Origin of the sequence: Demequina oxidasica, assembly GCF_000975115.1 — a bacterium.
GTDB lineage: Bacteria > Actinomycetota > Actinomycetes > Actinomycetales > Demequinaceae > Demequina > Demequina oxidasica.
The window spans coordinates 1,171,041-1,228,711 of sequence record NZ_BBRE01000001.1 but is presented as its reverse complement, the minus strand read 5'-3'; the positions used below and the strand labels follow the sequence as shown (position 1 = coordinate 1,228,711).

Sequence of the window (57,671 nt, the reverse complement as noted above, 5' to 3'; positions counted from 1 at the left end):
CACCGCAGGGCTAGCCGCCGGAGCGCCCGAGCCAAATACGCTCGTGGCGCCTGCCGGAGCCCCGCTGGGAGCCGGAGCGTCGATGAAAGCTCGCTGTGCGGCCGCAGCGGAAGCCGCCTTACCAATAGCATCGGATGGAATGGGCGTGCCAATCTTGGACCAGCCCACAATGGCGACCCAAAGGTTAGGGCTTAACGCCGCCAGAATTGTCCATCCACTCGCAATGTTGAGGCGCATTCCGATGGTGCCCGCCCCGATGATCCAGAAGATCCAGCCCACAAACGCGCCGAGGCCGAAGAGCGCGGCCCCTGCGAGTGTCAGCCAGGCCACGAAGTTCGTAATGTCGTCGCCTTGCATGCCGCGCATTGCGAGGGAACCCAGCAGAATCGCGACGCCCAGCGCGGAGATAGACCGCGCCACACCCACCACCACTCGTGAAACACGACCAGCCTCAGCGGCCGCGACCCAGCGCAACACCGGGATCCAAGCGCGGCCGGAGTCCATTCCAAGCTTGGACAGCACCGCACCTAGCGCGAGACCCATCCACACGATCGACACCACGGTGGCGACCAGGACGGAAAGGAATGGGATCCAACTCATGACTTCTTCTTTCGCTTGTGCGTGTGCCGCGACTGTGCAGAGGTGCGCCGGCGATGACTCGCCGTGACCAAACTATGCTCTGAACGCATCCCGGCGCCGGACTTCCACCGCTGCGGCGCCTTACTCTCCGCAGATTTGGCTTGCGTGGCACCGTTGCTGCGCACCTCGCTCCACATTGAACGCAGCGACAGACGCATCTTCACGCGGCCCCACCATGACTTACGCGCCAACAACTCTGACCTGTCGGCTGCGACCAGCGTCCAGTACTGGTCAGCCGTAGCATCGTCCACCGTCACGTTGCCAAACGTGACACGATCCGTCAACGTCGCGAGCGCCACCGCGTTTTGGGTGCCGTACTCACGAGCGACCTCGGTACGGGTGGCGCGTGGCAGCGGGGGCAGGCCCGAGTCCACCGCATCATCCAGGTACTCGTCCCAGCCCTGGTAGACCACGTCGCGAGCGTCGCCTCTGCGGCGCCGGTTGCGGCGCGCGAGCTTCCAAATGAGGATCGCTAGGAACGGCCCAAAGAGGATGAGCATCCCAAGCAGGCTGATTCCCGCGATGCGCAGCGCGGGTCCCACCCACTGCCAGCCGGTCGTAAGTTCCTGCGCGTCGGGTTTGTCGTCGTCGGACTGACCCCTCTGTGTCACCGGCGGCACGATGGGCTCGGCTCGCTGCGGATCGAGTGCCGAGGCGTACTGGGGGTCGCGCTGGTTCGCCACGTCTGGTGACACCGGGGTGGCGTGCTGTGGCGTAACGTCGATCGGCACCCACGCGCCCTTGTCCGACTGCACCTCCGTCCAGACGGTCATGTTCTCGCCGCGGCATACCCCCGCCTCGCACGGCGGCGCGGCAAAACCCTGCGCGTCTGTGTCGGTCAGGCGTGCGCCAATCACGACGCGCGAGGGGAAACCCATGTCCGAGGCGAGCATCGCGACTGCCGTCGCGAACTGCTCGTCGTCTCCTACACCTGACACCAACAGTTCCTCATCGGCGTTGCCCACCTCGCCCTCGCGCTCGTTGAGCTGCTGGAAGAGACGGTCGATACGGTCGAACGAGTGCCCCGAAGCGGACGATGCGAAGGAATACTCACCCAGCGCGCGTTGCCACGCGGGGGTCTCACCGTCGGTGGTCGACTCGATCGCGTGAGATAGATAGCCCCGCACCCGCAGCCGACGGACCAACTCGGCCAGGCCCGCGGCATCGGCCGTCGTGTCCTGGCGGGTGACCCACTCGTGCAGCGAGTCAGGGATTAACTCCGGACTGATGGTCGAGACCCCTGGGGGGTCACCGATCTCGGTCAGCGAGGGCATCTCCGCCGGGCGCTCACCATTGACCTTGTACGCGTCACCAGACAGCAGTCCGTCGTCCACGACCATGACGCCGGCATCGGCGTCGGCGAGGTAATAGAAACCGTCGACGAGCGTGGCCTTGCGCGCTCCCTGGAAATCCAGGGATCCGAGCTCGCCGACAATCGGCACCCAGATGCCCGACTGTGCGCCAATCGACACTGTGGCAGTGACCTCCTCGGTCTGGCCCTCGACCTCGACGTGGCTCGGAACCCGTTGGAACCGCGCGACCGCGCTGCCCTGTGGGTCTGCAGCGCTGAATTCCTCACCGTCGAAGTACGGCAGCGTCGCGAGACGTACTCGTTGGGGATCTCCGTCCTCCACGTTGACAGTAAACAGCGTCGCTGCGAACGCATCGTCGCCGAAGTACTCGCGGTACGAACTGAGGGGACTGACCTTGCTCTCCACGACCAGCCGCGGATCGAGCGTCGAACGCACGACCTCTCGCGGGGTGCTCTCCGCGATGGGCGCGGTGACCAGGACGGCGGCCACGACGCCTACCACCACCATCACTAGGGCGGCCGATGCTCCCGCTAGCCGGCTGGCATGCGACGAGGTGGCCAGTTGCACGCCGCCGGCCCCAAAAGCGGTGGCGATGGCCTGGCGGCGGGTGTACCAGGCACGCCAGCCGAACCACGAGAGTAGGACGGCGAATGCGGCAATTCCTACGAGGAATTCGCGGGAGGCGTACACGCCAAAGGGCGCCCAAGGCAGAGCATCGGCGCGAACGGCAGGGCCAATAGCGATGGCGATGATGACGAGTAGTGCAGCCGTCAGAGCGGCAATGGGCCACAGGCGTCGGGCTCGGATGGCGAGCCACGTAGAGGTTGCCGTTCCGGCGAGGAACAGCGCAAGCACCGGCACCAGCGTGGTGCCGTAGTCCCCCAGCGGCAAGGGCAGGGTGACGATGTCCTTCCACCCCGTCACCGGGCCGCGCACCAGATCGAGGGCCGCGTCGGCAATCTCGGACACGCTCGTCAGCGCTCCGGGCACCGCCAACGTGAGCCCCACCACGATGTACACGAGCGCGCTCAACAGCGCGACGCGCGAGGCGCCCCACCGCAATCGGTCGCAGAGAACGGCTACCCCTGCGCCGCCCAAGATGGCGACTGCGGCGACCAGCAGGTAGCGCGTCGAGTCGTACACCGGAAGCAAGGCCCAAGCGGCAACAGCGGACGCGGCCATCATGAAGAGCGCGTTCAACGCGACGAATGAGGTCGAGTGACGCACCTCGGTGCGGGCCATGCGCGGTCCGAGCGTGGTGGGTCCGGTCGCTCCCGGAAGCGGCTTCTTGGGGCTCATACCGCCGCCCCTTTGGCCAGCAATTGGCGTAGATCGTCGAGCACTCCCAGGCTCAGCAGACGCATGCGCCCCACTGCGTGGACGGACGGCTCGGATTCCGGGTCACACACGACCGCGGCGACAGCGACGTCACCCGGGAATGCGAGGGCGGCCGACTGCAGCTGGGCGAGCGTAGCGGTGGACCCGGTGACAAGGAAAGCGAGCGAGGTGTCCGACGTGGACTCCGCAAGCATGCGGGTCACGGACTGAACGCCGATGACAGAAGAGCTTGCCTCGACGCCAGAGAGGTCGTCGAGGAACGAGCGCGGGGTCGTCACGCGCAGGTGCTGCAGGGAGCGCACTGAGGCGCGTGCGAACTCGGGCACCTCGCCGCTGACAACGGCCTGTACGTCGCGGCCGTCACGTAGCGCGCGCACACCCAGCGAGCCGACGGCACTGACAGCCATCTCAAATTCGGTCTCGTTGGCGTAGGACTCGGCGTCGAGGTCCAAGACAATGGAGATAGTCGAGCGGCGCGTCTCCTCAAACTGGCGAACCATCAGCGTTCCGGTTTTGGCCGTGGACTTCCAGTGGATCTGGCGCTGCGCGTCACCGCGCGCGTACTCGCGCACCGCGTGGAAGGAGATGTCCTCATTGGTAATGGTCTTGGTGGCGCGGCCCTCGAGGTCGCGGACAAAGCCCATCGACGTGCTCGGGATCGCGATGGTGACGGGATGGATGAACAGCGTGCTGACGTCGGCCCAGTGAAACTCGCGCGTGAGCAGGCGCAGGGGGTCAGAGCGGGAGGTGGTGGCAGGACCCACGTCAATCACGCCACGTCGCGCGGCAGGAATCACGATCTTCTCGCGGTGCTCGTGGCCCTTGCGGAGCATTGGCACATGGAAGTCGATAAGTCCGGCGCCCACGGGGATGTCGATGCGCCCGGGCAGTGCGACGCGTGCCTGCTGGTTGCGCACCACGATCTCACCCTCGGCGGCCTGGCCGGCGACCACGGCATCGTGCCCCAGCCCGAAGTCGACGTCGTACGACTCCTTGCCGAGCAGGAACGGCACGGCGATGAGCAGCAGTACTACCGCGATGACGCCGCCGATCAGGAACTCAGACCAACCCCAGATCAAGCCGACGGCAATGCCGACGATCGCCCAGATGCCCGCGAGCCAGCCTGCGGGAGTGACGACTGCCTCCAGGACACCCCACAGGCGCCTCGCGACTGACTCGATGCGCCTACCCAGGCGCAGGGTCGCTAGGCCAAGCGCCACCCACCGGCCGCGCGATTCACCCGTGACCTGGGTGCGCGTCGTATTGCCCACACGGGTGTGTCCAGTGCGGGTGTAGGACGTGCGTGTCGCGCTCGTCCTAGAAGTCTTCGATGAAGGCTCGCGACTCAACCGAGATCCTTCTGTGTGGGCGGCGGGGTGTCGAGCAGAATCTGGCCGATGACCGCCGTGGCAGTCACGCCATCGAACTCGGCTTCGGGGTCCAGAATGAGTCGGTGGGCCAGAACCGAGTCCGCGAGCGTCTTGACGTCGTCGGGAGTCACATAGGTACGGCCGTGGGCCAGGGCCCACGTGCGCGACGCCTTCGCGAGCGCCATCGCGCCACGCATGCTGACACCCAGGCGCACCTGGGTGGCGTTGCGCGTCGCGTCCACGATGCGCGCAATGTAGTCCAGTACCAGGGGGTTTTGGTAGACGTCGCGGGCCAGGCCGGCCATCGCGACGATGGTCTGGAGCTCCACGAGCGCGGGCACTACTACCTGGGGGCTGCGCGTGGCCTCGAGGATCTTCAAAGTCGCGCCGTGGTCGGGGTAGCCCAGCGAAGTGCGCATCATGAAGCGGTCCAACTGGGCCTCAGGCAGCGAGTAAGTGCCAGCCTGCTCGACCGGGTTCTGGGTGGCGATCACCATGAACGGCGCACCCACCTTGCGGCTCACACCGTCCACCGTCACCTGACCCTCTTCCATCACCTCGAGCAGAGCGGACTGGGTCTTGGGGCTGGCGCGGTTGATCTCATCCGCTAGTACGACGTTGGCGAAGATGGGGCCCTGGTGAAACTCGAACGTGCCCTGCTTCTGGTCGAACACGGTGATACCCGTGACGTCCCCGGGCAGAAGGTCGGGAGTGAACTGGATACGGGTGCCGATGCCCTTGACGGTCTGCGCCATGGCCCGCGCGAGGGAGGTCTTACCCGTTCCGGGGACGTCCTCGAGCAGCAGGTGGCCCTCGGAGATCATCGCGGTAAAGGCGAGCTCAACTACCTGGCGCTTGCCCAGCACCGCGAGCTCGACATTCTCCGAGAGCGCGTTGAACGTGCTGGTAAACCAGGTGGCCTGTTCGTCGGTAACGGTCATTGCGTGAGTCCTCGGGGTTTCGTTGGTGTCGGTCTAGCGGTCAGTAAGTTCTCATGTGCATCGGCACGGTCGGGAGGCAAGGCCGGTTAAGGTGCCGCAGGATCGGCCGGAGGGTCAGGTGGCGGGTCAGGCGCCGTATAGGAACCAACCTCAATGACCACAGTCGAGTCTTTATCCACCTGCGCGCCGGGTGCCTTGTTCTGGCTGAGAACTAGGCCGTTCTCGCCCTCGACAGTCGTCACGATCTGCGTGACCGAGGGGTTCAGGCCGGCATCGCGCAGCGTCTGCTCGGCGGCTGCCTGTCCCATACCCACGACATTGGGCACCTCTACCTGCTCCGTTGCCGTATTTTCACACCCACGCCTGTCGGAGGTCCACGTGTTCATCCCCTGGAGATTGCCCTTGAACTCAACGGTGATCTGCGCGAAATTGAATGTCCATGGCATGCCATCGATCGACTTCTGGTTGCCATTCTTGCTGACATACCAGTCCTCGGTCACGGTGTAGTCGTTCGAGTTTGCATCGATCGTGTACTGAGCCTTGTGTCCATCGCGGTTCGCCCAACAACTGGTGAATTGGGCGCTCATCAGGTACTTAGTCGGAGAGTCCACAGTGACCTTCACGCCGTTGTCAGCACACTGCTGTTCCGCGCCCGCGAAAGAGATGCAGTTGTAGGCATTGATGTTCGGGATTTCCTTCAGCAAGGGCTTGGGAGCATCGCCCGCATTCTTGGGACCGGTTCCGTATCGCACCGTAAAGTTTCGCTCGGCGGGGTCGTACTTGGGATAGCGATCAAGGGTGTTCTCACAGGAATACCCGCCGCGCCCACAACTCGTCCCAAAGCTATAGCCGTTGCGGGGGGTGGGAGCGTTGGCGGGTGCCACGTAGGTGTACACGCCCTCCACGGACTCCGTGGCAGTGCCATAGGTGTCCGAGTTGTAGCGACTCTCAGCGCAAATCGTGTAGTTCTTGGGCTGCTCGTTGGGGGTGACATCGAGAGTCACCGCGCCCGCCCCGCCCTTGGACTGGACGGTGGGCTTACAGGCGCCAGCCGCTCCCGCACCCACCCAGGTCGTTGAGCCCGCACCGGCGGACCCGACCGCCACGGTGAAGGTGGCCTTGTTGCCGGCGTCGTTGGAGTCCCAGTCTGGGTTGGAGATCTTAGGTCCACCCACACCATTCGCCGTGACGCTAATCGAGGCGCCCTGCGCCTCTCCGCCCTTGACCGGCGGCAGGTCGAGCGCAGTCACAGGCACGATCGTCACCTGCTGGGCCTCGTTGCTACCGACGTTGATTTGAGGGATATTCACCTTGCCTACACCGTTGACGGGCACCACGCGGGTCTCTCCGTTGGGGCTGGATACCTTAAGTTCCTTGGTCGACGAGTCCTTGACACTTAGCGTGATGTCCACCTGCTTGCCCGCATTGTTGGGCGTGGCAACAGTAGGCACCCAACTCGCATTCGTGGGAGCGGCGGGAGGGGCGTAGGACCACGCCTGGGCGGTCACCGCGGCCTTGGATTCGCCCACTGAATTGACGGACTTGGCAGTGTAAGTCTGCTTGTCACCGTTCTTGAGGCCCGTGAGCTGCGGGCACGCACCCTTTGCGTCGCAGGTCGCGACCTTGGTGGTGCCGCGGTAGAGCGCAAAGCCGCTCACGCTCGGGTAGGAGGACCCGGATCCGTTCGGGCTGACGGCCAGCGTGGCGGTGCCGTCCCCGAAGGCCACCTGCTTAACCTCAACGGGCGCTACCGGGTAGCCGAGCAGGTCGATCGAGATGGTGCCCTGACGGTCAGGACCGCTCACACGACCCTGCGCGTCGCGCACCGAGAACACCGCGTTGCACACGGCGCCGGGGGTATCGGCCGTCCAGGTCGCCTTAACCGCAGTGGCGCTCGCCACCGTGAACGACACCGACGAGCACTCACTCGCACCATTCACATCGACGATTTGTAGCGGCGTTCCAGGCAGCGGGTTGACCTCACCCTTGGCGCCAATCACCGTGACGGTGCAGGAGGAGCCCTCGGACTGGGAGCACTGCTTGACTGCCGAGCCACCCTTGGGGAGTTCGGACGGCGCGGGACCCACCTTAAGCGCGAGGGACACTGCCGGGATATCTGGGTCGGTCGTCAGCGCTACGGTCACGGTCTCGCTCGCTCCAGGAACCGCCTTGTCATTCGCCACGACCGTGACGTCGTCACCCTTCGCGGTGAACTCGAACTGCTCGCCGTTGTAGCTAGTGGAGAACGTGACGGGGCGCGCGGTTGCGCCGGCGGGCCAGGTCACCATCTTGCCGAGGTCAAAGTTAGCGGTATCACCCGGGGACACCTCAAGCGCTGCACCGGTCAGCGTGGGCTGCGGCTCTTCCGCGACGATGGTGATCGTGACGGGAAGGACCGTCCAGTCTTCCTGGCCGGCAATCCTCAGCGACACCACGCACGTGTCGCTGTAAGGGGCACCCATGCCTGCTGAGTAACGCAGCGTGGTTCCTGACACCAACGAGCACGTGGCTTCGCCGCGCACACCGCTCGGGGCGATGGAGCTGGCGTCCACCTCAAGTGTTGAGTCCGGGGGAAGCACCACAAAGTTCGCGACGTCAAAGTCCACAGACTCATCCTCGTTGACCTCGGTCTCTGGTGGAACTTCCTTGAGAGACAGGCGAACCGCATCCGCAGCGGGAACCGTCAGAAAGCCGTAACTGGTCACTTCCTCTCCTGCAAAGTTCTGGCCATCGACCTGGAACGGGATCAGCCGTGACTGCTCGGGTAGCGGCCCCGAGATAGTAGTGCCGGAGACCACCAGATCCTCCGGGGCGCCCCACAGCGTCAGCACCAGGCCCGACGGGTCACCGCTTCCCCACGAAACCTTGTTGGTCAACACGTCGACACCCTCGGCGAAAGTCTCGCGGTTCTCCTGCGTCAGCACCGTGTCAGTGACGATGGGGACATCGGTAATGGGCTCGCGCACGGCCTTGAGGATGATGCGTCCGACCGCGGTGCTGCCACTGGTGTTGCGCACTGTGTAGAAGAACGAGAACGTTCCTGGGTCCTCGCCGACCTGGAGCGCGACATCGCCATCCTCGACACCCACGAGGTGGTCGGAGAGTTCCTTGTACTCCTCGGTTCCCAGGGTGGCGTCCGGCTTGACGTCAATCAGTTCGAGCTCTCCGCCGGCAAGGTCGACGTCATTCGCGGTAGGGGTGACCACTACACGGCGGTCCGACCCCACCTGGACTTGCACATAGTCGGTGTACGTCACGGGGCTAGGGTCGAGGTCGTCGGCCAGCACCCCAATGAGCGCCGTGGCGGAGGCGCTGAGGCCTCGCTGGTCCACCACGTTAAACGTGAATAGGTCCTGTCCGCTGTAGCCGCTCACGCTCGTGTAGATCAACGCAGTGCCGTCAGCTGACACGGTGGCGTTACCGTGCTCGGGCTGCGTCGCTATGCCGGACAGTGTCACCTTGTCGCCGTCAGGGTCGATGCCCGTCCCGTCGAATGGCAAGCGGACGCTCTCCCCAGAGGCGACGCGGCCGGTGACGCCGCGGGGCGTTGGCGGAGCGTTGGTGTCGTTGGCGAGCACCGTCACCACGACCGATGCCGTGTCTCGTTGCGCGGGGTAACCGAGGACATACGTGGAGTAGGAAATGACGTAGTTACCAGGTACGGAAGGTGCCAAGTATCGAATGCGAGGGCCGGCGGGAAAGGCAAGCCCAGCCCCGTCATCGGCGGTCACGGAACCCGGGTCGAGCGCAATGACGTTGCCGGCCGGCCCCACATCGTTCTTCAACACTGAGATGTCCGCTTGGGTGCCTACCCTGACGGTGATCGAGTCGTCCACCGCCAGCGGAGCCGAGGGTACGTCGGAGTCGAGCAGCACCACTGTGATCTCGCCGTGCACGGTTGCCTCGGGCCGGCCCGTGCCGTCAGAGGCCGTGTAGGACACCACTCCCAGCGCGCCCGGTTGGGCGTCAGATGTGGAGCCCGCGAGGCGCAACGCACTGTGGCCCACGACGTCCGCGGACAGCGTGGCGCCGAGCTCAGGTTCGGTGGTCACGTCGCTGAGGAGCAAGACGTGGCCGCCAGGGTTCGAGATCGCGGACAGTACGTCCACCGTCACGTCCTCCTTTGCGCGCACAAACGCAGTCAGTGGCACCGTGGTGAGCTGCTCGTCCTCCGGCGCAATGACCGTGATACGCGCCTTGCCACGGGCGTCCGACAATCCGTCGCTCACGACGTAGTCGACCACGTACGAGCCCGGCGTGTCAGAGTCAAAAGTGAAGCCGATGAGTCCCTGAGTCAGGGACACATTTGCTCGCGCATCGGGACCAAGGGAAGCCTCGTTTACCTGAAGCGGGCCTTGCGCACCGGTCACGTGATCGGAGACTTCGACGGTGGCGCGCACGCCCGCAGTGATGGTCGCGGCCACGTCCTTGGTCACCAGGGCGGGTTCACCCAGCACCGTGACGTTCATGGTCTTGGAGGCTGTCGCTCCCCTGCTGTCCGACACGACGATTTCGACCGGGATGGCGCCCGTTTCCGTGGAACTCGCGTTGCTGTGCTGGAAGACCACTCGGCCCTCGGGGGAAGCGGCGACCACACCGGTTGTTGACGCGGTCGTTGCCGACTCGATGTAAATAGGGTCGCCTTCGGGGTCAACCCAGCCGGCTAGGGCATCCGTGGAAACGGTGCCACCCGGGCTAACCTGGGGTGTCGGCCAGTCGGAGAGACAATCCTCTACTCCACACCAGACCGGGGGATTGTTCTCATCGAGGCCCTTGACTGACAGCGTCACGGTTGCGGGCTCGGAGCGCAGCCCGTCGGATGCGGTGCCGTCGGTGATCACGTAATTGAAGGTGGCAGAGCCCGTGGCATCTGGAGCCACGTTCACCACGAGCGACTGGTCGTCATCGGAGACGGTGACGGTGCCAAACGCAGAATCGAGCGGGGTCAAGTCTCCGGGCACCAACGTCAGGATGTCGTCATTGGCATCGTGATCGTTGAGCAGTGCGGGCACAATGACCTGTCGCCCGGCGCGCACGCCGATCGCGTCATCCTCGGCAACCGGCGCACGGGGCTCGCTGACCTGCTCCGCGGTCTCCTGGTCGTCGGCCTCCACAGTGGTCTTCTCGTCCGGCGCCCACTGCTGGGAGGACCTGACAAGCAGGCCGCTCGGCACGTCCCACACCCAGCCGGTACGAGTCTCGTTGACGATCAGTCGAGACCCATTGGAGCGCAGCACCAGCGAGCGGTTCTCGCCCAAGGCACCGCCGCCGTTGTCGGAGTCACCGTAGTCAAGGTCGGTGGCCTTGCCGTCGGAGTCCCACAGCCGTCCAGGGCCCGGTCCCGCAGGAAGCCAGGCACCCACCATGACGTCGTCGTTCTCCGTGGGAGCCGCGGGCTCGCCCAGTGCGAGGTCGGTGGAGCCGTAAACGCGCTCCGCGCCAGAGCCGTCGAGCGGCACGCTGACGATGCCGTACTCGTCCGCTATGTATACGGCATCCGCGGCTCCACTGGGGCGCTGAAGGATCGCCTCGGTCGCCACCTCCGTGATGATGGGCGCGTCGCCTCCACGTCGCCATAGTTGCCCGGTCGATGTGTCCAGGAGCACCCATTGGTCGCCGACCATCGTCATCTGCACCTGGTCGCCCGAAGGGGCACCTGGCACCGCGTCGAATCCGTCGTAAGTGGCACCGTCGACCTTGCCCCGCATCACGTTGCCGTCCTCAGCAGAAAACGCCGCGACGTCCCCATTCGCGCCCACGGTCATCGCGTCGGAACGGTATTGGCGGCGATCCTGCCCGTCCTCTACCTCGTCAGCCGCGTAGGGGTCCACCACCGAGGGGGCCAGTGCCGAGCCGTCGGACACGCGGCCCACCAGCACGCGGTAGTCGTCCGTCAGATAGCCCACGACGTCTCCCGCAAAGGTGACCGAGTCTGTCCCCGCAGGCGTAGCGACAGTCGAGTCGCTCGACGCCTCATCGATGTCAGCCGGCCGCGCGGTCTGGAGTTTGGTGACGGAGGATAGGTTGTGCGAGTAAACCAGAAGTGAGTCCTCGTACTGAGTGAGGTCACTGGGCTCGGACACGCTCTTGACGGTGTCCACCTCACGCAGTTGCGTATTGACCCGGCCAAACCGTTGTCCCGTCGAGCTCTGCAAAGCCCAAATCGAGGCATCGTCCGCGCGAACTTCCTGCTCGTCGACTCCAGGCGCCACCAAGATGCCGACGCCAATGGCGACGATCACAAAGGCGCCGACGACGCGGCGCACTGTACGCCAGCGCGCGGCGGTCACTCTTCCCACGTCCTCGTTTGCCATCGACTAACCCATCACCGACACGACGACGCCGGCAATTACTCCGAGCAGAACGACTCCGCCCACGATCGCGCCGATGATGACACCCTTGCCCACCCGGTTTGCCTGAGCGTTGCGCAGGGTGCCGGTCCCCGCGCGCGAGTTTGTGTCCGGGCCGCGACGTAAGCGTTGGGACTCGACGGGGACGGTGCTGCGAGCCGGGCCGCGCGGCGCATCGTCCGACGGAGCGAGGGTGGATGCCTGCGCCCACTCGTCCGTGGGGATCTCCATGGGCGTGACCGGCAGGCCCATGGACTGCTCCACCCACTGCAGCGCCTGGCCAAAGACTGCGGCGCTGGGGTAGCGGTCACCCGGGATCCGGCGCATGCCACCCTCAAGGACGCCCTCAAGTTCCCGGGGGACATCGTGACGACCCGTGGGCGTGTACTTGGCCTTGGCGATTCTATTCTTGAGTGCCTGTTCATCGGCGCGACCGGGGCCCGTGACGTCGAACGGGCTGCGCTGTGCGAGGAGCGTGTAGACCGTAGCCGCGAGCGCCCACACCTCCGTGGCGACGGTGCCGGTACTGCGGTGCTCCACCAACTCGGGAGCGCTCCACGGCGGCGACATGGCGATGGTGTCGGTGTCGCCGGCCGTCACGGCCGAGGCCACACCAAAGTCGGACAGCACGGGGTGGCCAAAGGAAGTCACCAGAATGTTCGACGGTTTGATGTCACGGTGGAGCAGGCCCGCGCGGTGGGCGGCCTCGACGGCGGATGACGTCTTGACGCCGATCGACAGCACCTCGGACACCGGAATCTTCTCATTGCGGTAACGGTTGGTCAGCGACGTGGGGCAGTACTCCATCACCATGTACGGGCGACCGTCGGAGGAGACGGACGCTTCGTAGACGGTCAAGATCGAGGGATGCGAACTGAGGGAGGCCATGATGTCGGCCTCGACCGCGAGCGCGCGCGCGGAAGCGTCGTCCTGGACCTTACTCAGTAGCACTTTCACAGCCACCAGCCGGCGCGGCATGTTCTGCTGGAACAAGAATACGTCGGCGAAGCCCCCGGAGCCCAGCGGGCGCACATATGTATACCCTGGTAACAGGGGTGGTGTGAGAGTCTGACGCCTAGCCATATAACCCCCCAAGGCTCGCTAGCGGAACAGTTCTAATTTTCGAGGAGCGGCTGTGCAGCCTCAACAAATCCAGCGTCAGACTAACCGACGCATGCGAGTGGACAAAATGTACAAAGCGCAGTGTGACAAGTTCGACGTGAAACGCAGTGAATTGTCCGCTGGGAGAGTGTTCTACGAATAGTCCTCGAGGGGCGGGCACGCGCACACCAGGTTGCGGTCGCCGTGAGCGTTGTCGATGCGGCGCACGGGCGACCAGTACTTGTCACGGCGGAGGCCATCGACGGGGAAGGCCGCCTGCTCACGCGAGTAGGCCTGACCCCACGAGTCGCTCACTACCATGTCCACGGTGTGGGGCGCGTGGCGCAGCGGGGAATCCTCGACGGCGATCTTGCTTGCCTCCACGTCTGCGATCTCGCCACGAATGGCGATCATCGCGTCGATGAAGCGATCGATCTCACCCTTGTCCTCAGACTCGGTGGGCTCCACCATCAAGGTTCCCGCCACCGGGAAAGACATCGTAGGCGCGTGGATGCCGAAGTCAATAAGTCGCTTGGCCACATCCTCCGCGGTCACTCCGGTGGCCTTGGTGAGCGGGCGCAGGTCAAGGATGCATTCGTGCGCGACCAGGCCGCCGGGGCCGCGGTAAAGCACCGGGAAGTGCTCGTCGAGGCGAGCGGCAACATAGTTAGCCGCGAGCACTGCGGTCTGCGTCGCGTAGGTCAGGCCGTCGTGGCCCATCATCGCGATGTACGCCCAAGATATTGGCAGGATTCCTGCGGAACCGTAGGGGGCTGCGGAGACCGCCGCGCCCACGCGCTCGAGCTCATCCGGCGTCTGAATGGACTGACGAACCTCAGGCAGGAACGGCACCAGGTGCTTGGCCACTGCTACGGGGCCCACTCCGGGACCGCCACCACCGTGTGGGATGCAGAACGTCTTGTGCAGGTTCAGGTGCGACACATCGCCACCAAAGTGCCCGGGCTTCGCGAGGCCCACCAGCGCGTTGAGGTTTGCGCCGTCGATGTAGACCTGGCCGCCGGCGTCGTGCACCGCGGCGCACACCTCGCCCACGTGCTCCTCGTACACACCGTGCGTCGAGGGGTAGGTCAGCATGATGGAACTGATGCGGCCTTCGTTCGCGGCCAGCTTCGCGTGGAGATCCTCGAGCGAGATTTCGCCATTCTCGGCGGTCGCGACGACCACTACGCGCAGCCCTGCCAGGACGGCCGATGCTGCGTTCGTACCGTGCGCCGATGCCGGGATTAGGCACACATCGCGCTCTGATTCGCCCAGGGAGGCGTGATACGCGTGGATGGCAAGCAGGCCGGCGTACTCGCCGCGCGAGCCCGCATTGGGCTGAACGGAGACCGCGGCGTAGCCGGTAATCTCCGCAAGCCACTGCTCGAGCTGCGCGATCATGTCGCGGTAGCCAGCGGTCTGCTCCGACGGCGCGAAGGGGTGGATGCTCGCGAAGCCCGGCCAACTAATGGGCGCCATCTCCACCGCTGAGTTGAGCTTCATGGTGCACGAGCCCAGCGGGATCATCGTGCGGTCCAGCGCGAGGTCACGGTCGGCCAGTTTGCGCATGTAGCGCATGAGCGACGTCTCGGAACGGTGCGCGTGGAAGATCGGGTGCTCGAGGTAGTCAGAGGTGCGGCGCATCTCGCGCGGGATCTTGACTGACGGCCCCGAGTAGACGGTGCGCTCGGGCTGGCGGTCCAAGACCGCGGCGACGATGTCCGTGAGGATGTCCACCGTGGTGAGTTCGTCGCACGCGATGGACACAGCATCGTCGTCGATCTTGTGGATGTTGATGCCACGGGCAGCGGAGCGCACAAGAATCGAGTCGGCTCCGCGAGGCACCTCGACCACGATGGTGTCGTAGAACTCCGCGTGGCGGATGGTGATTCCGCGGGCACTCAGCGCATCGGCAAGGGTCGCGGCCATGGTGTGGACGCGCAGCGCAATCTCGCGCAGACCCTCGGGACCGTGATAGACCGCGTACATCGACGCCGTGATGGCGAGAAGCGCCTGAGCGGTGCAGATGTTTGACGTGGCCTTGTCCCGACGAATGTGCTGCTCACGGGTCTGCAGTGCCAGGCGGTACGCGGTGTGGCCGTCGGCATCCACCGAGACGCCCACGAGGCGGCCGGGCAACTGGCGCTCGAGACCCTTCGTAACCGCCATGTACGCGGCGTGGGGGCCGCCAAAGAAGAGGGGGACGCCAAAGCGTTGCGTGGAGCCCACCGCGATGTCTGCACCCAGCTCGCCGGGCGATTTGATGACGCACAGCGACAGGATGTCCGCGGCGACGGTGACCAGGCCGCCGGCCTCATGCGCGGCCCCCACCAAGTGAGAAATGTCACGGACCCGGCCCGATGCTCCGGGTTGTTGGATGACCACACCCACCAGGTCATCGGGCGCAGTCCAATCGTCACCCAGTACTTCGACGCGCATTGGCAGCTTGATGGCGTCGGCCTGGGCCTTGACCACGGCGATGGTCTGAGGAAGGCACTCGGCGTCGAGGATGATCACGCCGCCGTCCTTGCCCTTGACGGCACGGCGCATGAGTAGCATCGCCTCGGAGACGGCGGTGGCCTCGTCGAGGAGAGAGGCGCCCGCGACCGGCAGGCCGGTGAGGTCGGAGACCATGGTCTGGTAGTTCAGCATGGCCTCGAGACGACCCTGCGAGATCTCTGCCTGGTAGGGCGTGTAGGCCGTGTACCAGGCTGGATTCTCGAGGATGTTTCGCTGAATGACCATGGGCGTAATGGTGTCCGAGTAGCCCTGGCCAATCATCTGGACCTGGACCTTATTGCGCTGCGCGAAACCCTGCAGAGCGCCCAGAGCCTCGCGCTCGGTGAGCGCCTCCGGCAGGACGAGCACGTCGTCGCCGCGGATCGACTCCGGGACGGCCGCATCAATGAGCGTGGCAAGGGACGAATGGCCGACCGTCTTAAGCATCTGTGCGATGGCATCAGAGTCGGGGCCTACATGGCGATCAGAGAACGAAGTCACCGACCTATTGTGTCGCATCCGCGGCACACGCGATAGACGGGGGTTCGGCATATGGGCGTTGAGATCGCCCCGCTGGCCAATCTCGCGATCTAGGCGGACCCTACCGACACCGGCTGCACACGGTCCAAGTCGACGTTCTGGCGAGCAACCCAGAGGTCGCGAGCATCCTGCAGCGCTAGCCAACTCTCGGCACTGCGGCCGAGCGCCTTGGACAGACGCAACGCCATCTCGGGGCTGATGCGATGAGAGCCTTTCAGCACCCGGCTAAGCGTGGAAGGTGATACATCAAGGCGAACAGCCAGCTCGCGACCGCTCATCGCAAGTGGCACGAGGTAGACCGCCGAGATGAACTCCCCGGGGTGCGGCGGATTGTGCATTTCCTGTAGTACATCCATCAGTGATAGTCCTCGTAGTTCAGGACGTAGGCGTTTCCATCACGAAACTCGAACGTCACCCTCCAGTTGCCGCTCACCGAGATCGACCAACGACCGGACATTCCACCCTTAAGTCCATGAAGTCTGAATCCTGGGACGTCCATATCATCGATCGAATGAGCGGTGTCAAGCGCCGCGAGTTGCATGCGCAGTCTCCTTCCATGCTGAGGCTGGACACCTGCGACGCTTCCCGTTTCGTAGAGCATGCGCAAGCCCTTATGGCGAAAGGACTTGATCACAGCACTAGTGTAGCGCGTTGCGCATCGCGCAACAGTCCGGGAGCATTGGGAGTCGGTGAGCTGGCAGCACGAGTGAATTTGGGCATCACCCCATCGTTGTGAACACCACTGACATCGACACCATCAATGCGCCTTGGAATACGCAAACGCCCGGCTTCCCCATGGGGAAGCCGGGCGTCGCGATTCGGCGAACTGCTCGCCGCGGTTGGTACTAGCTCACCGTGCACTGGTTCCCGTTGAGGGAGAAGGCAGTCGGATCAACCGGCCCACTTCCAGAGCCGACGAAGCCGAACGTCACCGAGTCACCAGCGCCGATGGTCGAGTTCCACGACAGGTTCTTGACGTGCACCGAGGATCCCGTCTGGCTGTCATCTCCGGACCACAGGTTGCGGATGCTCTCGCCAGCCGTGAAGTCCCACGCCAGGTCCCAGCCGTTGACTGCAGTCTCGGAGTCGTTGGTGACGGTCACCTGTGAGAGGAAACCATTGGGCCACGTGCCGTGGATCGTGTAGTCCACTGCGCACTGAGCAACCGTAGGAGCGGCGCCGATGGTCACGGGAATCCGCACCATCGTGCCGGTCTTGGTGCCCGTGACCTCGATCACCGTGTCGCCCTCAGGCAACTTGGGGACAGTGAACTCGACGTGAGCGGTGCCCTGCTCGTCATACGCGTCGGTCTGCTGCTCATTCGTGACAGCGAACTTGCCACGGTTCTTGCCGCCAATGGAGACCTTTACCTTCTTGTCCAGCGTGTCGCCGGGACCGGTCATCATGAGCGAACTGAGGTCAAATGAGACAGTGTCTCCCTTGACGACTGGCTCGTCGGTCATGCCGGTCACGCCCACTGCGTGCTGCGTGGGATCCACCTCGAGCGTGCCATTGTCGCCGAGGTAATCGACCATGGCCTGCAGGTCCACGCGTCCGGAGTCCGCGACGTTGGTTCCCTCGGCGAGGGTCGAGAAGTTGTCTCCCCCGGCCGCAAGGAATGAGTTCGCCGTCACCGTGTAGGTGTCGTCGGTCCCGATCAGCTCGCCATCCAGGTACATGTTCTCAATCCGTTCGCCAGCATCGGCGGTGGGGTCATATGAGTACGTGAACCCAGTTGAAGTGCCCAGTCGCAGGAAGGGACGAGAAGAACCTTCCGGCTGCCACTGCTCCTCCAACACGTCGGAGATCTGCTCTCCTGTGAGCGTCATCGTCACCAGCGTGTTGGCGAACGGCTGAACGTCGGCCGCCTGCTTGAAGGTGACGTCACTCGGGTACTTCTTGCGGTTGCCGTCGGCCTCGCCGAGCAGGTCTGCGCGAAGGCCGCCGGGATTCATGAAGGCAATTTGTGCACCCGACTCCTGGGTTGCCCACAGCTGGACATCGGCGACGCCGTTGCCGAGGGTCGACTCAGCGCCACGCGCCGAGCCTGGGTCGCCACCGGCGAGTGAGGCGCGGTAGAGCGGAGCATCGATCTGACCGATCACAGCCGCTCCCAGGGGCTCGGCACTGTCGACCGCGTCCTGAACGATCCCGGCCACGTCGGCATTTGGATCGTAGGCGTTGTAGAGCGGGATGATCGATGTCTCGAGTCCCACCACGTCGCCGTTCGCATCGAGCGTGAAGAGCAGTTGGTTGAGGTTGACGCCGTACTGACCGGCGGAGACCACGGGACGCTCGGTCACGGCGCGGCCCTCGTCCTGCCAGGCCTTGACCGGCACGCGATGGTCGTACGCCAGATGTGTGTGACCGGAGATAATCGCATCCACGTCTTCGCTAACGTTGGTCACGATCTCCCCGAAGTCGCTGTTGGGGTCCACAGCATCGGCGATGTCCGTGCTGGACGCCCCCTCGTGAACCAGCAGGACCACCAGGTCTGCACCGTCTGCCTTCAGCTGCTCGGCGGAGCGGTTGGCGGCGACGTAGGGCTCCTCGATGGTGAGGCCCTCGATTCCTGACGGGCTGACAAGCTCGTGAAGGTGGTCGGTAACAGCACCAACAAATCCGACCTTGACGTCGCCAAAGTCCTCAGTCCAGGTCTCCGGGAGGGCGGGGTCACCCGCTGCGTCGCGGACGTTCGCTCCCAGGTACTCCCACATAGCGCCGCCATAGGGGTTCGAGTCGGCATCGTAGGGTGCCATCACACGGTTCACCAGGTCGTCGTATCCCTGGTCGAACTCGTGGTTGCCCACTGCCGACACGTCGAGGCCCATCGCATTGAACGCGTCGATGGTGGGCTTGTCCTGCTGGACAAAACTCTCAAACGTCGAGGCACCGATGAGGTCGCCGGCTGCGGCGAACACTGAATCGGGGTAGTCGGCCTCGAGCGCATCAATGGCGCCTCCGAGTACGGCCGCGCCTGCGTCTCCCGAGAAGGAGTTGGGCAACAGCCGACCATGAAAGTCGTTGATGCCCAGAATCTGCACAGTTGTGTCGTCCTCAGCCGCCTGCGCCGGGGTGATGGCGAGGGTAGCGAGGCCGCCGATGGCCGCCGCGGTCGCGACAACTCTGGCGGACGTGCGTAGCGCTAATGTCATTGTTTGTCCCTTTCATATGGGTTTGGACCCTAGCGACGCTAACCTGGCTTCACGCTCGGCGCATCTTGAAACGCGCGCCGTAACCGCTTGGTCACCCAGATACGCTGGTGCCGTGAAGGTTGTCATCCAGGTCCCGTGCCTCAACGAGGAGTCCACGCTCGCGAGCGTGCTCGAAGGCCTACCCACGCACCTCGACGGCGTGGATGAAATTGAGATCGTGATCATCGACGACGGTTCTTCGGACCGCACTGTCGAGGTCGCCCGCGCGCACGGCGTCACCCACATCGTCCGCCACGCCCGCAACATGGGGCTAGCACGTTCTTTCCGCGATGGCGTCGAGTACGCCCTGAGCATCGGCGCCGACATCGTCGTCAACACCGACGGCGACAACCAATACCCCGGCGACCGCATCGGCGACCTGGTGGCCCCCATCATCGCCGGTGACGCGGACATCGTCATGGGCGACCGCCAGACACACACCATCGAACACTTCTCACCCTTCAAGAAGACGATGCAGCGGTTCGGTTCGTGGGTCGTCAACAAGGCGGCGGGTACCAAGTTGCCCGATGCCGCGTCCGGCTTTCGCGCCTACTCCCGGTATTCGCTGTACCGCCTGAACATCGTGACGCAGTTCAGCTACTGCATGGAGACCATCAATACAACGCAAATCAGACGCGCGGCCCAAAACTAAACCGGGGGGAAGTTCAGTCTGCTCCCCCGATCGTTCCGAAATCCCGGGCAACTTGCTGTGCCAACACATCACTGAAGCCCGCCGACCATGAACCCTCCGGGCAAAGTAAGAACCCATGGGTCAAGATCTGTGTCCGGGGTCACGACCAATGTCGATGTAGAAAATTTGAACCAGACCGACCTTCCCGACTGGATCACCTCGACCAAACTTTCGCCAACTAGCTCTCCAACGTAGTCCTGGATTTGCATGCGTCCCTCGATGTCGTCGTCGTCCCAAGACCGACTTCGACCACCTATAGTCCCCGTCCAGGGACACTTGATGCTCAAGCTCCATCGATCACCGAACAACGTGATTATCGGGCTCAGAACCTCCACTCCTCGCACGTGGGACTGCCCCGGGTTTCGTTGACCCGTTGACCTGCCCCATAGTTTGGTTACCAGTGGCAGAGTGTTGTTTTGGCTCGAGTACAAGGAGTCTGAACATGCCGAAGGCCTATCCTGCCCAGTTTCGTTACCGAGCGGTCGCGTTGGTGCGTGCCGGCAAACCCATCACCGCTGTTGCCCCTAGCCTGGGCGTTAGCGAGGGCTGCTTGCGTAATTGGGTGCGCCAAGACCGCGTCGACCATGGCGAGATCTCGGGCATCACCACCGGAGAAAACGCAGAACTTAAGGCAGCACGAAAACGGATTCGAGAGCTCGAGCGTGAGGTCGAGATTTTGCAGGTCGCGGCGAGTCTTGTTGGGGAGGACAAGCCCCACCCAAAAGGATTCACTTAGGGGACACGACGTCCTTGTCGCCGCCGGACATCCAGTCCTGACATGCTGTCGCATCCTGGGTGTGTCGAAGCCCGGTTACTACCGCTACCGCAATCGCTCAACCTCGCCCACTGCGATGCGGCGGGAGTGGTTGACCGGCCTCATCCGTGAGGTCCATCTGTCGTCCAAGGGGACTTACGGATACCGGCGGGTCCATGCCGAACTCACGCTTGGGATGGGCGTCAGCGTCAGCGACCACCTGGTGGGCACTCTGATGACCATTGAGGGGCTGCGTGGTCTGCCAGGACCCTCGCGGATCAAACGGTTGCGTGGCGTCGTCACCGCTGATGACCTCGTCAATCGAAAGTTCCACCGGTCACGGCCAAACGAGCTGTGGGTCACCGATATCACGCAACATCGCACTCGTGAAGGTTGGCTTTACTGTTGCTGCGTGCTCGATGCCTTCAGCCGCAAAATCGTCGGATGGTCCATCGACTCCAGCCAAGACACCCGGCTCGTTCTCAGCGCCTTGGACATGGCGATCAAGACCCGCAATCCCGCACCCGGCGGTATTGTTCACGCAGATCATGGAGCCCAATTCACTTCTTGGGCCTTCGGCAACCGAATCCGGAGTGCAGGTCTCATGCCTTCGTTCGGCACCGTGGGCGACGGACTCGACAATGCAATGATGGAATCGTTCTGGTCGTCAATGCAGATCGAGCTGCTGAACCGTCAACGGTGGAATACACGACTCGAGCTCTCCAACGCAATCTTCGAGTACATCGAGATCTGGCACAACCGAGCACGACGCCACTCCAGCATCAACTACCTCACCCCAGTCGACTTTGAAACACAGTCCGAAATGAACACCACCCACGCCAGAACGACACACCTCACGAGGTAACCAAACCTGGGGGCAGGTCAAACTGTCACCAAATCGTTCAGCAGTCCCGACCTCTGATACTCAACGCTGCGGACCGCCTCGACGAAATGAATTCTGACGGCCTACGAAACTGCTATTCACCAAAATAAACCGGTGTCGGCAACGTCAATGCCGACGACACCGTACGATGTGCTGCCAATCACCAGGGAGTGCCCCAACGCCCTGCCGTCCGATGCTGAGGCTGCTTCGCTCATGCGAACTGCGGCGCGCACAGGCTGCGTTGGGGTATGCATTGCCGGTCTTATAGGCATCAAAATCAATTAGTTACGTTCGTGTTCGCGCCAGTTGATCGTGTTGTCGCGCTCTAACAAGGCATAGATCTGGCTATCCGACTATCTCTACATGACGCTGTCCGGGTTATGCGCCCGACTTTGGAGCGTCAACATTCGCCGCACAGAATTTCCATCCGTCGCTACGAGGCTATGGCACCGCCGACTCTTTCCTCGCTCTTACGCCAGAAACTATAGAAACCGCTGCGCCCAACAATAAACTGCTTACAGAAGCCAAGTAAGCTATGCCCGCAGCGACGCTCGCCGAGTCCCCGTCCTCGAAAATCACCTCCGCAAACGATAACGAGGGAGAGAATTCGGATATATTAATCATAAATACTACCGCCGAGGAGGCGAGAACCGAAACGACTATTGCGGCACATATCTGCGCGAATAGAAATGCGCTGGGATGATTCTCTCGAACAGCAATCCCCATGTACACCATCATAAAGATCCAAATGGGTATCAAGATGAATCCCACAAAGTAAAAGGTGATGGTAAGCATGCTTACGAGCATGGCCCAGGATCCAAGTAGGTACAGAATGAAGGCGACAGGCAACCCGCGCTTTCGAATACTATAATTCATTTTAACCCGTGGTTCTTCCGCGCAATGCGCCCCCCGGCGCAAAGAGAACTAGTGAACCTTGCTCCGTCTTTTCAAATACAGCGTGCGATTGAATCAGTGTGTGAACCTTGCCCGATGAATCAACTCGATAAGCTTCAATTGATGGATAGGCGTCACCCATTACCGTGACTTGAACTCGGCCATCGGTAGTGGGGATGACACGGATCGTGAGATCTAACGGCGGAGAAAAGTCCACAGCTGGATTGGACTTCGAGAAGTCCACCTGGAAACCATATTGACCATCCAGCATAGGACCTGAGTTCCGTGCTTGTACTCTGTACAAGACGATTCCACCTTGAGTAGCATCCGAACAGTCCGTGTGATTTGCCAACTTGCAGGATTGCGACACCTTCAAAGCTACTTCTCCGCTATCAAAATTCGCTGAAACGCTAAACCTGGAATCCTCAACTGTTCTGGAGGAGTCAAAGCCGCGATTATCACCCGCTGATCTAATATTTCCTACCAATCCTGCCATCTCAGTGTCTATAAAGGCGCCCACTATTACAGTCCCCACGCCGGGCGCCTTTGGAATAGAGCCTACTTTTCGGACAGGTGTACCTGTGGTTGACGGCGCACTTGTTGTTTTGGGCTTTGGTTTTGTGTAACTACGCGCGGTCCTGCCGTTAGTGGTGTCGTAGGCAGGCGTCTTCTTGTAGGTGTTCGCTTTCTGGCCCGTTTTTGTCCAGTACGGCGCGGATGAGCCGCCGCCCCTACATTGACTCAACGAACTCCCTGACAGTCCCGAGCAATCGGGACGCAAACCCGACGGGTCGCTATAGGACACGGGGTTGTTATCCGCATACCGGTACGCGTCCAGGGTGCGTGGGTCGGTGAGGCTCATGAGGGGGTCAGGACTGAGGAACCGTCCGAGCTGGGGGTCATAGTAGCGGGCGTTCAAGTATGTGAGACCTGTGGAGCCGTCCTCAACCTGACCCAACCAACCGTGGTCGGTGGCGAGGTTGTCGTCGCCGCGCGCTTCCCCGTAAGGGGTGTAGGCGTTGCGGTTCAGCGTCGCGGTCGACGGGTCACCGTCAGCGATGCTGATGGTTGCTGAGCCTTGCACGTCACCCAACAGGTAAGTCAACCCTGATGCGTCCCGCATCGCGACCGTGACACCACCGTACGAGTAGAACCGTGTCGCCGTCACATCTCCAGTCACCGAAGCGCTGGTGTTCGGGTCGGTTATTTCCGTGTCTCCGAAGTAGGCGATCGCTGAGCTGTCTCGAATGGCGGCGACTCGTTGACCGGAAGCGTCGTACAGGTAGCTTTCGCTGACCCCACCTGTGGTTGTCTGTGTGAGGTTCGACAGCACATCCCACACGAGGTCCATGTCCACCCCGGCGATGTCCCGGTCCGTCATGCGCCCAGCCTCGTCATACGTGTAGCTCGCTGAGGTTTCCCCATCACTCACATCTGTCACTGCGTGCGCGTGATCGGAATCCCCAAAGGTGTAGTCACGAGTCGCAGCAGTGACAACGCCTTCCACAGCAGACCACAGCGTGTGATCGGCCACGGTTCCGGAAGGCGAATAGTTCCACGAAGCCGCATAGCCAGTGGAGTCAACCGCCCAATAATCCTCTGACGTGTCCGGCGCACCACTGGCACAAGGATCTGAAGACGGATCAACCGTCCACGCCGAACTCAACCGATCAAACCCGTCATACGTGAAGCACTGAGAAATCTCATGCTCCGCCGCCGTACCCGCATCTTTAGTGACCAGATCATCAATAGACGTCACCCTGCCGGCACCATCACGGCCATACACGTCGTACTGCACGTGGGTATCGACACCGGCATTGGTGTAGAACGCCTCGGCAGAGTCCAACGCCCCGTCGGAGCCGTTCCACGCCAACCGACGAGTCACCCCGTTGCCATAGTCACGGGTGAGCAAACGACCAACCCCCGACACCGTCATCCCCGTCACCAAAGACGTCGAGCCCGCTTCCAATGACACCGGGGCACCAAAAAGGTTGTAGCCCGTGCTCACCGTCTCCGCGCCAATCCCACCCGCGGCAGGCAAACTCACGTCATCCACCTGACCCACCGAGTCATACCCCACAGAGCGAGTATACGAATGTCCCGATAACTCACCCAAAGAAGCCGACGTCGGCAACGTCACCGTCGACGACTCCGAGCGATGCAACGCGTCATAGTCAAAGGACTTCGTCGTAACGAAGTTAGCGCCAGCCACAGACGTTGTCGACGTTTCCGTGGCAGTCTGACCAACATGGCCAGCCTGATCATATGTCCACTCTGCCGACGATGACGCGGTACCGGCGGGCGCCGCGGACGTGCGGGTCAGCATACGGCCCAGATCGTCATAAGTCATCGCTGTGGTGCCAGCCTCGGTGTTCACACCAAGCAACTGTCCCGCAACGTCATAGGTATAGGTGGAATCACCGGCATCTGGGTCCGACATCGCTGTGCGCCGGCCAAGCAGATCTGCATCGATCACGGTGTCGTGGGAGTCCGGGTCGGTCACGGCTACCGTTGAACCGTTCTCAACAGTGTCATACGTATAGTGCGTATGCAGCGCCTCTGTGCGGTCGTAACCACTGTCGGGGTGGACATATAGGTCAGTCATCCGCTCAAGCGCGTCGGTGGCGACTTCCGTGATCGCACCCGTAGGCGCCGTGGTCTGCGTCGTGTCACCCAGATACTGTGTCGAGGTCCCACGCACGGAGGTGCCCACACTCATGAGACTGGACTCGATCGTGCGTCCTGCCCAGTCGTACGTATTCTCCGTGTATGAATCGAGTGCCGTGAAGTCTGGGTTCACCAAGCCGGAGTCAAACTGCGCGGCAGCCGCGTTGAAGAACGGTGCACTTGTGCGTGCCACGAGACCTCGGTCGTCGTATTGAGTCGCTGTTACTGTGCGACCGCCTGAACCATCGGGGGCTACCGCTTGACTCTCGCGTTCGCGACCGAATCCGTCGAGGTAAGTGTAAGAACGTCGCACGAAGCAAGCCTCCGCGACGCACTGATGATCACCGTTGGCATCCTTGCCTGAGTATTGGGCAGTCATCACGGCGACGGGGGTGGTGCGGATGGCACCGCCTGGCGCGTAGATTTCGTACTCCGCAGATGTGGTGGGCACGATATCTGCTGTGGGGGCAGTGGCGTTGTTCCATTCGGCAGGAGCCCAGCTCGCGGTGAGCAAACCAAGTTGGTCGTATTTGTAGTGGGTGTAGTCCCCGTTGACCGATTCGGATTTGGTGACGTTGCCGTGTGACGGTTCGAGCCATGTATAAGAGACGTGACCCATGATGTCCGTGACGGAGGTTTTAACGATGCCGTTCGCCCCACGCGTGTAGGCCCAGGTCGTCTTCTTATTTGTTCCTACCTCGTTGGGCCCTTGCGCCGTCAGGACTCGTCCTCGAGAGTCATAAGTCGCCTTCGAGTCGACCATCGTGGATCCGTTTGCCCAGGATGACTCGGTAGTCGCCAAGGCGGCTGTCGGCCTGTTGGAGGACTGGTTCGTGGCACCGTCAAAGAGCGTTTCTGAGCGCCCAGTCAAAATCCCTGTCGTACAACTGCCCTCGTAGGAACGGCTCGCGGATGTTGCGACGATAAAGTACTTTCCATTCCATCCGGCTGTGGTGAAGTATCCCTTGGCCGCCCCGGTTGCATCGGACACGTTCCACACGTAGTCACTGTCGTCACATTGAGTGTGAACATCCCCTCCCACGCTGGTAACCATTGTCGTGCGATCTGGCAGGCCTTCTGGTGTATAGGTCGTCGCTGACGTAGTGGTCCGCAGCCAAGAAGTGTCCGGCTCACGCTCGGTCGTCTTCGACGATGTAGCCCGCACCTCCGTTGCACTACTGAGAACCTCCGGTGAAGTCACCCCGGCTGCAATTTGCGCGACTTGGTAATCCGTGTCTGTGGAACTTGGAGCAGGCCACTCCTGGCATGACCCCCGAGGCGCTCTCGACATCGACTCCAGCAAGGCAGCATTCGACCTGGCACTCGGCACTATCGAAGCCGACCAGTCCGCAGGTGCCCAGCAGTGGTCCGACGAATGGAACACTGGCATCGCTGACGGCACTTTCGCTGTGATGTTGTGCCCAATATGGATGCTTGATTACATCGAAGGTGTGTCTGCCGGAAGCGATGAAGAGGTGGTGTGGGACATCGCCGACCTACCCGGACCTGGCGGAAATGCAGGTGGATCATTCCTCGCTATCCCCGACCAGTTCGACGACGCAACTACGACGGCCGCTTACGACTTTGTTGAGTGGCTAATCCAGCCCGAACAGCAACTACGCGTCCTCCACGACACGGGCCAAATCCCCTCCCGGCCGGCCCTCTACGACGATGCCAACATCAAAGAGATGACTAACCCAGCATTCAGTGACGCTCCCACCGGCGAAATATTCTCTCAGGCCGTGACCGAAATGCCCGAAGTTCGCCCCGGAACACCCGAAGACGCCGAGATCACCGCGGCAGTGGTCTCAGTTCTCCGAGAGGTACAAGCTGGAAACATTGAAGTGTCCGATGCGTGGCAGAAGGCCAGCAACGCCGCCACCACTATCCAAGGCAGCGACTAACGGAGATCCGCGCAGTAGTGGATCGAACCACCTCCCCAGATACTCTTGACCCGTGAAGGTCGTCATCCAGGTCCCCTGCCTCAACGAGGAGTCCACGCTCGCGAGCGTGCTCGAGTCCCTGCCGACCCGCATTGACGGCGTGGACCAGATCGAGATTGTGATCATCGATGACGGCTCCACGGACCGCACCGTCGAGGTCGCCCGCGAGCACGGCGTCACCCACATCGTCCGCCACGCCCGCAACATGGGGCTAGCACGTTCTTTCCGCGATGGCGTCGAGTACGCCCTGAGCATCGGCGCCGACATCGTCGTCAACACCGACGGCGACAACCAGTACCCCGGCGACCGCATCGGCGACCTGGTCGCCCCCATCGTCACCGGTCAAGCCGACATCGTGATCGGCGACCGCCAAACGCACACCATCGAACACTTCTCACCCTTCAAGAAGACGATGCAGCGGTTCGGTTCGTGGGTCGTCAACAAGGCGGCGGGTACCAAGTTGCCCGATGCCGCGTCCGGCTTCCGCGCCTACTCTCGCTACTCGCTGTATCGCCTCAACATCGTGACGCAGTTCAGCTACTGCATGGAGACCATCATCCAGGCGGGCAACAAGCGCCTCGCGATCATCTCCGTGCCGATCGACACCAACGCCAAGACTCGCGAGTCCCGCCTGTTCTCCAACAACTTTGAGCACATGCTGAAGTCCGGCCAAGCGATCCTGCGCTCGTACACGATGTACCGCCCGTGGACGCTGTTCGCGACCATCGCGGCGGTCTTTGGGCTGATCGGCCTGTTCCCGTTCGTGCGCTTCCTGGTGCTGCGGATCGCAGGCAACGACGGCAACCACATTCAGTCGCTCATCTTTGGCTCCGCGATGATCGTGGTCGCTGTCCTCGCGTTAGCCCTCGGAGTGCTGTCGGACCTGATGCGCAACAACCGCATCCTGCACGAGGAGACACTCGAGAGGCTGCGTGAGCAGCAGTACGGGCCGTCGCGCATCGCCGAGCACACTTTGCCGGGATTCCGCGCCGCCAAGCCCTCTGTTCCTGCGAAGCCTGCCGAGGCATCGGCCGCCACGACCACCTCACCCGCCACGGAAGGCGACGCCTGATGCTCGGCAAGCTCAAGAAGGTCGCCAAGAACGCCCTCGCGGTGCCCGTCATCCGCAAGACCTACAACGGCGCCAACCGCGCGGTGCTGGAACTGGGCGGGTCCTCCCGCCTCGGCGCCACGATCTACTCCATCCCCGGCTTCTTCACGCAGAACCGCGAGCAGTGGGCCGTGCTGTCGGGACGCCGCGCCTATTACAAGAACCTCGGCAAGGACCGGTCCACTCACGTCGAGTTGCGCCGCAACGTGCACCGGCTGGAGAAGGGCATCCTGATGCAGCCGCGGCGCGACGTGTTCGCCCGTGACTACATCGAGGAGACCGTCGAGTTCTACGCGAAGGCGCTCAAGCGTCCCGCGTCCGTGTCCAACTTGGACGCCGGCGAGATGCAGTGGGCGCACGACGTTCTGGCCGAGTACTTCGAGATCGTGACGGGCGATGATGCCTCGGTTGCGCGATCCCGAGAAGTCTTCGAGTCGCTGCCGCGCTACGGCACCCCCGCCTCCGTCCACCCGTACCCGCAGGGCGACCTGCCCAAGACGGACATCACCTACGAGCAGATCCTGCAGCTCGCCGAGTCGCGCCGCTCCGTGCGCTGGTTCCAGGACCGCCCCGTGGAGCGCGAGCTGATCGACAAGGCGCTGCTGGTCGCTCGCCAATCGCCGTCCGCATGCAATCGCCTTCCATACGAGTACCTGGTGTTCGACGACCCCGAGACGGTCCAGCAGGTGGCCGGCATCCCGTTCGGCGCGACCGGCTACGCGCACCAGATTCCCACGGTCATTGTGATCAAGGGCGACCTGTCCAACTACTTCTCCCCACGCGACCGCCACGTGCCGTACATCGACGCGTCGCTCGCGACCATGGGCTTCATCTACGCGCTCGAGACTCTTGGGCTGAGCTCGTCGTGCATTAACTGGCCGGACTTCGAGCCGCTCGAGGGTCGCATGGCCAAGACACTGCGCCTCAAGCCGCATGAGCGCGTGATCATGCTGCTCGCTGTGGGCTACGCCCAGCCCGATGCCCTGGTCGCCTTCTCCAAGAAGAAGTCGCTGGACAACCTGCGGACCTTTGACCGGGACACGGTCGCTCGCACGCCAAAGTCGAGCAAGGACGGCAAGCCGGCCGCAGCCGGCGAAGGCAGCTTCGACTAGCCGATGGCAAACCGCAAGCGACTCCTGCGGACCGGCCTGGGCGTCCTCGTCATCGGCGTGGTCGCGTACTTCTTTGCCAAGGCGCTAGCCGACAACTGGGACGCTATTCAGGATGCCGACCTGTCGTGGGGCTGGTGGGCGCCTGCCGCGCTCGTCCTCTTCGTGGCTGCAGTTGCCATCTCCGGCTGGCTGTGGGGCCGCATCGTCGCCGTGCTGTCGGGCAAGCACCTGCCGGTCCGCGAGTCCATCCGAGTGCACTTCTCCTCGTGGCTGCTCAAGTACATCCCGGGCCAGGCCGGCTTCGTGGTCAACAAGGTGGCCTGGGGCAAGCGACGCGGGCTGTCGCGCCTGCTGGTGCTGATCTCGGTGGTCTACGAGAACGCATTCCTGCTGCTCGGCTCTACCGTTCCGATGCTCGCTATCCTGCTGGTGGCTCGCGCCGGCGACGGCGAGATTACCCACGCGGTGTGGTTCGCGGTCGCCGCCGTGGTGCCTCTCATCGTGCTGCTACACCCCGCGGTCTTCCACCGCATCGTCAACCTGCTTGCTAGGCGCACTCTCAAGCGCGAGGTGCCGCCCGAGTACTTCCTGCGCACCGGCTCGGTGTGGAAGTACCAGCTGGCCTTCCTGCTGCCCAGGGTCATCAACGGTATCGGCGTCGTGGCGATTGCCATCGCCGTGGCGGACGCGGCGCCCTCCTCGTGGCTACCGTTGGTCGCCGCCTACGCGCTGGCCGGGGCGGTGGGCATCCTCGCGGTGTTCGTTCCCAGCGGCCTGGGGGTGCGTGAGTCGGTATTCGTGCTGTTCGCCACTCCTTACCTGGGACTAGAGCAGGCCATCATCGTGTCCCTCGCGGCGCGCGTGCTCGCTACCGTCGCGGACTTGCTGATCGCTGGGGCCTACGGGCTGTTGACCGCGAGCGCCAAGCGGCGCGGAGAGCTGCCCGCAGCATCGGCCGCTGGGGCGGACGCTGTGCCGGACAATGGAAGCGAACTTACCGAAGACGAAAAGGACGTGCGGGACGCATGAAGGTAGCAATCATCGGCTCGGCGCTGTCGGGCAACAAGGGCGCGGCGGCAATGCTGGAGAGCGCCGTGCACCACCTGAGCGCGCGCCACCCCGACGTCAAGATCTCGCACCTCAGCATGTACCCGCGCTCGGACGCGGAACTGAACACTCACCCGAACGTGACCGTTTTGGACGCCTCCCCGCTGCGCCTGGGCGTGCTCATCAATGGTGGCGCGCTGGCGTGGCGAGTGCTGCCGTTTGCGCGCGAGTCCATCGCGTCCGGCGTGCCCGAGGTTGGTGCCATCGCCGACGCCGACGTCCTGCTCGACCAGGGCGGCATCACGTTCGTGGACGGCCGCACCAAGTTTCTGATCTACAACGTCGCCTCGGTGCTTCCGGCGCTGTTTGTCGGCACGCCCGTCGTGAAGTGCGCGCAGGCGCTCGGTCCGTTCAAGTCGTTCGCCAACCGTGCTCTTGCGAAGCAGATCCTGCCACGTATGGCCGCGATCGTGTCTCGCGGTGCCGTCACGCAGGAACACCTTGATGGGCTCGGTCTCCCCAACACCACGCCCGGCGCGGACCTCGCGTTCACTCTTGACGTCACCGATGCCGATATTGCGGCAGCAGACGCCAAGGTCGAGGCCAGTTTTTTCAAGAACCAGGACGTGGTGGGCATCTCCCCCTCGCAGGTGCTGCGCGCCGCCGCCGAGGGTCGCGGCGAGGACTATGTGCAGCAGATTGTCGACCAGATCGACCACATCACGGAGGAGTTGGGCCGGCCCGTCTACCTGGTGGCTCACTCCACGCGACCAAACGAGAAGACTCACAACAACGACCTGCCCGTGTGCCGCCTGATTCACAAGCGGGTGGCGTCGCCGGACCGGGTGCTGTTCCCCGACGGCGAGCTGTCCTCGCAGGAGCTTCGCTCACTCATTGGCCGCTGTGACGTATTTGTCGCATCGCGCTTTCACGCGATGGTGAGCACACTGGCGACCGGCGTTCCGACGCTGGTGCTGGGCTGGTCGCACAAGTACCGCGAGGTACTGGACATGTTCGACCTCGCAGAGTGGGCGCTGCCCGCGGACGACGTGGACCTGGCGACCTTTGTGCTTCGCTTCGCGGAGCTGGATGCTCAGAAGGATGCGGTGCGCGCGCAACTGGCCGAGCACTTCCCCGCAGTGCGCGCCAAGGCCATGGAGCAGCTCGACGTGATTGATGCCGTAGCCGGCCAGAAGCCAATCAGCACATCCTCCTCCACGGCCTCCTAACCACTCTCCGAGTACCAGATCTCCACCCGGTCTGTATTGGTCCGATTTCGCACGTTCTGGAGCGGCTCGGCATCCTGTTGGTTGTTTTTGTCACGCCTGGGGCTTCGCCCAATGTGCTGAGGGCTTCGACAGGTCGCGAGTCAAAGCGTCCGCCTCGCCAGCCGACTGGTCACTATCGGACCAATAGGAGTCTGAGAGCGCCCAAGGCGTGCGAATTCGGACCAATAGGGGCGGAGGGCAATCGGCAGAGCGAGCGGCGACTAGGAGCGACCCCTGAGCTTGTCGATCTGCCGGCGCTCACGTTTGGTAGGCCGGCCAGCCCCGCGATCTCGCTTGCCCGCGAGCGCCACATGCTCGCGCGGAGGGGGCTTGGGGCTGTGATCGATGTAGGCCGTGGCCGCAACAGGCGCGCCCACACGTTTGGCCAGCAACCTCGTTACCTCGACAACGCGAGGCCACTCGCCACCGCGCACCTCGATGCGGTCGCCGGGCACCACGGTCGCCGAGGCCTTGGCGCGCTCACCGTTGAGGCGGATGTGACCCGCGCGGCAAGCCGTAGTCGCCTGTGATCGGGTCTTGGCCAATCGCACCGCCCACACCCACGCGTCGATGCGCACGCTCGTCCGTTCCATCCCCCGAGCCTACGGCGCGCACCGTAGGGTGATCAGCATGGACGTACTTCTCGAAGCAATCGGCTGGATCGGATCAATTCTGATCGTGTGGTCGCTCATGCAGGCACGCGTGTTGCGCTTTCGGTGGATGAACTTCACCGGCGCATTCGTCGCCACCATCTACAACGGAGTGATCGGCATCTGGCCCTTCGCGTTCATGAATGCCGCGATCACCATCATCGACGCGTACTGGCTGGTACGCCTGTACCGCGAACGTGACGACGCCGAGGTCTACGAGGTCCTCTCCGTCGAGCCTGAAGACGCATTCCTCCAGCACGTGCTCGCTGTCCACGGCGACGATATCGCGAAGCACCAGCCGGCCTTCTCCGCGCACGCCCCCGTTGGCGCCGCCAAGCGCTCCACGTTCCTCGTGACGCGCGGTGACGAGGCCGTGGGAGTTGTTGTCGTGGCGGATCAGGGCGCCGGCGTGGGATTGGTCGAACTGGACTGGGTCAAGGAGCGCTTCCGCGACTTCGCGCCCGGCGAGTTTGTCTATCGCTCCTCCAGCGCACTAAGCGATGCCGGATTCACCAGGCTCGAGATCGAGAGCCATCCCGCCCTTGACGAGGCATACGTGACGAAGGTGGGTTTCCGCGAGGAGGGCTCTCGCTGGGTGCGGGACGAGGCGGCGCAGCCGCCAGCCCCCTCAACCCCGTCGGCGGAGTGACTGACTGCTCATGGCGCAATGTCCGTGTGGTTCCGGCACGCCGTTCCCAGAGTGCTGCCGCCCGTTTCTGACAGGCAAGGCACATGCCCCGACCGCCGAGGCGCTCATGCGCTCGCGCTACACGGCCTACGTGCGCCGCGACGAGTCCTATCTATTGCGCACGTGGCACCCTGCCACCCGCCCCGCCACCCTCGACGTCGACGGCGGCACTTGGCAGGGGCTGGAGATTGTGGCCACGACCAAAGGCCAGGCGGCCGATGCCTCGGGCACCGTGACGTTTGCCGCCCACTTTGTGGGCGACGCCGGGGACCACGGGACGATGCGTGAGCACAGTCGCTTTGAGAAGCTTGGAGACGAGTGGCTCTACGTTGACGGCGACTTGGATGGGTACCGTTCTGACTGAGCGCTCGCCTCGCGCGGGTTCCACGGTGGCGGTAGCCTGCACAATACCCACGAATTGCCTGAGAAATCGCACATACCCGTGCGTGGCTGTCCGAGCTTGTCAAAAAGAACGCGTCAGAGGGACAAAATCGCTCCGATGATGCCCCTACGATTAAGGCACGATGGACTACGCGAACGTATCGATTCTCCTCGTGCTCGTCGTCGCGACTGCGCTCGCCTTCGACTTCACTAATGGGTTTCATGACACCGGCAACGCCATGGCTACTTCTATTGCCACGCGCGCGCTCAAGCCTAAGACGGCAGTGGGGCTTTCTGCTTCCCTGAACCTTGTCGGCGCCTTCCTCTCCCTCTCCGTCGCTGCGACGATCGCCACCGGCATCGTCGACTCGGGGGTGGTCACACTAGAAGTGGTGCTGGCGGGACTCGTCGGCGGAATCCTGTGGAACCTGATTACCTGGTTCTTCGGAATTCCCTCCTCCTCCTCGCACGCCCTTGTGGGTGGAATCGTCGGAGCGGTGATCGCGGCCGTTGGCACCTCAGGCGTGCAGTGGACGGGCCTGGTCGGCAAGGTCCTCATCCCCGCCCTCATTGCCCCCATCGTGGCCATCGCAGTGGCGTCTATCGGAACGTGGCTCGTGGTGCGCATCACCCGCGACGTCAAGGACAAGACCAACGACCGGATGTTCCGCTGGGGTCAGATTGGCTCCGCCTCCTTGGTGTCCCTCGCGCACGGAACCAACGACGCGCAAAAGTCCATGGGAATCATCCTGCTGGCCCTCATCGCCTCGGGTGTTGCCCCGAGCGACTCTGGCGTGCCTTTCTGGGTGGTCCTCAGCTGTGCCCTCGCCATGGCGCTCGGAACGTACATCGGTGGCTGGCGCGTCATCCGCACACTCGGCAAGGGCCTCGTGGAGCTCTCCTCGCGCCAGGGAATGGCCGCGGAGACGTCGTCCGCCGCAATCATCCTGGTCTCCAGCCACTTCGGCTACTCGCTGTCTACCACTCACGTAGCGACCGGGTCGATTATGGGATCTGGCGTGGGCATGAAGGGCGCGAAGGTCCGCTGGTCCGTCGCCGGCCGCATGTTCGGCGCCTGGGTCATCACCGTCCCCTGCGCCGCCGCTGTCGGCGCGTTCGCCGTCCTCATCGAGCAGGGAATCGGCGGCACCGCCGGCGCCTACGTCATCTTCGGCCTCCTGGTCCTCGCCTCGGCGTTCATCTACCTCCGGTCACGCCGGACCAAGGTGGACTCCAAAAACGTCAACGACGAGTGGGAGTCTGAGGCCGACAATGAGTCGGTTGTTGCTCAGTCCGTCGCCTCACACAACCCCCAACTAATGCGCATCAAGAGCAAGCCGCGTAGGAAAAAGGGCAAGAAAAAGGGCAGAGAGAACCACAAGAAAAAGAAACACAGGAAGCACAAGAAGAGCGAGAAGGGCTAGGGCGGGCCATGTCGGAGTACATCGAGTGGGGCGCAATCGCCAACATCATCGTGGTCGGCTTGTTGTTTGGCGCGGGCGTGCCTGCGCTCTTCGCGCTTGGCGTCCGCACCATCGCCAGCCCGGCCGCATTTCGCGAGGACGGCACCGTGTCCTTGACCCGCCGCATCGCGGCCTACGCATGCTTCTCAGTCATCGTGTTGGCCATTGTGGGGGCGATCATCTATATCGCCGCGGGCGGCCACTAGCACCGGAATACGTCGCGCCGCGCTCCCGTTGACGTTCAGGTACGCACCTGAACCAACGACGGGAGCACAATATGTCAGCGCTCATTATTTCCACCAACTACGGCGTCGAGCAGGACGAACTCACCCAGCCGCTTGAGGCACTCAAGAACGCGGGCGTGGTGGTCACCATCGCTGCCCCCATCCTTGACCCCATCGAGACACTGGTCGGCGACAAGGATCCTGGCAAATCAATCGAGCCGAATACGACTCTTGAGGGAGTCGATCCCGCAGAATTCGACGTGCTGGTGATTCCCGGGGGAACCATCAACGCGGACACCCTCCGTACGGAGAAGGCCGCCGTCGCGTTGGTCAAGGCGTTCGCCGATGCCGGCAAGACCATTGCGGCGATCTGCCACGCTCCTTGGGTTTTGGCGGAGGCGGGAATCATTGATGGCAAAACCTTAACCTCGTATCCCTCCTTGTCCACCGACCTCAAGAACGCGGGTGCCCACTGGGCGGACGTAGAACTTCAGGAGTGCGGCGCCGAGGGATGGACGTTGTTGACCTCACGCTCTCCCAAGGATCTCGACGCGTTCAGTAGCGCCGTCGTCATGGCCGCACGGTAGCGCTTCGCGAGGGGGAGGCCGCAGTGGCATCTGACACTTCAGGGTGAGCTGGAACCGGCGCCAAATGCTCAGGCGTCCAGAAGCCCCTTGCGAACAGCGCTCGCCAACGTAGGCGCTAGTGGGAGCCTCGGGATGAGAGCGGCTTGGTACGCGTGATAGATGTCTGACTTGCCATCCCACACTGTGCTCGAAGGCAAGTTATCTGGACCCAATTCGTGGATCCACGATCCCGAGCCGTCGAGGAAGTAAGTCTCTGCGTGGTCCCACCACTGCGCGTAGACGTGGGCGTAGCGAACCTCACCCGTCGCCAGCCACAACGCCGCAGCCGCGCCAAGGGCCTCGGTGACCACCCAGTGCATGCGTTCGCGAACCACTGGCACTCCGTCGAAGTCCACGGTGTAGACGAAGCCTTCGGCGCCGTCCACTGACCAACTGTCGGCGACAGCAGTATCAAACAGTTCTCGGGCCCCATCGAGCAACCAGGCGACGCCATCCTCGTCCGCCCCTGTGGCGAGCTCGGCGGCGCGAGCATGCAACGCCAACCGCGCCCACTCGAACGCATGTCCACCCGTCGCCCCGAACGGGCGGAAGGGGTGGGACTTGTGGTCCTCGTTGTACTGCGGCAACACGTCCCATGTGGCGGTGAAATGCTCCGGAATGCGCCAGTGCTGGTCGGCCGCGTACCCAAACACGCGCTGGAGGATCGTCAGCGCGCGCGAACGCCACGCGGGGTCATCAACAGCGTCCGCGACCGCGAGGTACGCCTCCACGGTATGCATGTTGGCGTTGACTCCTCGGTAATCCTCCGACTGAGTCCAGGCTTCATCCCAGCCCTCTAGTGCCATGCCCTCGTCCTCACGCCAGAATCGTTCCAGGTGCACACTCATGGCCTCGCGCATCAACTCTGCCGCACCTGGGCGGCCGGAAACGAACGCCGACGACGTTGCCAGTAGGACGAATGCGTGGCTATAGGCCTGTTTGGAGCGGTCCACCGGTCCTTGAGCGTCGATGCTTGAGAACCAGCCGCCGTTGATCGGGTCCGCGAAGCCGTGACGCAGGGCCATCAGCCCGTGGTCGACCAGCGTCGCGCAACCTGGCCTTCCCTGGAGTGCACCAAGGCTGAACGAGTGAATCATGCGGCACGTCACATAGAGATCCGAGTAACCGAGCGTCTGGGTATCTGACACGCGACCGTCAGCGTTCAGGTTTCCGAATCCGACGTCGATTGCGCTGGCGGACCCGAACCGCAGTAGCCCATCTGCGTGACCCTCGAGCCAGCGAGCGTGCGCCTTATCGCCAATCCAGACGGGCGGTTCGTTGTCGGGCATTGTCGACTCCTTGATTTGTGTCTCTGATTCAGAAAGTTTCTTTGCTTGCTGTGCCATCAGCTGACCGCCAGCAGGGCGGCCAACGCCGGACGCACGCCCTGCTCACGGATCGCCGTGCGGTACTGCCAGTACTCCTCGCGCACCTCAGGCACCCGTCCTAGCTGACCAAAGATCGCCTCGATGTCCAACATGGCGGATTCGGCGCCAGCCTCCTCGCGTCTTGCTGCCGCGAGCAGTTCGGGCAACCGTGCGTCGGTGACGTACGCGCCTTCGGTGACCAGCGCATCGGCAATCCAAACGCCCCACGAGGCCAGGGCGAACAGTCCATACCGGTTCGGGGGTCGATCAATGCCGTCTATGAGCACTGGCACGATGAACTTGGGAATCCGATCCGACGAGCTCACCACTTGTCGCGCGAGCGTGTCGCGCACGGCGGCGGACCCAAAGCGGGCGATCAGGTCCGTGCAGTACTCATCAAGATCCACACCCGGCACGGGCTCAAGGGTGTTCCGCGCCTCTCGCATCCACCCCTCCACCAGCGCCACGATCTGCTCGTCGTGACACGCGTCGTCGACCCACGTCAGTCCCGCGAGCAGCGCCGGATAACTCATCACCTGGTGGGAGGCGTTAAGCAGACGGAGCTTCATCAACTCGTAGGGCTGGACATCCTTGACCAGTTGCGCACCTGCCGACTCCCACTCCGGCCGCCCTGCGGGGAAGTCGTCCTCAAGCACCCACTGCAGGAATGACTCCGCGCGCACCGGCCAGCGATCCTCGACGCCGGTGTCTAGGGCAACTGCCCGCCGCACGTCATCTGTGGTGCCCGGCGTGATCCGGTCCACCATGGAGCTGGGGAACGCCACGTTCTCTGCGATCCACATGGCAAGTTCGGGGTCCATCGCCTCTGCCACCGCCAGCAATGCCGTCCGCGCCACGCGTCCGTTGTGCTGCACGTTGTCACAGGACAACACTGTGAATGGGGCGTGACCGCTACGCCGACGCCTCCGCAGCGCCTCAGCGATGAGACCAAACGCGCTCGTAGGCACCTCCGCACCGGCCATGTCGGCACGCGTGGCGTCGTCGACGGGGGTGAACTCGCCTGTGGCGTCGTCAATCCCGTACCCACCTTCGGTGATGGTGAGCGACACAATGCGAACAGCCGGATCCGACATCTGTTTCAACACGGCCTCGGTGTCATCCGGCGCATGCAGGTAGCGGACGATGCTCCCCACCGCCCTCACCTCCTCGCCGCCCTGCGGGTCCACGGTAGTCAACGTGTAGAGCCCTCCCTGAGGCACGAGCGCGTCGCGAGTTGGCGCGTCGGCGCCACGGACGCCCACACCGCAGATGCCCCACTGAGGATCGTCCGCCAGCAGCATGTCAACATAGAGTGCCTCGTGCGAACGATGAAACGCCCCGACGCCGATGTGTACGATTCCGACGCGAACGTCAGCGCGGTTGTAATCCGGCACCTTGACGTGTGGCGCGAGCCTAGAGAGAGTGCTTTCGCTAAGCATCGTCATGAGTCCAGGTCCTCGGGTTGGGGCAATGACCTTTGGGTGGCAGTGGGTGGCGCGCCTGTGACGCGGATGATCAAGTCGGCACCGTCTCGTGTGGCGATCACCGTCTGCGCATTGGGCACATCCACAGTCGCCACCCAGTTCCGGGCCGCCTCGCGCTCATGGCCATGCCCCACACGGCGCCCCTCGAGTCGGCGGCGGACTTCGTCAAGTTCCACATCGATGTACCAAACCTCGTCGAGAAGCTCACGCACCGCGGGCCAGCCGTCCGTGTCGGACAGGAGGTAATTTCCCTCAGTGACGACAAGCGGAGTCGCGGCGACCACGGCTTGCGCACTGCCAATAGACTGCTCGATCTCGCGGTCGAATCGGGGGGCGTACACCAATTCTTCGCGGTCCCTAATACGGCGGAGCAAGGCGACGTAGCCGGCCACGTCAAAGGTGTCGGGGGCGCCCTTGCGGTCTCGGCGTCCCAGTTCTACGAGGCGCTCGTTCGCGAGGTGGAATCCGTCCATAGGAACGACGACCACTTGGTCTCCTAGTGCGGAACCGAGCGCCGTCGTCAACGTCGACTTTCCGGACCCCGGCGGTCCCACCACACCAAGCATCGTGCGTCCAGGATTCTCGAGAAGCGTCCGAGCGCGCTCCACGAACTCGTCGCACGTCAGAGTAACAACGTTGTCGTCGTTGAAACTTGGCATCTTTGCCTCCTCGAATACGCCCATTATCTGGTGTCACTGATTGCAAGGTTACGCTGTGATGACATCGGTGTCACCCACCATATGACACCGATGTCATAATTGGCTAATCTACTGATTGAGACAGCGCTGTCCAGCGATTCGGTTGGCCAGTCCGCCATCCTTGAGAACGGGAATCACCATGACTGATTTTGAACAGCGCCCCATCCTGGTCACCGGAGCCACGGGGGGCATCGGGGGCGCAATCGTGCGCCACCTCGTCGCGGCGAATGCGGACGTGATTGCCACCGGCCGCACCTCCGCGAGTCTCGAGCCCATCGCCTCAAGCACAGGTTGCCGCACGTTGGCGTTCGACCTCACGTCAGAGGAGGAGATTGCCGACGCGCTCGGCGACCTGGACGTGTGGGGCGTGGTGAACTGTGGCGGTTTTGGCGGCGAGATCGCCACCCCAATGGAGACTGACATCGATATATTCGACAAGGTGATGTCCGTCAACGCGCGCGGCACACTCCTCGTCACCAAGTACACATCGCGTTCCATGATCCGATTGGGCCGCGGTGGAGCGATCGTCAACATCTCGAGCCAAGCGTCACTGGTCGCCCTGGCGAACCACATCTCGTACGGATCCTCCAAGGCCGCGGTCGACAACATCACGCGCGTCAGCGCACTCGAGCTCGGCAAGTACGCCATCCGCGTCAACAGTGTCCACCCCACCGTGGTGATGACCGAGATGTCGGAGTTCTACTGGGGACGTCCCGAAATCGGCGAGCCGTTCCTCGCCCAAATGCCGCTAGGCCGCTGGGCGACGCAGGATGAGATCGCCGCACCGGTAGTGTTTCTCCTGAGCGACGGAGCATCAATGATTTCCGGGGCGCACCTGCCGATCGATGGCGGCTTCACTGCCGTCTAGGAGAAGATCAGCAGTGGCACTGGGAGCGACCGGCGCGAATGTTCAATTGCCGAGCGATCCGAGGAGGCGGCACCCGATGGTGAGCATGCGCGACGTTGCCCGCGAGGCGGGCGTGTCTATTAAGACAGTGTCGCGCGTCCATACAGGAGACCCCCAGGTAGCTCCCGAGACCCGAGAACGAGTCGAACGCGCCATCGCAGACCTTGGCTACGTCGCCAACGGATTGGCCTCCACGTTCCGCCAGGGCCGCTCACCCGTCATCGGAATCGCCGTGCCGGACATCAGCGATCCGTTCTTCGCGGCTCTGGTCCAGGGCATTGACGCGGTCGCCGCCAACAATCACTTGATTACGGTGGTCGCGTCCATTGCAGACCAGGAACTCGAGCAGGAACGCGTCGAGGCGCTCCTGAGCAGGCGCCTTCAGGGCTTTGTGCTTGCTCCTAGTAGCGATGACCAGGCGTACTTGGCCCCGTGGACAGCGCAATTGCCCATAGTTTTTGTAGATCGACAGCCAGTGCACTTGAGCGTCGACTGGATCGAGTCCGATGACGAGCGTGGCGCGCACCGGGCCGTGAGTCACCTGATTGGGCTCGGGCATCGGCGCGTGGCGTTCTTAGGTGACACCACCATCGTCTCCACCACGCGCGCCCGTCAAGCGGGCTACCGGGGGGCGATACAGGACGCGGGCTTGGAGTACGACCCCGCGCTTGAAGTTGTCGCCGCATCAAATCCAGCGGCGACGAGCGAGGCGCTGGCAGCGCTGCTGTCGAGGCCAGAGCCTCCGACGGCCATCTTCTCCTCCAACCCCCGCACCACCATGGCCCTGGCTCCCGCTCTCCGTGACCTGCCGTTGGCGATCGTGTCGTTCGGCGACTTCCCCCTTGCCGATGCCCTGCACCCGGCAATTTCTGCCATGGCGCAGAACCCACGCCGGATTGGCGAGCTGGCCGCACAACGTTTGCTAGACCGCATCGACAACCCCGACGGCGAGTACCCGCGCCGGGTTGAAGTCGCCACTGAGTTGATCATCCGCGAGTCGAGTAGCGCTCCAGCAACGAAGTAGTCCGCTGCCGCCAAGTAGGGGGAAACTCGACGACAGCGGACGGTCTATCTCCGGCGCGCTAGGCGCGGTCTACCGCAGCCTGCAATTCCCGCAGACGCGGGACGGCGCGAGACGTCAGCAGCTCCGCACGGACGTCGTGGCTCACGGACAGGCTGTCCTTCCACAACGAACGGCCGGCCATGGCTCCGCTGGCGCCATTCGCCACCGCGGTACGCACCTGCCCGATGAACGTGGTGTGGTCAACGCCGGCCGACAGCACGGCCCACGGCACTCCGTCGGCTGCTTCGTTGACCGCGATGCAGGCCTCGGCAGATCCGGGGTACTGAAGCTTCAGTACCTTGGCGCCGCACTCGACTGAGACGCGCGTCGCGTCGGCAATCAGGCCCGGCAGCTTGGCGGCGTACTCTTCTTCACTCTCGTCCTCAAGCCGATACGTCAGGATCTCAACGATCAGCAGCAGGCCGGCCGCCTCGCACGCGGAAACGAGATCTTTAATCTCCTGACCCACGCGCGAACTCGCGTCCTGGCGGTCTGGACGCATGTACCAGAGCATCTTCGCGACGTCGCCGCCGAGGTCCAGCACCGTCTGCGGAGTGACCCCGTCAACAAAACGAGTGAAGCGAAGACCATCGATCTCCTCGAAGCCAGACGCGTCCATGCCGACCACTAACGCAGTGTCGCGCGTCAGCACGCCGTTGTCGGGGATGGCGGGCAACGCGACCTCGGGGTCGAGCAGGATCGCCGATGCTTCGTTGCCGAGGTAGCGGACCAAGTCGGCCTTGGCGTCAGCGAGTTCCTCTTGCGTGACTGCGCCGTTGGGGCCATCCGTCATGACAGCCTTCATTCCGTTGCGCTGGTCCGCCGCGACGATGAGCATGTTGCCGGATGCCGTCGAGATGGCGGCCATTGCGCGCTTCTCCCGAGTGTTTAGTTCATTCCTAGCCATGGTTATCTCCATTTAGTAGTGGGGTCAGGTCTTGGTGTCATGCCAACTGCACTCAGTGCGAGTTGGCCGCGGCGGTCTCCAATAGGGCACTCGCCGCCATCGCTGCGCCAAAGGCGGTGTCCTGCGAACGCGCGGAAACCCGCAGGTTGGGCAGGACCTGGGTACGGGCCTTGCGGACGCTTTCCATCGCGCCCCAGCCGCCCGAAAGCAAGGTGGACGTTGCGGGGGGAACCTCGCGGTTCATCGCCTCCAGCAAGACTTCGATCTCGTCGTTGCCGTGCAGGAGCACTGCCCGGAACACCTCGGGCGGAGTCACCCCGTCCGCGGGAATCGTGAGCGACAGCACGCCGTCGTCATTGCGAGCCCCCTTCACCACGATGGAACCTGCCGGCAGGTAGCCTCCGGGGGGCAAAGCGCAGACCTGGCGGTCAAGCTCTTCCCTACCCTGCGAGTCGCTGATGCCAAAGAGGTGGAGGCTGCGTCGCATCAGTAGACCGGTCTTGACCCCGGCCACGAGCACGAACTGGCCGTCTACGACGTGCCGGACACAGTTGATGAGGTACTCCGCCAGACGTTCGCGCGCTGCACGCGACGGCGGCTCGTCCAGCACCCGCAGAATCACCTCGGCCGTTCCCATCGACACCTGGTACTGAGACCCGGGGATGGTTCCGCCAGACACCGCGGCCACCAAGTGATCGTGGCCTGCGACGGTCACGGCCGCGCCACGAATGACGGCGGGAATCCAGTCCCGTTCCGCGAAGCCGAGACTCGCCCCTGCCGGCACCAAAGGCGGCACGAACGACTCGGCGACCCCCAGGTAGGCGAGCATCTCCGGCCATGCGCGGCCAGTGTCCTGGTCGAGCAGCCCCGTACGGGACGCGAGGGACATTTCCGATGCTGGCTGGGCACCAAGTTCGGAAGCGACGAATTCGGGGAGATTGAGCCAGCGCAAGTTGGCAAGGTCGAGTCCACGGTCGCGCAAGAAGAGTATTTTCGCCACGGATACCTGGGCGCCAAGCGGCAGGCCCGTCCGGCCAGCAAAGTCCGCTCGCAAGTCCCGCGGCATTGCGGCGACTTGCTCGGTGCCGCGAGGGTCAAACCAGGCGAAGGCCGGAGCTACCGCCTTGGCATTACCGTCGACCAGGTACCCCGTCTCACCCATGCCCGAGACCGCAATGGAGGAGATACGAGCCCCCGCGTCTCCTGCGTGCCGAGCCACAGCATCGGCCGCCGTCTCGAGGAGTGAACTCACAGCAGCCATTAGTGCTGCCGATTCGAGCTCAGTGGTGCCACCCGGGCCGGTGACCCAAGGCGTGGGCCGCTGCTCCACGAGCACCTCTGCGCCCGCGTGATCAAGGACCAAAATCTTGACGCCGGTACTACCCAAATCGAGGCCGGCTACGAAGTGTGCGGGCATGGCGATCCCTTCTCAGGTGTGGTGGGGGTCTTACTGGGCGCGCGCTCTTGTCGTCGCCGCCCGGGGGGGGTGGTCCTCCCGGGCGTGTTGCCGGGAGGACCACCGTGGTGCGTGGTTGAACTAGCAGGTGGACGCGTAGAGCGCCGCCTGGCCTTCTTCCGTTCCAAGGGTTTCCTTGGTGATGATCGAGAATCCGGTCTGGATCTTCGCCTCGGTAGGCTCGCCCTTAAGGGCCGCGACTGCCTGCTCGACGCCCTGGTAACCGATCTGGTAGGGCTGCTGAGCGATCAGAGCCTGGACGGTGCCGTCCTCGAGTGCCTCAACCTGTGCGGGGCCGGCGTCAAAGCCGACAACCTGCACTTCACCGGCAACGCCAGCCTGCTCGATGCCGGTAGCGGCACCTTCAGCGCTGAAGATGTTGGTGGCGAAGATGGCCTTGAGGTCGGGGTAACGCTGGAGCGTCGAGGTGACGATCTCAGCAGCCTTTGCCGGCTCGTTCTTGGCGTACTGCACGCCCACGTACTCGAATGAGTCGTCAGCGTTGACCGCTTCCTCGAAGCCCTGGACGCGAGCGTCCGAGGTCGAGATTCCGGGCTGATTGTCGATGACGAGCACCTGACCGCCGTCGGGCACCATCTCCTTGATGGCTGCGAACGCTGCCGCGCCGCCGCCCACGTTGTCCGAGGCAATCTCGGAGACCGCGAAGGAGGGGTCCTCGACTGTGGTGTCGACGAGGACGATCTCGCTGCCCTCAGCGGCCTCTTCAAGCGGGCGCTGCAGTGCCGAGATGTCGTTCGGCGCGATCAGGATTGCGTCAGGGCTGGTTGCCATGACGGAGGCGACGATGGGCTGCTGAAGCGCGGGGTCCCACTTCTGGCCACCCTGGACACTGACATCGATGCCGCCAAGGTCCTCAGCTGCAGCGCGCACGCCACATTCCATCGAGATGTAGAAGTTGTCGCCAATGACGCCCTGGATAAAGGCGACACTGAGCTCATCGGTTGACGAACCAGCCTCAGCGCTGGAGCTACTTGCGGCGGAGTCGGTGGACTCCGATTCAGTCTCGCTCGACGTTGAGCAAGCAGCTAGTGTGAACGCCATTGCGGCAGCCACGGAAGCTACCTTGATGGTGGTGTTGTGACGCATTTCTAACTTTCCCTTCGGTTGGTGTTGCGATTGCGGTGAGAAATTCTTGAATACAGAGATGTTCGAGTGGTGCCCCGGGAACTCGCGGCTCTTCGTGTCTGGTCGACGTAGACGGCGCCAACGAGGAAGGCCCCCACGACTACCTGCTGCCAGTAGGGCTCGACGCCTAGAATCACGAAGCCGTTGCGCAGCGTGGCGGGGATAAAGAGTCCGACCAGCGTTCCGAATACGGTGCCGATGCCGCCAAAGAGGCTCGTTCCACCGATGACGACACCCGCGATGACATCCAGGTTGGTGAGGCTGTGGCCGGCGATCGTGGTGGAGCGGAAGAACGACAGGTTCAGCACCCCGGCAAGACCCGCAAGGAGTCCCGCGAAGGCATAGACCTTGATGAGCTGTCGGTCAACGTTGATGCCTACGCGTCGGCAAGCCTCGGCGTTGGAGCCAACGGCGGACGTACGCAGACCAAAGCGCGTGTGGTTCAGCAAGATGATGCCGATGATCACCACGGTGGTGGCGATGATGACGAGGCTGGGGACCCCAAACAGGCTTCCAAAGCCGACCGTGTCGACCAGGACATCTGGCGACGCCCTCAGGTCGATGCCGCCGGTGAGGACCTGGGACAGGCCCAATGCCGCGCCGAAGGTACCAAGTGTCACGATCATCGGAGGCACCTTGGCCTTGGCGACAAGGAACCCGTTCAGTAGCCCCCAAGCGAGACCAGACGCGAGGGCCGCGATGATGCCCAGGAGGGCGACGCCCCACCCTTGTCCCGTCCCCACGTTCTCCATCACCATGGACGCGACCACGCCGCTGAAGACGAGTACTGAGCCCATGGAGAGGTCGATGCCGCCGGTGACGATGATGAATGTGGTGCCCACACCCAGAATCGCGAGGATCGAAACGCTGATCGCGATGTTGCGGAAGTTGGAAACAGACAGGAAGGCGTCGGGGCTCAGCACCGAGAAGATCACCACGATCGCCAACCAGACCAACACAATCTGCATTGCCTGCGACTTGATCGCGTCGCCAAGGCGGGACGTGAACGGCTGTCGGATCACGCTGTCTTCGGTCTCGCGGAGCTTGACCGTGTCTTCGGTTTCGAGGCTCATGCTGCTTCCTTTCCATCGAGGGCGCCGGTCATGGCTCCCACGAGCTCCTCGACGTTCGTGCTCTTTGCGTCCATGACGGCCACTCGCTTGCCATGACGCAAGACGTGCACGCGATCCGCGACGTCGAGTACGTGCGGCATGGAGTGGCTGATGAGCACGACGGCGATTCCCTTGTCACGGATGCGGCGGATGAGGTCCATGACGCCTTTGGTCTGAACCACACCTAGTGCGGCCGTGGGCTCGTCGAGGAAGATCACTTCGCTGGCCCACGCTGCGGCACGCGCCACGGCGATGGCCTGACGCTGTCCACCGGACATTCCGCCGACTGGCCCGGAGAAGTTACGCACCGTAGCGCCCAGTTCGGAGAACGCGCGCTTGCCCTCGTTCTTCATGGCGGAGCGCTGCATGAATCCGAGCGCACCCATGACGCCCGGCTTCATGAGCTCGCGTCCCAGATACATGTTCTGAATGGGGTCAAGGTGGTTTGCCAGAGCGAGGTCCTGGAACACCGTCTCAATGCCACGGCTTCGAGCATCAGTCGGAGTCTCGAGTTGAATGGGCTCGCCGTTGAACAGAATCTGACCACCGTTTGGCTGCTCGGCCCCGGACAGGATGCGGACGAGCGTAGATTTACCCGCACCGTTGTCACCGATGAGTGCCGAGATCTCGCCCGGATACACATCGAAGTTGGCGCCCTCTAGCGCACGTACCGATCCGTATGAGCGTGAAATGTCTCGCGCTTCGTAGATTGGTGTTGTCATCGTTGACCCCTTCCTGAGGTTCTTGCCGCACTGGTCATGTCCACTCCTTTGTCGATTCGCCAGATGTTCTAGGTAGCGCGCGCGGGTATCGCGGCGCTTGAGTTCTGAGTTGTGGGGCGCGGCGGCAATTCGCCGGAACCGCGCACAATCAAGCCCGCCGGAACCACGATCGGCTCCGTGGAGACGTCGAGTGCTCCCGGCTTGAGCCGGGCCAACAGCGTTTCCGCCGCAATCTGACCCAGCCGGTGGGGCGAGTGGTCGATTGCCGTAATGGCAGGCGTGAGACTCTCCGCCATGGGGAAGTCTCCGAATGCGAGGAATGCCGTGTCCGTACGTCCCACTAAGTGCAGGGCGGGTACTACACCGATGGACAGACGGGTGTTGGTCGCAATCAGGGCTGTAGGGGGTTGGTCAAGCGCAAACAGTTGGTTGATGGCGTCGCGTACGTAGCTCTCATCCAGGCAGTCATCACGCACCAAGTCGGGATCAAAAGTGATCCCGCCGTCCTCCATGGCCTGCCGGAAGCCTGCGTGACGGTCTCGGGTGGTTGGCACGGACTGCGAGTCACTCACGATTGCGATGCGGCGATGCCCGTGGCTCGTGAGGTGCTTCCCGGCAATACGGGCAAGGCCAAAGTCATCCGAGACCACGGACTGCGAGCCAGGAAACTCGCCGACTCTGTCGACGAACACCACGGGCAGGTCTCCCAGGCGCAGGCCCACGAGGCTGTCTTCGGTGCACGGCATCACAATGACCCCAGCGCAACGACGCTGCTGGAAGTCCTGGACGATGGCTCGCTCGCGGCTCACGTCGCGGTGACTGGAGGTGATGAGCACTTGATATCCCGCGTCCGACAAGCGGGATTCGATGCTGGCGACCAACGAGGCCACGAACACATCGCCGATTCCCTCGACGACTACCCCCACACTGCGATCGCGGCCGGCGCGAAGCGAGCGGGCTGCCGGGTCTGGACGGTAGTCGAGCTCCCGCATGGCCTCAAGCACCTTGGCGCGAGTAAGCGGGGCGACGCTCGGGTCGTTGTTAAGCACCCGTGAGGCGGTCTTGATGGAGACCTCGGCCATCATGGCGACGTCTCGCAAGATGGGTTCCTTGTGGCTCTTCACGATGCCGCCCCCGGGTTCGCATCCGCAGCGAGGATGACGGTTGCACATGCCGACTGTGAGCCAGTTGCGAGCATCTTCATCACCCTCCTCATCGAGGCATGTCATCGTTGTCATTGGAACAGCGATTCCCATCATGGGGCGCTATGACACCGATGTCAAGCGGTATTTGACATCGGTGTCATCTTTGTTGCAAAGACGTGACATTTGGGGGCAATCGGACAGCCGCGTTCACACGTGCGCCATCGCGACAGCACGCCGTCAGCGCAATCCGCGCTGCGCGGAGAGTGACCTACCTGGTAGGTAGGGGAAGTGCCGCGGCGATGCGGGTCACCTGGTCCTGCGGATCATCGGCGCCGTCGATCTCAATGTGTCCCACGCTAGGTGGCCCGAGATTCACGGACGTCAGGTAGCGGTCAGGATTGGCGACCTTCTCCGCGTCGCGTGCCGCACCGCGCGCAATCAATCGTTCGATGAGCAGCTCGGGCTCGAGGCGAATCCACACCAAGTGGACCTGCCCACCCGCGTCACTGAGCCGTGATTCCAACCGCTTCCAAGCCGCGGCATCGGCGCGCTCCGCCGTAAAGGGCGCAATCAGGATGACCGAAGCTCCCCCGCGGAGGCAGTCCGAGGCGACCTGCAGCAAGCATTCGTAGCGTGCGTCTCTCGTGAGGGCGGCGACGCGCGGATCAGAGTAATCCGACGTCCCGATCGACTTCATGATCACGTCGACCAGCGGGTTCGTCATCGAGTCTTGGTCCAGGACCGCGGCACCGATCTCGCGTCCGAGCGCCATCGCAGTTGTCGACTTTCCCGACGCAGGGGCACCAGTCATCACTATTGCCAGGGGGTAGTCGCTCACCCTCGTACCTTAACCTCACGGCGATCCAACCCCAGTCCGATGACTGACAGTTTGCCGCGGCCGGGCCGGCCACGCTCGACTGGCTACATGCGTGCGCTCACGCACGGACCAGCCTCGAAACGCAAGAAAGCCCCAGTCCGAAGACTGGGGCTTTCTTATTGTGCGCGAGGGGGGACTTGAACCCCCACGTCCTTTCGAACACACGGACCTGAACCGTGCGCGTCTGCCAATTCCGCCACTCGCGCTGGCCGAGAAACTCTAACACGAATTGTTGCGCATATACGATGTGACCATGGGAGTACTAGACCGGTTCGAGAAGGGCGTCGAGAACGCCGTTCAAACGGCGTTTGCGAAATCGTTCAAGTCCGGTGTCAAGCCGGTTGAACTCGCCGCCGCGCTCAAGCGGGAGGCCGATGCCCGCGCGGCTGTAGTCGACCGTAGCCGGACGGTAACGCCCAACGAATACTCGATCTCACTGTCGGCCACGGACTACGAGACCGTGACCGGCTGGGGCGAGGACGCCATGCAGCACGAGCTCGAGGAGGCGCTGCAGGTCCACGCGGAGCGCCAGCGCTACAGCTTTGTGGGATCGGTAGGCGTCGAGTTCACCAAGGACGACTCCCTCGCAACCGGCCGCTACGCGGTGGTTTCCCGCACCACTCGCGGCCCGGTGGCCCCGGCGACGAGCCGCGATTCGCAGTCACGCTTCCCGCTGCTCGACGTGGATGGCATGCGCTACAACCTCACCGGCGACAACACCACGGTGGGCCGCGGCTCCGAGTCGGACATCGTCGTGGACGATTCTGGGGTCTCCAGGCAGCACATTCGGTTCGAAGTGACGCCCCATGGCACCATCCTCACGGATCTGGGCTCAACAAACGGTACCTTCGTGGAAGACCAACGAATCAACGAAGTGACGCTGCTAGACGGCAACGCCATCACTATTGGACGAACCACCATCATGTACTGGGATGGGATTGCCGCGGACGGAGAAGACTAGGCGATGAGCCAAATCTCGATCACGCTCCTGCGACTGGGGTTTCTGATCCTTCTTTGGGCTTTGGTTTTGTCCGCAATTGGCGTTCTCCGCGCGGACCTCTACGGCACGCGTGTTACCTCGCGCGGTAAGGGCATGAACCGCCGCAAGACCGATGGCCGTGCGGACAAGATGGCCACGCCATCCCGCGCGTCAACCGGTATTCGCACCGGCGGCATGTCTCCTCGGGAGTCCACCGCCGCTCACCTCGCCGTGACGGCCGGCCCGCTCAAGGGCACCACGATTCCGCTCGGTAGCGCTCCCGTCATGATCGGCCGTGCCGCCACGTGCACCGTAGTGATCGAGGACGACTACTGCTCCTCGCGTCACTGCCGCGTCTACCCCGACGGTGGTCAGTGGATGGTCGAGGACCTCGGTTCCACCAACGGCACGTTCCTGTCCAACCAGCGCGTAGACGACCCGGTGCCGTTCCACCTGGGCGACAAGCTCTCGCTCGGTGCCACCACGATCGAACTGAGGTCGTGACGTGTTTCTAGGAATCAACTTTGCCGCGCGCTCCGACGTGGGACTGGTGCGCGCCAACAACCAGGACTCCGGATTCGCCGGTGCTCACTTGCTGTTGGTTGCCGACGGCATGGGTGGCGCGGCCGGCGGAGACATCGCATCGTCCATCGTAATTGGCCGGCTCGCGGAGCTCGATGGGGAGTCCTTGGGCCCGGATGAGGCGCTCGACGAGCTCAAGGAGGCCATCGCCGACGCACACGCGGAGATCGTGCAGCGCGCAAAGAATGACCCCGAGCTCTCCGGCCTCGGCACCACCGTCACCGCGCTCCTTCGCGCGGGATCTTCGCTGGCGATGGCTCACATCGGCGACTCCCGTGCGTATCTGCTGCGCGACGGCGAGTTCGACCAGGTCACCACTGACCACAGCTTTGTTCAGCACCTCGTAGACACCGGTCGCCTCTCCGTGGCCGATGCCGAGAACCACCCCAAGCGATCGATGCTGCTGCGAGTCCTCGGCGACATCGACGCCGACGTGCCCGTCGACATCTCAGTGCGCGAGACGCGTCCCGGCGACCGCTGGATGCTGTGCTCCGACGGGCTGTCCGGCGTCGTCAGCCGCGACACGATCCACCGCACGATGCTCGAGGTCGAGCACCCCGCCGACTGCGCCGATGCACTGGTTTCGCTCGCAATTGCCGCGGGGGCACCGGACAACGTCACCTGCATCATCGGCGACATCGTGGATATCGATGCGTCACCCGACGGCGTGGGTCCTGCCACTGCGTCGCAGATTGTTGGCTCCGCCGCAAGGGATCGTCACCGCCCCTCGCAGGGTGGGCACGGCGCGGCGGGTAAGGCCGCCAAGCTCTCCGCTCACGCGGATCCCGACGACGACGAGGAGCCGTCTTGGTGGGCCTCCACATGGCCAAAGATTCGCCCCTGGTTGTTGCCTGTCATCGCTCTGCTCGCCGTGATTGCCGCCGCGTGGGGCGGCTACGCGTGGACGCAGACGCAGTACTACATAGGCGATCACAACGGTCAGGTGTCCATCTACCGGGGCATCCCTGGCGAGATCGGGCCAATGAACCTGCACAACCTGGTGACCGAGACCACCGTCTCGCTCGATAGCCTGGCCCCGTTCGAGCGCGACCGCATCATCGAGACCATCCGCGTTGACTCTGTCTCGGACGCCTACGAGGTCGTCGGCACGCTCGAGGAAACCAACTAGTGGCTACTGTCGCTGAGATCCGCGTCCACCAAGGACGTAGGTCAGAGGTTGCCCTGCTCGCCATCGCGGTGATGATCGCCGTGTTGGCGCGAGGCCTCGTCGACTATCACGCCGACGTGCTCGAGCTAAGGGATTTAGGGCTCTACGCGCTCACCGCCGTCGCGCTTGCCACCACCGCCCACCTGGTCCTGCGCCGCTACGCGCCGTCCGCGGATACCGTGCTCCTGCCCGCAGTGTTCGCCTTGAACGGCATCGGCATCGCCATGATCCGACGCATCGACTTCGCGTACGCCGAGCGTGGGCGTGACACCACGTTTGGCAACGTACAGATCGGCTGGGCGATCCTTGGGATCGCGCTCATGATCGGCGTGATCCTGCTGGTCCGCGACCACCGTGTCTTGCGCCGCTACACCTACACCGCGGGCTTGGTCGGCCTCATCGGGCTGCTGCTTCCGCTCTTCCCGGTGATCGGCACGGAGATCAACGGCGCCCGCATCTGGATCCACCTGTTTGGGCGTTCGCTCCAGCCCGCCGAGTTCGCCAAGATTGCGCTGGTGATCTTCTTCGCGGGGTACCTGGTCACCAACCGCGACACGCTCGCGCTCGCCGGTCCCAAGATTCTAGGGATCCGCTTCCCCCGTCCGCGGGACATGGGACCACTGGTCCTGGTGTGGCTCGCGTCGATGCTCGTGCAGATCTACGAGCGGGACCTGGGCACCTCGCTACTGTTCTTTGGAATCTTCCTGTCCATGCTTTACGTCGCTACCGAGCGTTTGAGTTGGGTCATCGTGGGGCTCGGAATGTTCGTCGCGGGTGCCGCCTTTGCTGGCACGGTGTTCGCGCACGTCCACTCGCGGTACGAGGCATGGCTGCACGCGCTTGACCCGGCCGTGTACGCATCGGGCGCATCCGAACAACTAGTACGAGGCCTCTTCGGCATGGCCTCCGGCGGGCTGCTCGGTACCGGATTGGGCGAGGGGCGCCCCGACCTGGTGCCTTACGCGGAGTCCGACTTCATCATCTCGTCGCTAGGTGAAGAGTTGGGGTTGACCGGCCTCATGGCCATCCTGACGCTGTACGTGATCATCGTGCAGCGCGCGATGCGCACCGCGATTGGCGTACGCGACGGATTTGGCAAGCTCCTTGCCGTGGGCCTGGGATTCTCGCTCGCCCTCCAGGTGTTCATCGTGGTGGGTGGCGTGACGCGCGTGATTCCGCTCACCGGACTCACCACGCCGTTCCTCGCCTACGGAGGTTCGTCGATGCTCGCGAACTGGATGGTGGTAGGCCTGCTGCTACGTATATCCGATCAGGCACGCCGACCGTCGCAGGTGGTGACGTAGATGAATGAGCCAGTCCGGCGCCTCAGCGTCGTCATCCTTGTCATGTTCCTCGTGCTCATGGCCGGTGCGTCTTATATCCAGGTGATCACCGCAAACGATCTCAATGCCGACGGCCGCAACGTCCGTACGCTGTACCGCGAGTTCGGCTCCTTCCGCGGTCCGTTCGTGGTGGACGGCGAGACGGTCGTGAAGTCCGTTCCCGTCGACGACCCCTTCAACTACCAGCGCACCTACGCGGATGGGCCGCTGTACGCGGCGGCCACCGGTTACTACTCGATCGTCTACGGCCGCTCGGGCCTGGAGCAGACGGAGAACACCCTGCTCAACGGCTCCGACGATGCGCTGTTCTGGAACCGTCTGGGTGACCTGTTTGCCGGGCGCGAGCAGGAGGGCGCCTCGGTATCGATCACGCTTGATTCAACACTGCAGCAAGTGGCCACAGAGCAACTAGGTGACCAGCGCGGTGCCGTCGTCGCACTCGACCCCACCACCGGCGCGATTCTCGCTATGGTCACCTCACCCACGTATGACCCGGCGGCACTTGCGGGACACAACACTGAACAGGTCAACGAGAATTACCAGGAGCTACTCAACGATCCAACTGGACCTCTCGTCAACCGCGCAATAGCCGGAGACACCTATCCCCCGGGTTCAGTCTTCAAGCTGGTGGTGTCCGCCGCCGCGCTCGAGTCCGGCTACAAGCCCGACACCGAGGTTTACGCGCCACAGGAACTTGACCTGCCCGGGACATCGGCAACCATGACCAACTATGGCGGCGAGAAGTGCACCTCGGGAGACACGATGACCCTGGCAGATGCTCTGCGAGTGTCGTGCAACACGGCCTACGCGAACCTCGGCATGTCACTGGGCTGGGGAGTCATCGAGCGCAAGGCCAAGGAGTTCGGCTGGACCGATCAGATCGACATTCCACTGCGCGCCGCCGCCTCCAACTTGCCCGTGGACCCTAACGAAGCTCAGACCGCCATGGCGTCGATCGGCCAGTACGACGACCGTGCCACGCCGCTGCAGATGGCGATGGTCGCGTCGGCGATCGCCAATCAGGGCACCCTGTTGAACCCGTACCTGGTCGACACGGTGCGGGCACCCGACCTGAGCGTGATCCAGAAGACGGAGCCCACCGAATACGGTCAGCCGATGACGCGTGCGGACGCCTCTAAGCTTCGGGACATGATGGTCGGGGTTGTCGACAACGGCACCGGCACCAGAGCCCAGATTCCCGGCGTCAAGGTCGCGGGCAAGACCGGAACTGCGGAGACCGGCACCGACGCTCCGCCGCACACGTGGTTCGTGGGCTTCGCGCCAGCGGACAAGCCCACCATCGCGATTGCCGTGTTGGTGGAGAACGGTGGCGACCTGGGCGCGGCCGGCAAGGACCCGACGGGTGGCGTGGTCGCGGCTCCCATCGCTAAGGCCGTCATGGAGGCCAAACTGGCCGAGGACGGTGACCTCTGATGGGCGCGTTACAACCCGGCACGACCCTCGGCGGACGCTACGTGCTTCGTTCGCTCCTCGCTGTAGGCGGCATGGGAGAGGTCTGGCGAGGAGCCGACAGTGAGCTCGATCGCGAGGTCGCAGTCAAAGTCCTCAAGGACGGCGCCGCCAAGAACGAGACGTTCCTCAAGCGCTTTCGCAACGAGGCAAAGAACGCCGCGGGCTTGCGCCACCCCAACATCGCGCAGGTCTACGACTACGGCGAGGTGGACGGCACGCCCTATCTGGTCATGGAACTGGTCGAAGGTGAGCCGCTGTCCACCATCCTGGAACGCGAGCGCACGCTGAGCGAACGTCGCCTCGTCACCGTCCTGCGCCACACGTGCAACGGCCTTCAAGCAGCCCACGACGCCGGCGTCATGCACCGCGACATCAAGCCCGGAAATCTGCTGGTCCAGGAGCACGACATGGTCAAGGTCACGGACTTCGGCGTGTCGCGCGGGATGGACCAGACCACGCTCACTGCCACTGGCATGGTGATGGGCACCGCCCAGTACCTGGCGCCCGAGTTAGCACTAGGCAAGGCAGCGACCGCGGCATCGGACCTCTATGCCGTCGGCATCATCGCCTACGAGTCCGTCGTGGGGAGACGTCCGTTCACGGCCGCGAGCGCGGTCGACATTGCGATCGCGCAGGTCAACGATGACGTTCCGCGGCTACCCGCCACGGTAAGCCCGCCGATGGCCAAGGTCATCAACAATCTCCTCGAGAAGAATCCGCGCAAGCGCATCAAGACGGCGGCCGAGTTGGAGCGCCATCTGGCCACTTTCACGTTTGAGGAGCCGTCGCTGGACCCGCTCGAATTGGATCCAGCGGGATCCACGCCCGATGCTGCGGCGGGCACAGCGGATGGCTCACCAACGACTGTGGCCCCTTCCGAACAACGCCCAGCACCGGCCCGCGCCATGCCTCCAAGCATCGCCCCCAAGAGCTACCGTCCGCACCCGGAACGGCCGTCGGGGCCGCGATGACCCTCAACAATGCGACAATGTTCGCGAATACTCGAACCCTTAAGCCAGGGACGTAAGGAATACACATGAACGACGAACCGAAGATCCTCGCCGGTCGCTACGAGGTCGGCGACCTCATCGGCCGCGGTGGCATGGCTGAGGTGCACATCGGGTACGACACGCGCCTGGGGCGCACCGTCGCGATCAAGATTCTGCGTCCAGACCTGGCACGCGACCCCTCGTTCCAGACCCGCTTCCGCCGCGAGGCTCAGTCCGCGGCTGGTCTAAACCATCCCACCATCGTCGCTGTGTACGACACTGGTGAGGACACGATCGTGGGCGAGAGTGGCAACCCGCAGGCCGTGCCGTTCATCGTGATGGAGTACGTCGAGGGCCACACCGTGCGCGACATCCTCAAGGGTGACGTCGCAGCTCCCATCGACGAGGCAGTCGACATTGTCGCGGGCGTGCTCGCGGCACTCGAGTACTCGCACCACGCGGGACTGGTCCACCGCGATATCAAGCCCGCCAACGTCATGCTCACGCCTACCGGCGCGGTCAAGGTCATGGACTTTGGCATCGCCCGCGCACTCGCCGATGCTGGCAACACGATGACTCAGACGCAGGCGGTCGTGGGCACGGCTCAGTACCTTTCCCCCGAGCAAGCGCGCGGTGAGAACGTCGACGCCCGCTCCGACCTCTATTCCACCGGCTGCCTGCTCTTCGAGCTCCTCACGGGACGCCCGCCGTTCATCGGCGACTCTCCCGTGTCAGTGGCCTACCAGCACGTGCGCGAGGCCCCGCCCAAGCCCTCCGACTTCGCGTCCGACGTCCCTCCCGAGCTCGACACGGTGGTCCTGCACGCCCTCGCCAAGAACCGCGACGAGCGCTATGGATCCGCGCAGGAGTTCCTCACCGACCTACGCGGTGTGATGGCCGGCGGAATGCCCATGGGTGGCATTGCGCTGGGCTCGGCCGCAGCCGGCGCGGGAGTTGCCGGAGTCGCAGCCGCCGCTGCCGTGGCCGGAATGTCCAATGAAGAGATTGCGGACCTGCCCACCCAGCAGATGCCGGCTACCCCTGCGGGTCCCGAGACCGGCGCGACCGCAGTCATGCCTGCCGCGGGACTCGCCGCGGGACCGGCCTCCGCGCCGTGGACCGCCGTAGGGCCCTCGGGCGGAGAGCCCACCCCGATGAGTGGCACCGTCATGGTCGACGACCCCCTAGACGCGGAGGAGGAACGACGCGCCAAGCGCAACCGCTACCTGCTCCTCGGCGGGGCCGCGCTACTCGCCATCGCGTTGATTGTCGCGCTGATCGTCTTTGCCACCAGAGGACCATCCGAGCCCGAGGTCGTCACAGTGCAAATGCCGGACATCGTCGGACTGAGCCAGGCTGATGCGACTGCGAAGCTCACCGAGCTGGGTCTCGTCGGCGAATATGAGCTGGAGGCAAGCGAGGATGTGGCCGTCGACACGGTGATCCGCACCGAACCCCCAGCTGACTCTGACTTGGTCGAGGGAGACACTGTCACTGTCTTTATCTCGAGTGGACCCGGTGACGCGACCGTGCCGAGCGTGCGGGGCCTCACTGAGGCTGAGGCGACCAAGCAACTTGAGGCGGCCAATCTCGTCGTGGGAGAAACCGTCGAGGAGGACAACAAGGACTTCGATGAAGGTCGCGTGTTCGAGACCGACCCAGCCGAGGGCACCGATGTGAAGGCCGGCAGCACCGTGATCCTGCACGTTTCTACGGGCAAGGTCGCATTGCCGAACCTCATCGGACTGCAGGAGGACGAGGCACGCCAGCAGCTGACGGACCTTGGCCTGATCCCCACGGTGACGGACAAGGAAGACGACTCCAAGCCCGCGGGTGAGGTGCTCGAGCAGAAGCCGGGCGCCGGTGAAGTTGACCGCAACTCCACGGTGGAACTGGTGGTGGCAACCGCTCCCACGACGACCCCCGTGCCGAACGTTGTGGGACAGGACCGCGCGGATGCTGAGAAGGCGCTTGGCGACGCGGGCCTGAAGTCCACCGCAACCGAGGCGACTACTGACCAGCAGGCGCTCGACGGCAAGGTGGTGACGCAGAACCCATCGGCTAACACCGAGGTCAAGCCAGGAACGAACGTCGCCATCGTGGTGGGCAAGTACGAGGCACCTCAGCCGCAGCCCACGCCGACGCCGACGCCGTCGGTCACCCCAGCTCCATAGCAGTGGGCTTGGGTACCGACACTCACTGCCGGTACCCAAGCCAGAGCGTCTCATTCCCTCACAAGGGGAATCATTCCGCGAGCCTTGTTGTCTAAACTGTCGTGATGACACCGGTGCGCACTGCTGCCAGCCTCAACGACTTCGTGGAGGCTCAACTTCACGATGTCTCGCGACTGCTTGCCGATTACGTCACGGACGCGAGTTGCGAGATTCCCGCCGCGGGCGCCGACTACCGGACTCTGTGGCAGACGTTGGGCGCGCAGTTCGATGGCGGTAAGAACTTGCGCCCTTCGCTGACGCTCGCCGCGTACGCGGGACTTGGCGGCGACGACCCCGCAGCCGTTGTTCCCGTTGCTGCCGCTATGGAAATGCTGCACACCGCGATGCTCGTG

Annotated in this window: 45 protein-coding genes, 1 tRNA gene and 1 pseudogene (2 of these 47 cut by a window edge); 22 read left to right on the top strand and 25 right to left on the bottom strand. The window is 63.5% G+C overall.

Annotated features, from left to right (window positions below; all coding sequences use genetic code 11):
- From AOP77_RS05630 to AOP77_RS05585, 10 genes are all read right to left on the bottom strand, one after another.
- Nucleotides 1–600 carry the 5' end (the start) of an FHA domain-containing protein gene (locus AOP77_RS05630; RefSeq protein ID WP_062210448.1) on the bottom strand. 1,455 nt of this gene lie to the left of the window's left edge, so 600 of the gene's 2,055 nt are visible here — the first part of the coding sequence; the start codon lies at nt 598–600; its stop codon lies off the left edge, out of view.
- The gene (locus tag AOP77_RS05625) at nt 597–3,251 is read right to left on the bottom strand and encodes a transglutaminase-like domain-containing protein (RefSeq protein ID WP_062210445.1); all 2,655 of its coding nucleotides are present in this window, start codon (nt 3,249–3,251) and stop codon (nt 597–599) included. Before AOP77_RS05625 ends, AOP77_RS05630 begins: the two co-directional genes overlap by 4 nt.
- Entirely contained in the window at nt 3,248–4,639 is a 1,392-nt protein-coding gene (locus AOP77_RS05620; protein WP_062210441.1) for a DUF58 domain-containing protein, read from the bottom strand. Before AOP77_RS05620 ends, AOP77_RS05625 begins: the two co-directional genes overlap by 4 nt.
- Nucleotides 4,636–5,601, bottom strand: coding sequence for an AAA family ATPase (locus AOP77_RS05615; protein WP_062210438.1), 966 nt, complete (start codon nt 5,599–5,601; stop codon nt 4,636–4,638). The genes AOP77_RS05620 and AOP77_RS05615 overlap by 4 nt, the downstream gene beginning before the upstream one ends.
- An 86-nt stretch (nt 5,602–5,687) precedes the next feature.
- A complete protein-coding gene (locus AOP77_RS05610; protein ID WP_062210435.1) occupies nt 5,688–11,915 on the bottom strand; it encodes an Ig-like domain-containing protein in 6,228 nt (2,075 codons plus the stop codon).
- Nucleotides 11,916–11,918: 3 nt separating this feature from the next.
- Nucleotides 11,919–13,034: a serine/threonine-protein kinase gene (locus tag AOP77_RS05605; protein WP_062210432.1), complete on the bottom strand. Its 1,116-nt coding sequence runs from the start codon at nt 13,032–13,034 to the stop codon at nt 11,919–11,921.
- Between the two features lie 171 nt (nt 13,035–13,205).
- Nucleotides 13,206–16,103 (bottom strand): aminomethyl-transferring glycine dehydrogenase, encoded by a 2,898-nt coding sequence (gene gcvP / locus AOP77_RS05600; protein ID WP_439644697.1) that lies wholly within the window; start codon nt 16,101–16,103, stop codon nt 13,206–13,208.
- Nucleotides 16,104–16,141: 38 nt separating this feature from the next.
- Nucleotides 16,142–16,447 carry a HigA family addiction module antitoxin gene (locus tag AOP77_RS05595; RefSeq protein WP_062210426.1) on the bottom strand — a complete coding sequence of 102 codons (306 nt, stop codon included), beginning with the start codon at nt 16,445–16,447 and terminating at the stop codon, nt 16,142–16,144.
- Complete coding sequence (locus AOP77_RS05590) at nt 16,447–16,725, bottom strand: type II toxin-antitoxin system RelE/ParE family toxin (protein ID WP_062210423.1); 279 nt, start codon at nt 16,723–16,725, stop codon at nt 16,447–16,449. The genes AOP77_RS05595 and AOP77_RS05590 overlap by 1 nt, the downstream gene beginning before the upstream one ends.
- Before the next feature lie 211 nt (nt 16,726–16,936).
- On the bottom strand, nt 16,937–19,246 hold the full coding sequence (locus AOP77_RS05585) for a 5'-nucleotidase C-terminal domain-containing protein (protein WP_062210420.1): 2,310 nt from the start codon (nt 19,244–19,246) through the stop codon (nt 16,937–16,939).
- Between the two features lie 112 nt (nt 19,247–19,358).
- Here AOP77_RS05585 and AOP77_RS05580 point away from each other — a divergent pair.
- Together AOP77_RS05580 and AOP77_RS05565 are read left to right on the top strand one after the other, a co-directional pair.
- Nucleotides 19,359–19,901, top strand: a pseudogene (locus AOP77_RS05580) (glycosyltransferase family 2 protein); the annotation flags it as partial.
- A gap of 517 nt (nt 19,902–20,418) precedes the next feature.
- Nucleotides 20,419–21,595, top strand: a protein-coding gene (locus AOP77_RS05565; protein ID WP_439644696.1) for an IS3 family transposase whose coding sequence is annotated in 2 segments (ribosomal slippage) — nt 20,419–20,687 and nt 20,686–21,595 — 1,179 coding nt in all. Because the reading frame shifts where the segments join, the coding sequence is not laid out codon by codon here.
- 116 nt (nt 21,596–21,711) lie between these two features.
- Here the strand turns inward: AOP77_RS05565 and AOP77_RS12340 are convergent.
- The 3 genes from AOP77_RS12340 to AOP77_RS05555 all read right to left on the bottom strand — a co-directional run bounded on the left by AOP77_RS12340 (nt 21,712) and on the right by AOP77_RS05555 (nt 26,165).
- Nucleotides 21,712–21,867, bottom strand: coding sequence for a hypothetical protein (locus AOP77_RS12340; RefSeq protein WP_160300052.1), 156 nt, complete (start codon nt 21,865–21,867; stop codon nt 21,712–21,714).
- 187 nt (nt 21,868–22,054) lie between these two features.
- Complete coding sequence (locus AOP77_RS05560) at nt 22,055–22,408, bottom strand: hypothetical protein (protein WP_152649783.1); 354 nt, start codon at nt 22,406–22,408, stop codon at nt 22,055–22,057.
- Nucleotides 22,409–22,490: 82 nt separating this feature from the next.
- Complete coding sequence (locus AOP77_RS05555) at nt 22,491–26,165, bottom strand: RHS repeat-associated core domain-containing protein (protein WP_160300051.1); 3,675 nt, start codon at nt 26,163–26,165, stop codon at nt 22,491–22,493.
- A 247-nt stretch (nt 26,166–26,412) separates the two neighbouring features.
- On the opposite strand from AOP77_RS05555, the gene AOP77_RS05550 reads away from it, so the two are divergent.
- Genes AOP77_RS05550 through AOP77_RS05530 form a run of 5 tightly spaced genes read left to right on the top strand, consistent with a single transcriptional unit; the run spans nt 26,413 to nt 31,616 of the window.
- Nucleotides 26,413–27,078 (top strand): extracellular solute-binding protein, encoded by a 666-nt coding sequence (locus tag AOP77_RS05550; protein ID WP_062210406.1) that lies wholly within the window; start codon nt 26,413–26,415, stop codon nt 27,076–27,078.
- Nucleotides 27,079–27,130: 52 nt separating this feature from the next.
- Nucleotides 27,131–28,189, top strand: coding sequence for a glycosyltransferase (locus AOP77_RS05545; RefSeq protein ID WP_084622343.1), 1,059 nt, complete (start codon nt 27,131–27,133; stop codon nt 28,187–28,189).
- Nucleotides 28,189–29,340 carry a nitroreductase family protein gene (locus AOP77_RS05540; RefSeq protein WP_084622342.1) on the top strand — a complete coding sequence of 384 codons (1,152 nt, stop codon included), beginning with the start codon at nt 28,189–28,191 and terminating at the stop codon, nt 29,338–29,340. The genes AOP77_RS05545 and AOP77_RS05540 overlap by 1 nt, the downstream gene beginning before the upstream one ends.
- A gap of 3 nt (nt 29,341–29,343) precedes the next feature.
- Nucleotides 29,344–30,369, top strand: a complete 1,026-nt coding sequence (locus AOP77_RS05535) for a lysylphosphatidylglycerol synthase domain-containing protein (protein WP_062210403.1) — start codon at nt 29,344–29,346, stop codon at nt 30,367–30,369.
- Nucleotides 30,366–31,616, top strand: coding sequence for a polysaccharide pyruvyl transferase family protein (locus AOP77_RS05530; RefSeq protein WP_062210400.1), 1,251 nt, complete (start codon nt 30,366–30,368; stop codon nt 31,614–31,616). The genes AOP77_RS05535 and AOP77_RS05530 overlap by 4 nt, the downstream gene beginning before the upstream one ends.
- Before the next feature lie 260 nt (nt 31,617–31,876).
- Here AOP77_RS05530 and AOP77_RS05525 read toward each other — a convergent pair whose 3' ends face one another.
- Nucleotides 31,877–32,248 carry an RNA-binding S4 domain-containing protein gene (locus AOP77_RS05525; protein ID WP_062210397.1) on the bottom strand — a complete coding sequence of 124 codons (372 nt, stop codon included), beginning with the start codon at nt 32,246–32,248 and terminating at the stop codon, nt 31,877–31,879.
- Between the two features lie 37 nt (nt 32,249–32,285).
- Here AOP77_RS05525 and AOP77_RS05520 point away from each other — a divergent pair, with 37 nt between their 5' ends.
- The 5 genes from AOP77_RS05520 to AOP77_RS05500 all read left to right on the top strand — a co-directional run bounded on the left by AOP77_RS05520 (nt 32,286) and on the right by AOP77_RS05500 (nt 35,648).
- A complete protein-coding gene (locus tag AOP77_RS05520; protein WP_062210394.1) occupies nt 32,286–32,954 on the top strand; it encodes a hypothetical protein in 669 nt (222 codons plus the stop codon).
- Between the two features lie 10 nt (nt 32,955–32,964).
- On the top strand, nt 32,965–33,357 hold the full coding sequence (locus AOP77_RS05515) for a YchJ family protein (protein WP_062210391.1): 393 nt from the start codon (nt 32,965–32,967) through the stop codon (nt 33,355–33,357).
- Between the two features lie 160 nt (nt 33,358–33,517).
- Nucleotides 33,518–34,798, top strand: a complete 1,281-nt coding sequence (locus AOP77_RS05510; protein ID WP_084622341.1) for an inorganic phosphate transporter — start codon at nt 33,518–33,520, stop codon at nt 34,796–34,798.
- Between the two features lie 8 nt (nt 34,799–34,806).
- Complete coding sequence (locus AOP77_RS05505) at nt 34,807–35,043, top strand: hypothetical protein (RefSeq protein ID WP_062210388.1); 237 nt, start codon at nt 34,807–34,809, stop codon at nt 35,041–35,043.
- A gap of 71 nt (nt 35,044–35,114) precedes the next feature.
- A complete protein-coding gene (locus tag AOP77_RS05500; protein ID WP_062210385.1) occupies nt 35,115–35,648 on the top strand; it encodes a type 1 glutamine amidotransferase domain-containing protein in 534 nt (177 codons plus the stop codon).
- A 68-nt stretch (nt 35,649–35,716) separates the two neighbouring features.
- Here AOP77_RS05500 and AOP77_RS05495 read toward each other — a convergent pair whose 3' ends face one another.
- From AOP77_RS05495 to AOP77_RS05485, 3 genes are read right to left on the bottom strand one after another with little or no spacing between them, the layout of a single operon-like run.
- On the bottom strand, nt 35,717–36,976 hold the full coding sequence (locus AOP77_RS05495) for an AGE family epimerase/isomerase (protein ID WP_062210383.1): 1,260 nt from the start codon (nt 36,974–36,976) through the stop codon (nt 35,717–35,719).
- A 56-nt stretch (nt 36,977–37,032) separates the two neighbouring features.
- Nucleotides 37,033–38,499, bottom strand: a complete 1,467-nt coding sequence (locus tag AOP77_RS05490) for a mannitol dehydrogenase family protein (protein WP_062210380.1) — start codon at nt 38,497–38,499, stop codon at nt 37,033–37,035.
- On the bottom strand, nt 38,496–39,197 hold the full coding sequence (locus AOP77_RS05485; protein ID WP_062211514.1) for a nucleoside/nucleotide kinase family protein: 702 nt from the start codon (nt 39,195–39,197) through the stop codon (nt 38,496–38,498). The genes AOP77_RS05490 and AOP77_RS05485 overlap by 4 nt, the downstream gene beginning before the upstream one ends.
- A gap of 178 nt (nt 39,198–39,375) precedes the next feature.
- Here AOP77_RS05485 and AOP77_RS05480 point away from each other — a divergent pair, with 178 nt between their 5' ends.
- Entirely contained in the window at nt 39,376–40,104 is a 729-nt protein-coding gene (locus AOP77_RS05480; RefSeq protein WP_062210378.1) for an SDR family oxidoreductase, read from the top strand.
- 76 nt (nt 40,105–40,180) lie between these two features.
- Nucleotides 40,181–41,167: a LacI family DNA-binding transcriptional regulator gene (locus tag AOP77_RS05475; protein ID WP_062210375.1), complete on the top strand. Its 987-nt coding sequence runs from the start codon at nt 40,181–40,183 to the stop codon at nt 41,165–41,167.
- Between the two features lie 58 nt (nt 41,168–41,225).
- Here AOP77_RS05475 and AOP77_RS05470 read toward each other — a convergent pair whose 3' ends face one another.
- The 8 genes from AOP77_RS05470 to AOP77_RS05435 form a co-directional block, all read right to left on the bottom strand.
- Nucleotides 41,226–42,113, bottom strand: a complete 888-nt coding sequence (locus AOP77_RS05470) for a hypothetical protein (RefSeq protein ID WP_201774090.1) — start codon at nt 42,111–42,113, stop codon at nt 41,226–41,228.
- A gap of 52 nt (nt 42,114–42,165) precedes the next feature.
- A complete protein-coding gene (locus AOP77_RS05465; protein WP_062210370.1) occupies nt 42,166–43,530 on the bottom strand; it encodes an FGGY-family carbohydrate kinase in 1,365 nt (454 codons plus the stop codon).
- Between the two features lie 120 nt (nt 43,531–43,650).
- A complete protein-coding gene (locus AOP77_RS05460; protein WP_062210366.1) occupies nt 43,651–44,676 on the bottom strand; it encodes an ABC transporter substrate-binding protein in 1,026 nt (341 codons plus the stop codon).
- Between the two features lie 2 nt (nt 44,677–44,678).
- The gene (locus tag AOP77_RS05455; RefSeq protein WP_062210363.1) at nt 44,679–45,788 is read right to left on the bottom strand and encodes an ABC transporter permease; all 1,110 of its coding nucleotides are present in this window, start codon (nt 45,786–45,788) and stop codon (nt 44,679–44,681) included.
- Complete coding sequence (locus AOP77_RS05450) at nt 45,785–46,549, bottom strand: ATP-binding cassette domain-containing protein (RefSeq protein ID WP_062210360.1); 765 nt, start codon at nt 46,547–46,549, stop codon at nt 45,785–45,787. The genes AOP77_RS05455 and AOP77_RS05450 overlap by 4 nt, the downstream gene beginning before the upstream one ends.
- Before the next feature lie 68 nt (nt 46,550–46,617).
- Nucleotides 46,618–47,778: a LacI family DNA-binding transcriptional regulator gene (locus AOP77_RS05445; protein WP_062210357.1), complete on the bottom strand. Its 1,161-nt coding sequence runs from the start codon at nt 47,776–47,778 to the stop codon at nt 46,618–46,620.
- A 184-nt stretch (nt 47,779–47,962) separates the two neighbouring features.
- Entirely contained in the window at nt 47,963–48,532 is a 570-nt protein-coding gene (locus AOP77_RS05440; RefSeq protein WP_152649782.1) for a P-loop nucleotide/nucleoside kinase family protein, read from the bottom strand.
- 161 nt (nt 48,533–48,693) lie between these two features.
- Nucleotides 48,694–48,777: transfer RNA gene (locus AOP77_RS05435), tRNA-Leu, on the bottom strand.
- 47 nt (nt 48,778–48,824) lie between these two features.
- Between AOP77_RS05435 and AOP77_RS05430 the strand changes: the two genes are divergently transcribed.
- The 8 genes from AOP77_RS05430 to AOP77_RS05395 form a co-directional block, all read left to right on the top strand.
- Nucleotides 48,825–49,532 carry an FHA domain-containing protein gene (locus tag AOP77_RS05430; RefSeq protein ID WP_062210351.1) on the top strand — a complete coding sequence of 236 codons (708 nt, stop codon included), beginning with the start codon at nt 48,825–48,827 and terminating at the stop codon, nt 49,530–49,532.
- A 3-nt stretch (nt 49,533–49,535) separates the two neighbouring features.
- Nucleotides 49,536–50,054, top strand: coding sequence for an FHA domain-containing protein FhaB/FipA (locus tag AOP77_RS05425; RefSeq protein WP_062210348.1), 519 nt, complete (start codon nt 49,536–49,538; stop codon nt 50,052–50,054).
- Nucleotide 50,055: 1 nt separating this feature from the next.
- Nucleotides 50,056–51,261, top strand: a complete 1,206-nt coding sequence (locus AOP77_RS05420; protein WP_062210345.1) for a PP2C family protein-serine/threonine phosphatase — start codon at nt 50,056–50,058, stop codon at nt 51,259–51,261.
- Complete coding sequence (locus tag AOP77_RS05415; RefSeq protein WP_062210343.1) at nt 51,261–52,604, top strand: FtsW/RodA/SpoVE family cell cycle protein; 1,344 nt, start codon at nt 51,261–51,263, stop codon at nt 52,602–52,604. Before AOP77_RS05420 ends, AOP77_RS05415 begins: the two co-directional genes overlap by 1 nt.
- Nucleotides 52,605–54,077, top strand: coding sequence for a peptidoglycan D,D-transpeptidase FtsI family protein (locus AOP77_RS05410; protein WP_062210339.1), 1,473 nt, complete (start codon nt 52,605–52,607; stop codon nt 54,075–54,077).
- Nucleotides 54,077–55,087: a serine/threonine-protein kinase gene (locus AOP77_RS05405; protein ID WP_062210335.1), complete on the top strand. Its 1,011-nt coding sequence runs from the start codon at nt 54,077–54,079 to the stop codon at nt 55,085–55,087. The genes AOP77_RS05410 and AOP77_RS05405 overlap by 1 nt, the downstream gene beginning before the upstream one ends.
- Nucleotides 55,088–55,152: 65 nt before the next feature.
- Entirely contained in the window at nt 55,153–57,279 is a 2,127-nt protein-coding gene (gene pknB, locus AOP77_RS12110; protein WP_084622339.1) for a Stk1 family PASTA domain-containing Ser/Thr kinase, read from the top strand.
- A gap of 104 nt (nt 57,280–57,383) precedes the next feature.
- Nucleotides 57,384–57,671: the beginning of a polyprenyl synthetase family protein gene (locus tag AOP77_RS05395; RefSeq protein ID WP_062210333.1), read on the top strand. It continues 795 nt past the right edge of the window; 288 of the gene's 1,083 nt are visible here — the first part of the coding sequence; it begins with the start codon at nt 57,384–57,386; its stop codon lies off the right edge, out of view.

What these genes read in the sequence shown, in the direction of transcription:
- AOP77_RS05625 (WP_062210445.1), bottom strand. Translation starts at nt 3,251, where the DNA reads ATGAGCCCCAAGAAGCCGCTTCCGGGAGCGACCGGACCCACCACGCTC.
- AOP77_RS05615 (WP_062210438.1), bottom strand. Translation starts at nt 5,601, where the DNA reads ATGACCGTTACCGACGAACAGGCCACCTGGTTTACCAGCACGTTCAAC.
- AOP77_RS05610 (WP_062210435.1), bottom strand. Translation starts at nt 11,915, where the DNA reads ATGGCAAACGAGGACGTGGGAAGAGTGACCGCCGCGCGCTGGCGTACA.
- AOP77_RS05605 (WP_062210432.1), bottom strand. Translation starts at nt 13,034, where the DNA reads ATGGCTAGGCGTCAGACTCTCACACCACCCCTGTTACCAGGGTATACA.
- gcvP (WP_439644697.1), bottom strand. Translation starts at nt 16,103, where the DNA reads ATGCCGAACCCCCGTCTATCGCGTGTGCCGCGGATGCGACACAATAGG.
- AOP77_RS05595 (WP_062210426.1), bottom strand. Translation starts at nt 16,447, where the DNA reads ATGGATGTACTACAGGAAATGCACAATCCGCCGCACCCCGGGGAGTTC.
- AOP77_RS05585 (WP_062210420.1), bottom strand. Translation starts at nt 19,246, where the DNA reads ATGACATTAGCGCTACGCACGTCCGCCAGAGTTGTCGCGACCGCGGCG.
- AOP77_RS12340 (WP_160300052.1), bottom strand. Translation starts at nt 21,867, where the DNA reads ATGCATACCCCAACGCAGCCTGTGCGCGCCGCAGTTCGCATGAGCGAA.
- AOP77_RS05560 (WP_152649783.1), bottom strand. Translation starts at nt 22,408, where the DNA reads ATGCTTACCATCACCTTTTACTTTGTGGGATTCATCTTGATACCCATT.
- AOP77_RS05540 (WP_084622342.1), top strand. Translation starts at nt 28,189, where the DNA reads ATGCTCGGCAAGCTCAAGAAGGTCGCCAAGAACGCCCTCGCGGTGCCC.
- AOP77_RS05535 (WP_062210403.1), top strand. Translation starts at nt 29,344, where the DNA reads ATGGCAAACCGCAAGCGACTCCTGCGGACCGGCCTGGGCGTCCTCGTC.
- AOP77_RS05530 (WP_062210400.1), top strand. Translation starts at nt 30,366, where the DNA reads ATGAAGGTAGCAATCATCGGCTCGGCGCTGTCGGGCAACAAGGGCGCG.
- AOP77_RS05525 (WP_062210397.1), bottom strand. Translation starts at nt 32,248, where the DNA reads ATGGAACGGACGAGCGTGCGCATCGACGCGTGGGTGTGGGCGGTGCGA.
- AOP77_RS05520 (WP_062210394.1), top strand. Translation starts at nt 32,286, where the DNA reads ATGGACGTACTTCTCGAAGCAATCGGCTGGATCGGATCAATTCTGATC.
- AOP77_RS05515 (WP_062210391.1), top strand. Translation starts at nt 32,965, where the DNA reads ATGGCGCAATGTCCGTGTGGTTCCGGCACGCCGTTCCCAGAGTGCTGC.
- AOP77_RS05510 (WP_084622341.1), top strand. Translation starts at nt 33,518, where the DNA reads ATGGACTACGCGAACGTATCGATTCTCCTCGTGCTCGTCGTCGCGACT.
- AOP77_RS05505 (WP_062210388.1), top strand. Translation starts at nt 34,807, where the DNA reads ATGTCGGAGTACATCGAGTGGGGCGCAATCGCCAACATCATCGTGGTC.
- AOP77_RS05500 (WP_062210385.1), top strand. Translation starts at nt 35,115, where the DNA reads ATGTCAGCGCTCATTATTTCCACCAACTACGGCGTCGAGCAGGACGAA.
- AOP77_RS05495 (WP_062210383.1), bottom strand. Translation starts at nt 36,976, where the DNA reads ATGCCCGACAACGAACCGCCCGTCTGGATTGGCGATAAGGCGCACGCT.
- AOP77_RS05490 (WP_062210380.1), bottom strand. Translation starts at nt 38,499, where the DNA reads ATGACGATGCTTAGCGAAAGCACTCTCTCTAGGCTCGCGCCACACGTC.
- AOP77_RS05485 (WP_062211514.1), bottom strand. Translation starts at nt 39,197, where the DNA reads ATGCCAAGTTTCAACGACGACAACGTTGTTACTCTGACGTGCGACGAG.
- AOP77_RS05480 (WP_062210378.1), top strand. Translation starts at nt 39,376, where the DNA reads ATGACTGATTTTGAACAGCGCCCCATCCTGGTCACCGGAGCCACGGGG.
- AOP77_RS05475 (WP_062210375.1), top strand. Translation starts at nt 40,181, where the DNA reads ATGGTGAGCATGCGCGACGTTGCCCGCGAGGCGGGCGTGTCTATTAAG.
- AOP77_RS05470 (WP_201774090.1), bottom strand. Translation starts at nt 42,113, where the DNA reads ATGGCTAGGAATGAACTAAACACTCGGGAGAAGCGCGCAATGGCCGCC.
- AOP77_RS05465 (WP_062210370.1), bottom strand. Translation starts at nt 43,530, where the DNA reads ATGCCCGCACACTTCGTAGCCGGCCTCGATTTGGGTAGTACCGGCGTC.
- AOP77_RS05460 (WP_062210366.1), bottom strand. Translation starts at nt 44,676, where the DNA reads ATGCGTCACAACACCACCATCAAGGTAGCTTCCGTGGCTGCCGCAATG.
- AOP77_RS05455 (WP_062210363.1), bottom strand. Translation starts at nt 45,788, where the DNA reads ATGAGCCTCGAAACCGAAGACACGGTCAAGCTCCGCGAGACCGAAGAC.
- AOP77_RS05450 (WP_062210360.1), bottom strand. Translation starts at nt 46,549, where the DNA reads ATGACAACACCAATCTACGAAGCGCGAGACATTTCACGCTCATACGGA.
- AOP77_RS05445 (WP_062210357.1), bottom strand. Translation starts at nt 47,778, where the DNA reads ATGACATGCCTCGATGAGGAGGGTGATGAAGATGCTCGCAACTGGCTC.
- AOP77_RS05430 (WP_062210351.1), top strand. Translation starts at nt 48,825, where the DNA reads ATGGGAGTACTAGACCGGTTCGAGAAGGGCGTCGAGAACGCCGTTCAA.
- AOP77_RS05425 (WP_062210348.1), top strand. Translation starts at nt 49,536, where the DNA reads ATGAGCCAAATCTCGATCACGCTCCTGCGACTGGGGTTTCTGATCCTT.
- AOP77_RS05410 (WP_062210339.1), top strand. Translation starts at nt 52,605, where the DNA reads ATGAATGAGCCAGTCCGGCGCCTCAGCGTCGTCATCCTTGTCATGTTC.
- AOP77_RS05405 (WP_062210335.1), top strand. Translation starts at nt 54,077, where the DNA reads ATGGGCGCGTTACAACCCGGCACGACCCTCGGCGGACGCTACGTGCTT.
- pknB (WP_084622339.1), top strand. Translation starts at nt 55,153, where the DNA reads ATGAACGACGAACCGAAGATCCTCGCCGGTCGCTACGAGGTCGGCGAC.